Below are 44771 nucleotides of genomic sequence, written 5' to 3' on the forward strand. Positions count from 1 at the left end.
TTGAATCAAGCCAAATCGCTTACCGACGCAATCCACGAGACGTTTTGGGACGATGAAGTCGGCTTATACCGGGCTGCGACGGTGCGTTGTCGGGAACATGATATCTGGGGATCGGCTTTCGCCGTCTATCTGGGCGTCGCCGCGAACGATCAAGCGCAGCGAATCTCACAATACTTTGCCGACCACTACCATGAATTGGTCCAAGACGGTCAGGTGCGCCACACGCGGGGCGGCGTCTATTGGCAAGATGCGCGCGAGCAGGACGCCTACCAAAACGGCGCTTTCTGGGCGACGCCGTCGGGTTGGTTCGCCTATGCGCTTAATATCAGCAACCCTGCGATGGCGGACCAGATGATTGTTGACCTGGCCAACGATCTAAAAAAAAGAAACGCGCCGGAATGGATATTCAAAGAGACTGCGCGATTGCCGGGCTATAACGCCAGCGCGGCCCTGCCCATTGCGGGCATCCAAAAACTCTTGCATCAACGCAAAACCCGTTGAGGTAACTGATTGCCTTGATGGAGGTTTGTTTTCGCACAATTGACAACGGACGCCGCAAGCAGCGGGGTATTATATTGAGTATTTATAGTGGTTGCCAGATCAGGCATGGGTGCAACTCTGGGAGCGCCTGTGCATAAGGGCCTGAAAGCCCGCACCAAAGCAAGCAGAGCTGTGCCCATGCCTTTCGCAACGAAAGTGCAAATAACTTTGAGGTTCATCCGGTAATTAATTACTTACATTGATGGATGGCCATGATTTTGAGTAAGAAAACATATTCCGGCATATCAAAAATTAGCTGGTCAATTCAGGCATGGGTGCAACTCTGGGAGCGCCTGTGCATAAGGGCCTGAAAGCCCGCACCGAAGCGAGCAGAGTTGTACCCATACCTTTCGCAACGAAAGTGCAAATTTTTTTGAGGTTCATCCGGTAATTGATTACTTACATTGATGGATGGCCATGATTTTGAGTAAGAAAACATATTCCGGAATATCAAAAATTGGACGGCCAATTCAGGCATGGGTGCAACTCTGGGAGCGCCTGTGCATAAGGGCCTGAAAGCCCGCACCGAAGCAAGCAGAGATGTACCCATGCCTTCCGCAACGAAAGTAAAAATTATTTTGAGATGGCTTCAAGTATTTCTTGCGCTCCAAGGGGCGGGGAATGAAACCCGAATGAGAATTAAAGCCGCTTATTCGGTTTCTTTAAGGCGCTGCTCTGCCAGCGGGGCTTCAGCGGAACCGGGGTAGGTTTCAATCAATATCCGCAAGGTTGCGCGTCCGCTGACCGTCTGCCCGTCTTGCAATAGCGAAAAGCCTTTCTTCAACTGCGCGGCGGACGCCAATTTATGTTGCGAGAATTCCGTTTCGAATTTGTTGAAGCATGAAATCGCGCGTTCCCAATCACGCAGCCGGTAATAACTCTCGCCCAGCCAATAGAGCGAACGCGCCTGCATGTTTTCTTCGCCCGCATAACGATAGGCCAAGACAAATTCTTCGGCGGCGTCTTTATAGTCGCCGCGATTGTAAAACGCCTGCGCACGGCGAAAGGCCGTGCCTGCTTGGGTATCGGTTAGAATCGAGGGGGCGTCAATACTTGTCGACAAAACCGACCCACCGGGCGCCGTGGGCTGCAACGCTGGCGCCGGTTCATACTGTTCGGCTTCTTCGCGCAATTTTGCGTTCATTTCTTCGATCACGCGGCGGCGCTCTTCGGTCATTTGTTGGCGCTGGGTTTGTTTGCTATTCAGTTCTTGTTGAATGCGGCCCATGTCGGCGTTGATTTCACGCAGCATGTCCGAACGCGTGGTGATGCACCCGCTCTGAAACGCGGTCAGCATCAAAGCCGCACAACACCCAAACGCGATACGAAAAGAACAGCTCACCAGTTCAACTTTCAGACGCAAAATCACTTGGAATGGATATCATACGCCGCTTCCGGCGCGGGATCAAAGATTGCGGCGCGTAAGGCTTGTGAATTTTAGGGGTTCGGCTATATTTATTGTCCCTAAACGAGCAGATTTGGAGGACGGACTGATGGCAAAAGGTAAAAACAAAAAAGCGCATAAACTTCGTTGGCGCAAAAAGAAAGCCAACCATCGCAGCATCCCCTGCAAAGGTCGCTGAGCCGTATCTTAAGCGAATTCAATCAAATACACACCCGCTAGCGACTTCAATCCGTCAGCGGGTTTTGTATTGTCTATTTTAATTACCCGCCCGAACTTGCGTGTCCGCGTCTATCCATAGACCTCTAGGAATGGATGCGACCGCGAATGTCCTCAAAACCGCAAATACAAATCAAAATTATTTCACGCGAAGATCAAACCCCAATTGGCGAAATCAACGCGCCGCGAAAAGCGATCATCAAAAGCGGTTTCGGCGCTCAGCCGCGCCGCGCCTGGCTCGAACTCTACAACGAACAGATCAACGCGCCGCTGGGTCTTGGCGATGAATTGCATATTCTCATCAACCAAACCGCTTGCTTTCGTGGACGCATCCGGCAAGTGCGCATCGACAGCCAGGGCGATTTTTTGACCTTGTTCGCCGAATGGGATCCGTCGCAAGAATTCAATCAGACGGTTTCACAAGAAATTCAGGGATTGACCGCGACCGAAACCATCGAAGCGCTGCTAGTCGACAGCGGGATGACGTATGTCCCTCAGCCCGCCCACTGCGTCCCATTCGCCCGGTTGGAGTTTCAAGAGCACCCGTTGCTGGCCGCCATTGACCTGATGGCCAAACTAGCGGGCAACTGGCGTTGGGACGTTGATGACGACGCGGCCTTGCGCTTGCGTCCGTTTGGGGCGGTTGCCGACCATATTGTGGACCTGGAACGCGACCAATACAGCATCGACCTCTGGCAGCATGACCAGAGCAACGACGTCCGTATCGAAATCCATGCGGGGCTGGTCAATGGCGAAGAACTCCACGCCAGCGTCGCGTCACAAGAACTCACCCGTTCCAGCGTCGAACGAATTTACGCCAGGCCGATCGTCACCCAAGACGCGATGAACGCGCTGTTGGCGGCGATTACAATGCAGCAGAACGCGCCGCATTATTCACACCACATCGACCTGTTTGGGCAAGGCGAGGCCATCCAGCCCGGCGACGTGGCGCAGTTCACCTTTCAGTCCGCTTTGCCGCTGTTTCCAAGCGGGCAGCGGTTCCGCGTAAAAATGCGCGAGATCACTTACGCTCACGAGGCCATGCGCACCCGCCTGCATCTCACCAGCGCGTTTGAATCCAGCGACGGCTATTTTGATGAGATGAAAATCCACACGCAACCAACCGCGCAGTATCTCGACGGGCGCGTAGGCGCGTTTCAGTTGGATGTATCCGCGTTGGATTCTGATTCGCATTTAGACGCGGCGTAATCGTTGGGCGCGGCGCAGGCTGGAGTATAATGCGCGAAGCGCCAATTTGATTTGGCCGACTCTAGCGTGAATCCGGTTTGATGAATCCAGGCTCCTCACTTCAAAATACCGCTCCCCCATCCGACAAAGCCCGGTTTGTCCGCCAGGGGTTTGACGCCATCGCGCCCCGCTATGATTTGCTCAACGATATCATGACCTTCGGGCTGCATCGCGCCTGGAAGCGCAAAGCGGTTTCGTTGTTGCGTTGCCAACCGGGCGCGCGCATTCTCGATCTATGCAGCGGCACAGGCGACCTCGCCCGCGTCGCGGCGCAACGCGTCCCCCAATGCCGAATCGCGGCGATGGATTTCTCATTGCAGATGATGGCGCAGGGCCGCGCGCGAACGCAAGACGCGCCCATTGATTGGAGCGGCGCCGACGCGACGAACCTGCCGTTTCAAAATGAATGCTTCGACGGCGCACTGGTCGGTTTCGGCCTGCGCAACGTGACCTCAATCGAGGCGACGCTGCGCGAGACCCTGCGCGTTCTCAAACCCGGCGCCCGTTTGGTCAACCTCGACACCGCCGGGGCCGAGCTGGGCGCATTACAGCCGTTGCTGCGCTTACACATGAACATCATGGTGCCGGTGTTGGGTACCCTGCTGGCAGGCTCTCATTCTATGTACAAATATTTGTCGACGTCCGCTGCGGGCTTTGAAACCCCGCAAGAATTGAAAGCCTTATTTGAACAATGCGGGTTCCGCGAGGTCGGCTACCGCTATTGTCCACGCGGGGTCGGCGGCGCGGCTTTGGTTTGGGGAGAAAAACCTTGAAACTCGACAGCAAAATTTTTGACGCGAACCTGCAAGCGTTGCGGCAACACCGCCCGGCGCTGGCGGCGCAGATCGAACCGGTTGAGATTGACCCGCAGCGCTATCGCCTGGTCGAAACTCAATCGGGACGCCCCAATCTGGAAATCCATGCGTCCACCTCGCCGGTCTGTTTTTATAGCCAGTATGGCCCGCAGCGTGAATGCGAACGCCAGATCGAAACCTTGCCCGCCGATTGCGTCTTCTCGCCGGTGCTGTTGGGCATTGGCTTGGGGTATCGCCTACGGCATTTATATGACAAACGCCGCGACCATTTTTTTGACTGCGCCCTGGTTGAACACGACCCGGCGGTGTTTCGTTTGGCGATGCAAGTCACGCCGCTGCATGACCTCTTTTCCGACTCGCGTTTTCAAATTCAACTCGGCGAGTCGTGGGACGATTGGAACGCCACCGTTCATACGCTCACCCCGGGCGTTATGAGCAGCCGCTTACAGGTTTTGCCGCATCCGCCGTCGCAATCGCTGGCGCCCAAGTTTTATCAACAAGCAGTCGCGCTGCTCGAAGCCCGCGTCCAACTGGCTCACGCCGAATTTCACCTGATGATTAATTCCGGCGGACGCATTCAAGAAAATTTATGGGGCAACCTCTTGCCCTCGATCAACGCCGCCGGGGTCAACCAACTAGCGGATTGCTTAAAGGGAAAACCCGCAATCATCGTCGCCGCCGGGCCATCGCTCGACCGCAACGTCCACCACCTGGCGGACGCGCAATCGAGGTGCATCATCATTTGCGTAGACACCGCGCTGCGCACTCTACGCGCCAACAACATCGCGCCGCACATCGTGGTTTCAAACGACCCGACCGAACTCAACGTCCATCATTTTGAAGGCGTCGAGTTCGCCCGCGACACCATCCTGGCCTATGACCCCGAACTCTACGCGCCCATCACCCGTTCGTGGCCGGGGCGTCGTTTGTTGATGAATTTAGAAAAAAGCGCATTCACCCGCTGGATGGAACGCGCCGTCGCCCCGTTTGGGTATGTGCCCAAAGGCGTGTCGGTCGGCAACGCCGCTTTCTTTTTGGCGCGGGCGTTGGGTGCGGGCCCGATTGTTTTTGTCGGCTTGGATTTGGCTTTCGACCCAAAAGGCGGACGCACTCACACCCAAGGCAGCGCCTTGCACCGCGAACACCAAGAGATTCAACCCGGCTCGACCAATGCGCAACTCGGCCCGCGGTCTGAATCAAACGCCATGCAAGAAAAAATTGTCTGGGTGGACGGCGTCCACGGCGAGCCGGTCCCGACTTCGCAGATCATGTCGATGTACTTACGCCAATTTGTCGAAGAGATCGCCCACACCGACGCCCGCGTAATCGACGCCACCGAAGGCGGCGCCTTAATCGCCGGCACGGAACTCCATACGTTAAAAGAAGCGCTCGACGACATCGAGCCGCAAGGCAACCCCGCGCAATGGATCGCCTTCACACAACCAAAATGCGACATCGCCCGCTTGCAGCATGATTTGAGCGAAATTTCCAAGGCGCTGGAATCAGCGATGCAAGTTGCGAAGCAAGGCTTGCGGTTATGTGATTTGCTGGCGCCGCAACTTTCGCAGGGCGCTGAAATCCGCAAGACGCAAGAATGGCAACAAATGGAAGACGGCTTCAATGCGCTCCATCAAAACGAAGCGATTAAGGTCGCGCTTGAGCAGGCGATGTTCGGCGCGTTATATCAATTCATCCAGAAGGAACTCAGCCATCAGGTGGAGTTGCGGCTCAACAAGTACCGCCAATATTTCGCGGCCTTTCTTCAAATCGCCCCCCAGTTCCCGCCGATCATTCGCGAAACCGCATCGTATTTAGAGAAGTAAACTGCTGTTTTTACAGCGAGCGGTATGGGCACAACTCTGCTCGCTTCAGTGCGGGCTTTCAGGCCCTTATAATAGTGGTTGCCAAAATTATGTGCGGATTGAGCTTTCATAACTGTATCTATCGCTGAGCCCCTGCCTGCGGCAGCCTGCTAGCCGTAGGCGTTGCAGGTGGCGCACATTATTTTGACAAACGCTCTAACGTGCAATTCTAAATCCGATATAATCGCTATCCCCGGGGCCGACGCCGCTACTGCTTGAAGGCAAATACCAACCCCGATACCCACACCGGACGCTAGAAGGGCCATCGTCCCAACAACCGCCTCTCACAAAATGAAAGCCCTGATGCAAGAACGGCTCAGGGTTGCCGGGGTAAGATTTTGCATCATCGGCAACCCATTCATACGCATTGCCCACCATGTCCATACAACCATAAGGGCTTGCGCCCTCTGGGTAACTGCCAACAGGCGCGCTCTGATTGACTAAGTAACCACCGCCGGCCAGATTGTGGTCTTTTGGATTATTGCATTTTTCCGCATCCCACTCGTCACCCCAAGGCCAGATATTGGCATGTTGCATTTGGTCATCCCAACGCGCCGCTTTTTCCCATTCCGCTTCAGTGGGCAATCTACCACCAGCCCATTTACAATAGGCTTCCGCTTCATAGTAAGTGACGCCGATGACAGGATGGTTATCGGTTTGAGTGAAAATGGGGTGTTTGTATCCGTGCCCAATCCATTCCTGCTCAGATGCCCAATGCTCAGGCTCTCTGCGTTTTTGCTCTTTATTGGGGCGCTCGACTTGTTGAGATTTACCGTGCAAACCTCCATAAACGATGAAGTCGCTTTCTTTCCATGCCCAACCGTCTTTTGACCAATATTGTGGATCGTCATAGCCGCCAAACTCAATAAATTTTCTGAATTCGCCGCGTGTTACTTCATGCTTGCTTATCTCAAAGGACGGCAAATTGACAGTATGCTGCGGGAATTCTGCAGGATCGCCAAAACCTTCTTTGCCACTATTTCCCATTAAGAAATCACCTGCAGGGATCGTTATCATTTCACGAAGTCGATTGTTCGTTGTCTCAGATGCAGGACAGTCAAAAGACAGAAATGCAGATAAAATGAGGGCAATTTTGGCGCTGATTTTCATACTATTTTCCCTGACCTCGCATGTTGTATTGTGAGTTACTATTATCAATTATCCTTATACTGAAGCAAGGCCTATTTAGACCCTACGGCTTATCCCACCAACAGCAGTTTGCATCACCCAAGATCTAATAAAACCGGGGCGGTCGATTGACCATCCCGGTTCGTGTTTCTAAATAAGTAATATTGCTGCCAGTAGGTAAAACCCACCTTGCTCTTCAATCCTCTCCCCTAAGATGGGGGCGCCTCCGAAGCCTGCTCCAGGCAAGGGCTCAGCGATAGATGCAGAGATGAATGAAAGCAGAAATGATTGCTAAGTAAAAAACAAATGGCGGCGAGGCCGCCCCCTCACCCCAGCCCTCTCCCAGTGGGAGAGGGAGTAACGCTTGCGATAGATGCCGAATTCGCACAACCTAAATATTTTTGATTCGCAAAGTGCCAGCGCGCCGGAACGGCTCAGCGATAGGTACAGAAGTGGAGTGATTTAGATTCACTAATCTTAATACCACACGAAATTTATTTGCCGATGCAGAAGCGGGAGAAAATGGTGGTCATGATGTCGGGGGCGAGGCCGCTGCCGTCGAGCTCGGCGATGTCGTTCAACACCGCGCGTAGTTCTTCAGCGACGGCTTCGAGCGGAACCTGGTCTTCGATGAGGCGCTGGCTCTCATGCAACCGCGAGGCGATCTGCGCCAGCAAACGCGCCTGACGCTCGCCGACTAAGAAAGCGCTGTCGGCGTCCGCCGGGACCAGCGCTTCGACTTCCCGCTGCAACCGCGCCAGCAAGGCATCCACGCCGTCGTCTTGCAGCGCCGATGCGCAAATCATGGGGACGCCCGCTTCGACTGGCGCGGCGCCGAGGTCGCTCTTGTTGGCGACCAGCAAGACCTGCGCTTCGTCGTCGCGCTGGCGAAGGTCGTCGAGCAGGCGCTTGTCTTCGGGCTGCAACCCCTGCGAAGCGTCGAAGACCAAAAGCACGATATGCGATGTGGTGAGCAACTCGCGCGAGCGCTCGACGCCGATGGCTTCGATTTCTTCGTGGGTTTCGCGCAGCCCGGCGGTGTCGATCAGCGTCACCGGGCGGCCTTGCAGTTCGATGGCGCCTTCGATGCTGTCGCGGGTGGTGCCGGCGTGGGGGGTGACGATAGCGCGGTCGCGGCCCAGCAGGCGGTTGAACAGGCTCGATTTGCCTACGTTGGGCTGCCCGGCGAGCACGACAATGACGCCCTGCTCGAAGCGTTGTTCGCGCACGGCGCGTTGTTGCAATGCGTCGGCCTCTTTGACGATGCCGTCGACCTGCGCTTTGAGTTCGCGCCCCAGGTCTGCTTCCATGGCTTCGTCGGGGAACTCCAACTGGGTTTCGAGCTCGACCATAGCCTGGGTGACGTGCTCTCGCAGTTCAGCCAGCGCGATTGAAAACGCGCCTTCGAGCATACGCAGCGAAAGCGAACGCGCCAGTTGCGAGCGCGACTCGATCAGCGTGCCTACGGCTTCGGCCTGGGAGAGGTCCATCTTGCCGTTACACACCGCGCGAAAGGTGAACTCGCCCGGTTCGGCGGGGCGCGCGCCCTCGCGGTAGAGCAGTTCGAGTACGCGGCGCACGACGGCTTCGCCGCCGTGGCATTGAATTTCGGTTAGATTTTCGCCGGTGTAAGAACGCGGCGCGTGAAAGGCGACGCACAGCGCTTCGTCGATGGTTTCGTTGGTTTGCGGATCAACTAAACGCCCGAACACCATCAGGCGCGGCTGGTCGAGCGACCCGCTTTTGGGCTGGAACACGCGCCGGGTGAGATCAATGGCGCTGCGTCCAGTGACGCGCACCACGGCCACGGCCCCGCGTCCGGGAGCGGTGGAAAGCGCTGCGATTACGTCTTCTTTGAGATAAAGCCCCGCGTCAACCATGATGGAAGTATCGTAGAGACAACGTGTGCGGTATCAAGGCGGCGGCGGAAAGGCCGTTGCGATTGAAGGATTGTGGCGAGGATGAGCGGTTTGAAGGTCGAACGCTTACTCTTTGCGCTCGCAGCCTTCTTCCCACTCGATCATAAACTGTTCGACTTCGCGCCAGTTTGACTTGGGTTCGTCCAAGATGGCGATGTCAACGCACTCGCCGCTCTCGTTGAATTCCCGCACAGTGGAACCGCCGTCCCAGGTCGAGAGTACACCCAAACTTTCATCATAAAACACATGCTTTGAGCCATTCAACATACGATAAAACGACTTCATTGACATTGTGATTCTCCAAAAAAATGGTCATTAGTTTTATTATATATCGATCCGGTTTTTTCGTACAAAAAAAATGAAAAAAGGCGAGGCAAACATGCCGCGTTCTGAGCGCTTCGCATTAGTTGCCGTTACTATTTTCCGGCGCGTCCGCCCAAATGTTTAGCGAGAAAGCCTTCCATGTGGGATTAGAAGCGCAGGCGGTTTTCTCTTTGGGCAAACCACGGCCTTCGTCTTGCTGTAATAAAATCACGATGAAATTATTTTGCGTATTTGTCAGCCAATTGGAATCTGACCGGGTTTTTAGTACACTATGGTTAAATACAAACGGGATGGGATTGAATGCTGTCAAATTTTTATTGGGTGATTGAGAAAGAAATCGCGGGCATGGGCCTGCCGACTGGATCGCGGGCGTATCTGTATCTGGAAGACGCCGACAACGCAGCGGGCGAAGAGCTGCTGCGCGAGATTCAGGAACTGCACGACAACGGCGTTGGAGCATTGGTCAGCCTGACCGAAGTTCCCATCGCGCATGACCGCCTCGAAGAAGCGGATATTCGCTGTATTCATCTTCCGGTTCCTGACATGACCGCGCCCACGCCGAGCCAGATCGACGAGTTCATCGCGTTCGCCAAAGAGATGATCGACGATGAGCGCCCGCTGGTGTTGCACTGCCTGGGCGGTTCGGGGCGCACGGGAACCATGATCGCCTGTTACCTGGTCACCAAAGGGCGCTCTGCGGATGACGCGATTGACGAGGTGCGGCGTTATCGCCCCAGCGCGATTGAAACCCATTGGCAGGAAGACGCCGTTCATCAATTTGCGGAGACGTTTTCAAAGACATAATAGCAGCGATCATGGACGTGATTGAAATGATCAGATTAACTGGGGAGGGCGTCAATCAACCATTGGCGGCTCATATTTTTTTGTTCAAAAGGGGAGAACGATGAAACGACGAACCGTACTACAAACCGGCGCGTTGTCAGCGCTGGCGTTTCAGGTTCCACGCGCCCAGAGTGCAAATGACGCCATTCGCATTGCCGTCTTGGGATGCGGCGTGCGGGGAATGCAGCACATTAACGAGATTCACGCCTGCCAGGATTTAAACGCCGAAGTCGCCGCTGTCTGCGATGTGTGGGCGCCCGCGTTGGAAGCCGCCGCTGAGAAAGTGCACGACAACCAGGATTCGCGCCCCAAAACCTTTACCAACTACCGCGAAGTGCTTGATGACGCTTCAATCGACGCTGTCGTCATCGCCACGCCTGACTTTGGCCATGCAAAAATTCTGAAAGAAGCCGCCGAAGCGGGCAAAGACGCCTATTGCGAAAAACCGATGGCGGTCGATTTCAGCGAAGCCATCGCCGCAGTTGACGCGGTGCGCGAACAGAAGCGCGTCGTCCAAGTTGGCACCCAATGGCGCAGCGACGGCAACTTTATCGCCTGCGCACAGGCGGCGCAATCGGGCGAACTGGGAAAGATCACCCGCGTCTCCATCTCACAAAACTTCAACCAGCCGCGTTGGCGAAAACCCTACGGCGATGTGAAACAAGATGATGTACATTGGGACGAGTTTCAAATGCACCGCCCCAAAAAACCGTTCGACCCCAAGCGGTTCAAGCGCTGGTATCTCTACCGCGACTACACCAACGGGCTGCCCGGCTTGTGGATGTCGCACTACTACAACTTTGTCGCCTGGGCGATGCAGGACCCGTTTCCGCATACGCTTTGCGGCAGCGGCGACGTCTATTATTGGGGCGACGACGGGCGCGAGACCTTTGACACCATCGGCATTATCGCCCAATATCCGTCCGGGTTCCAACTCAACTTCACCATGAGCCTGTGCAACGAGGCCGATACCCATTGCATCTTTTATGGAACCAACGGCAAACTGGACGCATGGAAAACAACCGTCTCCGGCGACGGCGGCGCCGGGCTAGATCAAATCGCTGCCGCCCGTACGTTGGAGCCAGTGAAAACCACCAGCCATCATTGGGACTGGATCGAGTGCATCCGCTCGCGCAAAGACCCGCGCACCCCGATCGAGATGGGGCTGGCGCATTCGGTCGCGGGCATCATGACCGCGCAATCAATCCGCCAGGGTAAAGTAATGAAATACGACGCCGAACGGCGCAAACTTGGGGAGGCGTAAGATATGCGATTCGTAATTCTGACTTTGGTTCTATCGTGTCTTGTTGTTTCGACGGCCAACGCCGGGCCGCAATCCGTCAGCGCAGTGATATTAGATGACGTGGTTCGGGTGACGGTCGACGGCGAGTTGTTCACCGATTACCGCTATGAAACGAACGAAAAGTATCCCTACTTTTACCCCGTCAACGGCCCGTCGTCAGGCATCAGCGTCACCACCCAAACCACCGAGCCTTACCCGCACCACCATTCGCTTTTCTTTGGCTGCGACCGGGTCAACGGCGGCAACTACTGGCAGGATACGCTCGAACGCGGGCGCATTGTGAATGACCGGATCGAGGTTGGAGAAGACGGCGACAAGGTCGTCATCGAACAGCGCTGCGAGTGGGTTCGGCCCGATGCGCCCACGCCGTTCATTGATGAGCGCCGCATCGTCATCGCCGCGCCGAGCGAAAGCCTGCGCGTGATTGATTTTGAAATCACCTTGGTCGCGCAGATGGACGTTCAAATCGAGAAGACCAACCACTCGCTGTTTTCGGCGCGTATGGCGCCTGAACTGAGCGTAAAATCCGGCGGGACGCTCATCAACGCGCAGGGAGACAGCGGCGAACAAGCCACGCTGGGCGTCGAGTCAAAATGGATGGCCTACGCAGGCGAACGCCTGGGCGAGACCGAAGGCCTGGCGATTTTCGACCATCCCAAAAACCCGTGGTTCCCAGCCAAATGGTTTACGCGGGATTATGGCTTCTTCTCACCGACAAATATGAATTTTCTTGAGAAGCCCTGGACGTTCAAAAAAGGCGATACCATTTCGATGAAATACCGCACCGTCGTCTTCGCTGATACACCTGAACCCGAAATGCTCAATCAATTATTTGATGACTGGGTGAAATAAAAACCAGTGTTTACTCCCTCTCCCGCCGGGAGAGGGTTGGGGTGAGGGCTTGAATTTGATAATCTAGGTTGTGTCATCGCGAGCGTAGCGAAGCGATCTCGCTTTTTGAACCATGAGATTGCTTCGGTCGCTATTGCTTCCTCTCAATGACACAGATTTCAGGAAAAAGCAGACGATGTTCGAATGAGCGAGTCTTAAGGCGGGACGGCTCCTTACGCCGTCCCCCACACGATCATTCTCGGTTGGCTCGCGTCAAACGCCGCGCCCGAAAAATCGCCGAACACGCCTTGCGGCGCCAGATCGGCGGACGCCAGCATATCGCAGATTTCAGGGTAGGAATACAGCCGCACCGACTCATGGTAAGTGCGCACCTCGCCGCCCCAGTTTTCGATGACAATCTCTTTCTCCACCCGCTCGCCGTCGTCGGTGAATGAACGCGTCTCACGGATGCAATACTCGCCGTGCTTGCGTTCGGACTCTGGCTCGAAATGGGCGCGGACATGGTCGGGATTGAGATAATCAATCAGAAAACGCCCGCCGGGTTTTAATATCCGCCGGGTTTCTTGAAAGACTTTAAGATTTTCAATGTTGGTTTTGAAATACCCGAACGAAGTGAAGAACGTGACCAGCGCGTCGAAGCTGGCGTCGCGCAACGGCAATAGCCGCATGTCGCCGCGAACGTAGCGCGCACGTGGTTTCTCGGACTGACCAAAGCGCAACAATGGATACGAATAATCGACCCCGGCGACGTGTTCAAAGCCAAGGCGTTTGAGTGCGCGGCAGTGGCGCCCGTTTCCACAACACAAGTCGAGAATTTGTTCGTGCGCTTGCAACGCGAGCGTTTTCGCCGCCGCTTGGGCTTCGCGTTCGGCGCTGGCATCGTCGCGGTGGGCGTACACGTCAAGGTAGATATCGTTGAACCAATCGCGCCACCAGACGCCGGATTGGTCATCTTGAGGCTGTGTTGTCATCAGCACGATGCGCTTTCATTTGAAGTTGTTTCTACGTATGAAAAGTCGCAGGGGATTGGGTGAAGCGGCTTTCGTAGTCAGCAGCAATAAGCCGCGACGGAGACAAGCGTAACCCAACCCCGAGGCTTTTCAACGACCTGTATAGTCAGTATACCGGACGATATGTGATATGCCGACATCTGACGCATCCCCCAAGGTTTCCTTGAAGAATGGGGCGGTTTCTTTTATTGTTAGCATTCATTAGAAAACGTGATCCCGATCAAGTGAGGCGAAATGATGAATAGGATGAAACTAGGCGTTATCGGCGGCGGATTTATCGCCAACTTTATGTCAGTCGCAATGGAAAGCGTTCGCACAGTAGAACTGGCGGGCGTCTACGCGCCCCAAGGCGCCGAGGCGCTGTCAAAATCCGCACAACAACGCGGACTGGGCGATGCGGTGGTTTACCCCAACATCGCTGAACTGTGTAAGAATGTGGATGCGGTGGCGGTGTTCTGCCCCAATTTCACCCGTATCGAAGTGCTCGAACAAATTCGCGACGCAGTCAAAGCCGGGGCGCAACTCAAAGGCCTGATCTGCGAGAAGCCGCTGGCGCGTAACCTGCCCGAAGCCAAAAAGGTTCTTGCCATCGCCAAAGAAATCGGCGTACCGACATCGTATTTTGAAAACCAACTGCACATGAAACCGATTGTCCGCCAGATGGAGCAACTGCGCCCCCAACAAGAAACCATGGGGCCGCTGTCGCTCACGCGATGCAGCGAAGAACACGCCGGGCCGCACAGCGGCTGGTTTTGGGACCCGACCCAACAGGGCGGCGGCGTTCTCAGCGACATGGGCTGCCACTCCATCGCGGTGGGCTGGTATGTGCTCAACCCCATCGACAAGCCGCTGACATTCATGGAGCCCGTCAGCGTGTCATGCGACGTGGGCCTGCTCAAATGGGGGCTGCCCAAATGGCGCGGCGTCTTGAAAGACCGCTTCGGCCTCGATTATGAAAAATGCCCTGCTGAGGATTTCGTCAGCGGAATGATTACTTACCGCAACCCCGAAACCGGGCAGCTGGCGAAATCGCAATTTACCAATTCATGGATGTTTGAAAAACAGGGCCTGCGCCTGTTCATGGACGGCATGGGGCCGGGCTATGCGTTTGAAGTCAATACGCTGGTGGCGCCGCTGACCATCTTCATCGGCGACGAGGCCGCGAACGCCGCCGCTGACGCCGAGACCGCGCTGGAAAAATCGACCTCCAGCCGCGGGCTGTTGGCGGTGCATCACAACGAGGCCGATGTGTATGGCTACAACGATGAGTTGCTCGACGCGTCGAATTGCTTCATGGCGGGCCAAAGCGGAAAACTCACGCTCGACTACGGCTATGAGATTGTCAAATTGTGTATGGCGGCGTACATGGCGGCGGAAAAAGGCGTCACCCTCGATCTGACCGACCCGAAGGTGCAGGCGGAGTTGGAAACCTACATCCCCGCGATTCAACAAGGCAACGGCGCCGACCAGTTATACGGTAAGAAATAATTCTGCAGCAATCAGTCGTGAGACAAACAAGAGGGGCGCGTATTGCGCCCCTCTTTTCATTGTGTGACGAGTAACAACGAAACATCATACTAAAACATAAGTCTTGGGCGGGTCTCTGTGAGCGCTTGTGCAAAAAGGGCATTAAGCCCGCACCGAAGCGAAGAGAGACCCACCCCAGCCTTATTCAGCGGGTTGCGCGATTGCTGCGCCGCCGCGTTTTTTGCGTCCATTCAACAACGCGCCCACCCAGGTGTAGCGCACCATCGTCTCATAAATGACCAACAAAAATCCCGTCACCAATACCGTAACCAAAACAAACTTGGCCAGCGCAGGCATTTGCCAGTCGCGAATATATGCCTGCACAAAAAAGATCAACGGCAGGTGGGCGATGTAGAGCCAATAGGATGAATCCGAAATATAACGCATCCACTTGCTTTCGCGGCTGAGCAGTCGGCGAAACAGCCCCATGCAGCCGAAGGTCATCAGCCAGACGTAAGCGACTTGCAAAAGATTATTGATGAATTGTCTCGCGCTTGGAATCAGCGGAATCGCCTCATTGGGGGCGTGAGTGAATATCATACCAATGGGGAAAATCACCAATATCGCAACCGGCAGCGTCAGCCAGTAGCGCTTGCCTAAGGCGCCTGCCTCGTCTTTGGCGTCAAAATATAAGGCGCCGAATCCAAAGAAAACCGCGTAATACAACAACACATGCGGCATGGGCAGCAACCCCGCCGAGGTGTCAGAGCCAAAAGTCGGTTCAATCATAAACAACTGCGGAACCATCGTGAGCGGGACCAGCCACATATACCGTAGCGGCGATAAAATCAGTTTGCTGGATTGGACGTTCCAATTCAGCGCGTCTGCGATGAGCGCATAAACCGCGAAGCCAACCACCAGCCAAATGAGAAACCACAAAAACCAGAGGTGTTGAAGCACAGGCGTTGAAAACAGCAGTCCATACAGGATGCTGAGCACAGGATTTGAGCGTTCTTGTCCGGTGGAGACGCCCAATATTTCGGAAATCTGGCTGCGGCCTTCGTTGATTTTTTGGGGATCAAATTTTACGTTGACCAGTCCAGCGATGAATTGGGTTGTCCCCATGTCGGCGGTTAACGACTGATGAGACGTTTGTCCATAACTGTTTTTGATGTCCGCGTCTGCGCCATTTTGCAACAAGACTTTTGCGACTTCGGCCTCGCCGAAAAAAGCGGCGGTGTGCAGCGGGGTTGAACCGTCGCGCACGGGCATGTTCACGTCTGCGCCCAGTTCAAGTAACAGTTCAACCGCTTCGAGTTGGCCGGTCATCGTCGCCGTCGATAGCGGCGTGATTCCATAAATTTGATCTTGTTGGTTGATCCCGGCGCCGTCTTCGACAAATGCTCGAATTTTTTCTAAATCGCCGACTCTCGCCGCCGACCAGAGATCAGCGCTTGCTTGCGTAGATACGGCGGCCTCTTCATCAACGCTCTGGGCGGTCCCCGTTGTCATGGCCCAGCCAATAATCAAATATGACGCGGGAATGATGGTGATAAGACACAACGCGAACGGGATAAAAATCCGCCGGAAGCGGTGCCGCAGTAGCGACTTCAGCCCGCGCTTGCGCCATAACATTGCAGTAAAAAATCCGCTGATGAGAAAAAACAGCGGCATGCGAAAACCATGCAAAAACGCGGGGATCAATCCCAATATATGCGCTTGCTGATTGTCTTGCACCGGCCAAAGCCCCGGGATAAACGATAGCGACGCATGAAGCGCGATGCCCGACAGCATGGCGATGGCGCGTAGCGCGTCGAGGTCGTGGCGGCGGTCGATGGCGGTAGTTTGCGTGGTCGCGTTATTCATTGCCGAACTTCGCGCCGTGTTCCTTCAAAATATCGGCGACAGACCCCCGGGTGCGTTTGATGCGATCTAGGTCAATCTCCATTTGCAATATGCCGCCGACCATGGCGTAAACATCTTCTAATTCCTGGCTCCATTCGGCGCCGACCGCATCAAGCGGGGTCGTGCCGATGTTGTCTTTCGGGTTCGGTTCGGCGCCGTTTTCTAACAGCAACTTCACGATATTCGGATGGCAAAACAGCGCGGCGAGGTGTAAAGCGGTTGAACCATTATTGTTCTTTTGGTCTAACGCTGCGCCCTTTAAAATTAACACTTCGGCTGCATCGGGCTGACCAAACAAGGCTGCCACAATCAAAGGCGTCGAGCCGCCGGTTGGCTCGAGGGCGTTGATGTCTGTTCCCGCTTTGACGTGTTGTTGAATGGCGGCGATGTTTCCTTCTCCCGCCGCTTGCCAGATGTCGATTTCCGGCGGTTGTTCGGCGCATCCAACGGCAAAAATCATTACGGTGAGATATAGCAATGCCTTTTTCATCTTTTCTCCAATTATAAACTATATTTTATGATGAGTTTTACTAGAGCAATCCAAAGCGTCTCATATACTATACGTTGAGGATGTAGTGATCTTTCATTTATTTATTTTTTACACCCTACCATGAATACGATTGGATTGGAAATGCAAAGAATATTCATACTTTTCACATTACTTACCGTTGCATTGGCGCCATGCGGCTTTGCCGTAGACGCGCCGCGCGCGGCGCGGTCGGTGCATCTGTGGTATCCGGCGCCGGAAAGCGAATGGTTCTATAACGAGATGATCGTCGATGAGTCGCACCCCGGCAGCTACTTCATGGCGTGCGGCTTCAGCCACGGTTATTTTGGCATTCAAGAAATACGCGGACCTGAAGACAAGGTCGCGATTTTCTCAGTCTGGGAGCCCGGCGAACAAGACGACCCCAACATTGTCAAAGACGACCTGCGCGTCAAGCCATTGTTTGAAGGCGAGGGCGTCAACGTCAGCCGCTTTGGAAACGAAGGCACCGGCGGCAAGAGCATGTTCCCCTATCAATGGAACATCGGCGAGACCTATAAGTTTTTGCTGAACGCGAAACTCGAGGGCAAGCGCAGCGTCTATACCGCGTATTTTTATCTCAATGAAGAATCGCGATGGAAGAAGCTGGCGACCTTCTCAACCCTCGCCAAAGGCGACCGCCTCAAGGGCTACTACTCATTCGTTGAAGATTTCTGGCGCAACGGCGAAAGCGCACAACAGGTGCGCCGCGCCCGCTACGGCAACGGCTGGGTCAAGACGCTCGACGGCGATTGGGTCGATCTCACCCGCGCGCGTTTCACCGCCGACCGCACACCGACGATGAACATCAACGCGGGCTTGCTTGATGGATTGTTCTTCTTACAGACGGGCGGCGAAACCGTCAACGAGTTGCCGCTGCGCGACGAGATGTCGCGGCCTCCACGCGGGTTGGAGTTACCAAAGGAATAAAAGTTGAACTTTTATTGATAGAATTTCGTATTCTTTTTGAGGCCTGTTTTTAATGCAGATCCCCCCTGCCCCCCTTACAAAAGGGGGGTGGCGTCGAAGACGACGGGGGGATTTCGGTATAATGAATTTTCCCATCAAGATTTCACACATTGAATAGAAACCCTCCCCCAATCTGGGGAGAAGATTTCCTACTAAAGATTATGATTTTCTTGGAGAACTGTATGTTTCAGCCGTATAGATTTATATTCACGCTTCTCTTATTTGCCGTCACAGCGAGCGGGGTTTCTGCCTTAACCTGGCAGGAGAAAACCGACCGCCAGTTTCGTAAATGGGACCGCACCGACTCGCCCGGCTGCGCCATCATCGTCGTCAAAGACGGAGAGGTCATCCATCAAAACGGCTATGGCATGGCCAACTTGCGCTACGATATCCCGATTGACCCTGAGACGACCATCTTTCGCACCGCGTCTAATTCAAAGCAATATGTCGCGTTCGCAATTTTGCTGCTGCATGACGAAGGGCTGCTTACGCTGGATGACGATATTCGCGACTACATTCCAGAATCGCCTGACTTTGGCGAAACCATCACCATCCGCCATTTGCTTCACCACGTCAGTGGGATACGCGACTATTTGAGTTTGGCTTCAATGTCAGGCTTGGTTTTGATGAATGATTATATTGATAAGACGTATGCGCTTGAAATGTTTGAAAACCAACAACGCCTCAATTTCGCGCCCGGCGACCAAACCATGTACTCAAACACCGGCTTTACTCTGCTGGGCGAAATTGTGGCGCGGGTGAGTGGACAGTCGCTATCAGAATTTTGCCGCGAACGCATCTTTGAACCGCTGGGCATGACCAATACGTTTTTTATTGACAACTTTCAGACGGTTTATGACAATTTCGCTGATGCGTATATTCCCGATCCAGAGGGTAACACCTGGCATTCAACCATCGGCTTCTCAAGCGTGGGCGCGGCGGGCATGGCCAGCACGGTGGTCGATCTCGCCAAGTGGGATGAAAACTTCTACAACCCCGTTGTCGGCAATTCAACGATCATAAAAATGATGGAGCAAAAATTCAGGCTCAATGACCGAACCCTTGGAACGATGTCGATGGGGCTGATTGTCGAAGAAGCGCTCGGCATCAAAGTGGTTTATCACGGCGGCGATTTAAACGGCTTTCATTGCCAGACCATGCGGTTTCCGAATGAACATTTTTCGATGATTTTTTTGTCGAACACCGCTGAACTCAATTCCGGTGAATTGGCAACCATGTCGATACAGATTCGCAGTTTCTATTTGCAGGAACCGGATACGTCAGTGACAGACTTTCAGTTGCACGAACCCACGCCGCCGATGCCCGCGTTTCTCTCGGGTTTTATTCACCCTGATTTAGATATGATGCCTTATTTGAATCCGCCTGCGTATGCGCCGAAGGCTCGCGCGGCAAGGCCCAGCCAAGCCAAACCTCAACTCACCGAGCCGCAGGTTCGGCGTTATGTGGGGCGTTATTACAGCGAAGAGTTAGACGTGTTTTATGAACTCGCGCTCGAAGACGGCTATCTGATGTTCAAGACGCCGCGCATTCGCCCTGGAATCTTTGGCGTCGACCAGGTTGACTCAGACGGCTCGTTCGTGACTGAAGTGATTCCATTCATTGGCCTGCCTGCGTTTTGGGGAACATTCACCGAAGACGGCTCTGGCAACATAGACGGATTTCTGCTCAGCAACTTCCGAGTCATTGACCTCAAATTCATCAAAGTCACCACGGCTCCGTTTGACTGAGCCGACAATAAATTAATACGCGAATAGAAACGTAAGAGGGGCTTCGTTTTCACGAAACCCCTCGCTGTTTATACAAGAACGAAACTACAGGTCTTCTAAACGGAGCGCGTTGAAGCCCGCCACGTTGACGCTGCTGCTGCTGGGTTCAAACGACCCCTGGAAGGCCGAGAAGCCTTCGGCGCGTCCAGTCAAAATCAGGTTGGATGCGCCATTGATACTCGAGGCGTCATCCGAATTGGTAAAATCTGTTAAGAAAAGTTCTAAAGAACCCTATCAAATGCGTTTGCGCTTAATGAATTTCGTTATCCCCTTGTTAATGACAGGCCAAGGATCGAGTGAACAATGTGAAGAAAAAGTAATTTTTTATGTGTAATTTATAGCCATATAAAACCTTAATATACAGATAGTTAAACAAAGAATAACATAATTTTAGATTCATTTTATGAATTTTCCTGTTGACAAGTTCCTGAAGATTGGATATTCTTTATTCATAATTTGAATTTAAAAGAAAGGAACCCCCTCCTATGTTGTCTGGCCGCCTCGAAGATTACGCAGACCGTTGGCCTCACGACCGCCCCATCGAAGATGACCGGGGCAAGTGGCGAGTCGCTTACGTCAAGCCGCGCAACGAAAAAGCGCTGGCGATTGATTGCCAACAAGCGGGCGTTCCTTACTATTTACCGTTATACGTCAAACGCAAACGCCGCAATGACAACAATAAGTATCGCAAAAGCGTGATGCCGTTGTTTCCGGGGTATTTTCCGTTCGTTGACACAGAAGACGGCAAAAGCAAATTACAACAAACCAACCGCGTCGTTCACATTCTTGATATTAACGATCAGGAAGCGTTTGTACGCGATCTCGAGCAAATTCGCCACGCGGTGAACTCCGGCATGGCGGTCGACGCCGTCCCGTATATGGAAGAAGGCCAAAAGGTCCGCGTAAAAGAAGGCCCGTTACAGGGACTTTGCGGAATCGTTAATCGGGTGGACGCGAACCACGCCCGGTTGGTCATCACGGTTGACGCGTTAAAAATGGCGGTTGAAGTTGAACTCGAAAGCGAGTCAGTCGAAGCACTTTAGCGTTGGTTAAATACTGTGCGTTAAGCGCGCCCGTAGGGCTCAGCGATAGATGCCGATTAAGAAACCTTAATCTGCACGGTTTTCTAGCAAACACTATAAAAAGGAAGTTCAAGGTTTATTCGTCCAAGATAAACCCTTTACCTGATACAAAAACTGTCTAATCCCTCGTCCAAGGGAACCCGGTGGAAGCGAACCTTCCACCGTTTTTTTTGTCTGGGCATGGAGAAAATCTACACGGAGGGCTTTGCGCTTTCCATCTTCTTGCGTTCGACATAGGCGTCGTAGATCGAGTAAACATAGAGCACGACGCTGGCGACCGCTAATACGCAGAAGGTATAAAACTCATCGCTGAGAAATTGCAGCGAATCGGCGGCTTGCTCTACATTGCCCTGGCCAATCTCCAAAAAATACATCGCGAGAAAATACCCGATCGGAATCAACAACGCCAACGAAGCAATCAAAAACACGATGCCGACAAACACCGCTTTGGCCCACTGGCGGTTATACAACTGGCCCGCGCCGGGAACCACCAGGGCGGACAACAAGGCGGCTTTCATGGCTTCGCTGCGGGCGGTCGCGGCGTTGTTCATTCGGGGTTCTCCTGTAGTTTGTACGCATTGCGTACGCGCTCCACGTCTTCGGGCGTGTTGACGCCCGGCCACGGGTGGCTGGTGGAGATCATTTTAATGCGTACGCCGTGTTCGATGGCGCGCAGTTGTTCGAGGCTTTCTGACTTTTCCAACATGCTGCGCGGCCAACAGGCGTAGCGCTGCAGGGTGGGGCGGCTGAATGCGTAGGCGCCCAGATGCAGCCAATAGTTGGCGGGGCGCTGCGCCCATTCGATGTCTTCTTTGCGGCGCCAAAATGGAATCGGGGCGCGCGAAAAATACAGCGCAAAATCTTCGTGGTCGATGACGACTTTCACCTGGTTGATGTCTTCCACATCGGCGCGTTCGTGCAGCGGCGCCATCAGCGAGGCCATCTGTACGCCGGGCGCCTCTTCAAAACACTCGACCAGCCGGTCGAGGTCGGTGGGGTCGATCAACGGCTCGTCGCCTTGCAGGTTCATAATGACGTCGTGGTCGAGATTGAGGTCTTCAAGCACCCGCGCCACCCGGTCGGAACCGGTGGGCAACGAGGGCGGCGACATCACCGCTTCACCGCCGAAACTGTCGACCGCTTGTTTGATGCGCTCGTCATCGGTGGCGACGATCACCCGATCGAGGCGCCGGGCGCGCGCGGCTTTTTCGTAGACGCGCTGAATCAGCGGGCGTCCGCAAATGTCGATCAACGGCTTGCCGGGCAGGCGCACCGACGCATAACGGGCGGGAATCACGCAGACAGTCTTCAGGATGCTCCTCCAAAACGGCGAATCAATTCCACTACAGCATAATATATAGTAATCAAATCGCCCGCCATTGAAAGGCGAAGCGCCCTCTGATTCTGTGCAGGCTGCTCCAATTGTGATATTGTTTCGCTTCAGAATAACAACGATACATAAGCAGTGCAGTAATCGTAATAAAAATGACGCAATTCTATTTACGCGTTAACGAACGCCTCGGGGTTGGGTTCTGCTTGTCTCCGTCGCGGCTTATTGCCGCTGACTACGAAAGCCGCTCCACCCAATCCCCTGCGACGTTCTTATAGGCAAGGATATTGATGATGACCAATTGTTTTCGCTTAACATGGAACACCCTCACGGCGGCATTGCTGCTGATTGGCGCCGTGAACGCATTCGCCCAAGAGTCGGCAACGCCGGAGGCGGCGGCCCCCATGCTGGCGGGGTCGGTTTATCGCGCTTCGGATATCGAAGCCATCCGCGCACTCGCGGCGCAGGTGAATTGGAAAGAAGGGACCATCGACGAAGCCGTTCAAGAAGGCGCCGACGAGTTTGACGCAGCCTGGACCGCATCGCTGAAAGCCGCCGTCTTGGGCAAAACCGAGCGCCTGCAAAACGCGCTTCAATCGTTTGACGCCGTCCTCAATGATGAGAGCGTCGACCAACCGCGTCCAATCCAGGTCGCCCGCCTCATCGAAAGTTTTGACCTGCTGCAAGCGACCTTCGAATGGAAAGCCCTGCCCCAAGACAACCGCGAAGCATTTGAAGCAAGGGTAAATAAGTATCTTGACGAAGTATTTGACCGCGCTGACTCCATCACGATTCAATCCAGTTTTATCGCGTATGAATTGCGTGAAATGGCTTCCTGGAAAGCCTTGCAATCTTATTGGGGCGCGTTGGCGCAGAATGAAAAATGGTTCCAAAAAGGATTAACTTATGAGCTGGTTGGACTTAATGACAGCCTAGTCAATCACGTTAAATCTCATATCACCAGCGAAGGCTTTTTTGGTCAAAGCGCTGGCGAACATACAACCACCGCGTCGATCTGCCTGGCCGCAGGCGCAGCCTTGCGCAGCGCCTCGCCCGACGCCTATATTGAATTGAAGCCCTACCTGCAAGCCATGCTCAACGCCGCGACCGAACTCACCCTGCCCAACGGCGAATGGCCCGTATTTATGAACAAAGAACGCCCCGGCGTCATGCAAAACGCGGAACTGTTCGAGCGCGGTTACCGCCTGTTCGGCGACCAGCGCAGCGCGTTGTTGCTCGATCGGATTTATAAAAACTCGCCGCGCTCGGTTGAACACGCCGTCATCGGCGGGCCGACGCTTTTCAGCGCGATTGACCATTCGCTGTCCAGCACGCTGCTGCCGCAAACCGGCGCGGCCTTGCTGCGCGGCAAAAACTCGCCCCTCTCGGTGTTGTTGGATACGGGCGCCTCTCGCTTCGGCGAACAGGCCGGGTTGTTATCGCTTTCCGTTCTTCATACTGACAAGCAATGGACAAATGATAACGCTGGATTGAGCGGGGTGGTGATCGACGGCGCCCAGCAAACGCAGCCGCTCAAAGACGACGGTCTCATCGCCGATCCAAAAAACGCCCTGGTGATGAACATGCGCGAGACGCCCGACGGCGACGTGTATGTCTCATCCACCGCCGCCGGACAATTCACCGAGCGCCCGGCCTATCGCGACGAACAAGTCGCGGGCTTTAAGCAAGGGACGTATCAACGCGCGTTGTATCTGAGCGGCAATCTATTGATTGATCTGTTTTGGGTGCGCGGCGGCAGCCAGCAGGATTACTCCTACCGCGTCAACGGCGCCTGGCAGGCGGGCGATGCGCCAAACGCTTTCGTCGCGACCCAGGCTGATACGACCGAGCGCCTGTGGAGCGTGAACCCCGACGGCTTGCAACTCAGCGCGGGTTCTGACGATGACCCTGGACTCATGAAGGCGCACTACGTCGGCGAGGGCAATCTGTTTGCATTCGCCCATGAATTTATCGAGGGCGAACGACAGCCCACGGCGGTCAAACTGTTGCCGCTCGACCCTGCGCCCAATGCGCGCGACTTCCAGGCGATTGCGTTCGCGATTGAACGCGGTCAGCGCACCGACTTGTTTTTCGCCGCGCTGAGCCGTGAAATCGAATACAAGGGCAAGTACAAAGACATCCCGTTTACCTTCCAGGGCGACTTTGGCCACATGCGCTTTGAAGGCCCCGATTTAGAATCGCTGTTTCTCACTGGCGGCAGCACGCTTGAATATGACCAATACGGAATCGCGCTCAACCACGCCATGCAATACGGCGGCCTCAACGCAATCGCGCCGGGCGAAACCCTGGCGCGCACCATTATGGACGAGTCGATTCCCGTGCATGGGTTGTACTCAATTTTAGCGCTGGATATGGACGCGCCGACGGTGATGTATCAGCCGTTTTGGGCCAAAGCGGCGGGCTATGAATATGAACCCAACCAGCCGCAGCGGTTGCAATTGTTGCAGCCCGGCCTGGTCGATAACCAGGCGGCCTCGTTGGGCGTCAGCCTGCGCCCCGGCTGCAAGACGGTCTTTCATCACACTGTTCACATGAAGCGCTATTCCCACAAAAACCGCCTCCCGTTGCCCGTGTTTGGCGGCCAAAACGTCCCCGGGTATCAATTGACGACCAGTGCGCCGGTGCGGGTGCGCATTCCCGTTTGGAACAACTTTAAAGCCATCCAGTTTAGCGAATCAACCATCATCGACCGCCGTCGCGGCGCCGAACTCAACGGCGTGATCGAGTTCGGCGTCTTGCCGACCGAAACCAAAGACGGACGCGCTTCGTTTGCTTATTCGCCTTGATGCGCACTGGTGGGCGCCGTCATACTGGTAGCGTTGTGAAACGCAGCCATGAGGTGACGGCATGAACGTAAAGCCATTCGTCAGTACGTTGGTTTTTGTAATTCTGGTATGCAGCGCGCAAGCCGGTTTGGCGCAACCGGGCGTCAGTGATGCGACCAGCGCCAAACATTCACAATCCAGCGACGTTGGAAAACTGCGCAGCGACGACTCTTCGCAATACGCCTTCGACGACAACCTCGGCGCCTTGATGGTCACGCTGGTGTTTTTCGGGTTGTTCGCCATCTTTTATATTGTCATTCGCAACAAGCCGTCTGAAGGCGAATTGAAAAAGATACGCAAGAAGCGCAAACTCTGAGCAGGCGGGTTTTATGACGTCGCGAATTTTGGTCCCATGCATTATCGCCGCCGCGCTGGCGGTCGTCGCGCTGTTCGCGTTACAAACGGCGCCGCCCGCCGACCCGTTCCCCAACTGGCTGGCGACCATCGAATCACAGGAAGCCTCGCTCGACGCCTATCAAGAGGCCGGGCGCTATCTGGCCTTTTTGGGCGAAGCGCTTAACGGGCAATCGGACCCTGATGTACGCCGCCAACTCGCCGACCGCCATTTTTTGTTGGGACAGGCGATGTTCAATCACAAAACGCCTGCGCATTTAGATTACGCCAATCAGCAGTTCTTACGCGCAGTGACGATTTTTCCATCGCTGCGGCACGGCTGGCCGTTTTTTCTTGGCGCCGAAGCCTTCGAGCGGCGCGACCAGGACGAGCGCGCGATTGAGTGGTACCAACAAGCGGCGCAACATGACTACGGACAACTGGCGCTGGATGCGCGCTATCGCATCGCCCTGGTGGAGATCCGCCAACCCACGCCGCCGCAGATCGACCCCCGCCCGGTCTATGATTTTCTGCGCTTTGTTTCGACTGACCCATTCAACGAAATCACCACCTTTCGAGGCGCGTCATGGGGCGAGCGCCCCGAGGCGTTGTATCTGCATTCACTCGCGGCGCTGCGCAACGGCGACCCAGACGCCGCCGCGCGTATGATGCAAGGCTATCTGCGTTTGCGGCCCGACGACCCCAGCGCAGCGTATCATCTCGACGCGATGTCGGGTTGGAAGCGCGAGGGCGCGTATCCCGCCGACGGAAACCTGCTGCGTTCGTTTATCGCGCCGCGCGCGTTTGACGACAACGGCCCGCTGTTAACCAACAACGCCGAGTTATTTTCCGACGCCTATTTTCATGCGCCGCCCCAACACGTCGCGCTGGATATTGAGTTTATTGCGCCGAATGATGGAACCCTCAATTGGACGGTCTGCTTCAACGGAGAATGCCAGACGCTTTCACTGCCCGCGCGGGAGCCTAACCGGTCTACGCTTGCGGGAAAACAGGTCATCGTCAGCGCCGTCTTCAACAACGTGCTACAACGCAACCACATTCTCATTCAGCCCACGCTGACGCAGGCCGCACAAGATGAATCTCAAAACCGGGTGCGGCTATTGAAACTCACATTGCTTGAACCCGCCTCCACCTCATCTGACACGGTGGAGACGCCCCGTTGAAAACCATTATCCGCAACACCCTTTTTATGAACCTCTTCAATGTATTTGGCCGGGGTTCAGGATTGATTCGTTATGTCTTGCTGGTGTATTTTCTGACCGACCCCGACTATGCGCTCATCACCTTCGGCTTCAGTTTTGGCCGTCTCTGCCGCCACTTTATGGACTGGGGCCTCGATAATCTCATCACCCGCGAAGGCGCGCGCGATCCGGCGCTCATTCCGTCATTTCTCTTACACGGTTTTCTTTTCAAACTGGCGTGGGGCAGTCTGTTTTTTCTCGCGGGGTTTTTCTATCTCTACGGCGCCCGCTCGCTCAGTCCGTCTGAACTCGTCGTGGTGTATATCTCGATGTGCGGATCGGCGCTGCTGTCGCTGACGGGGGTATTGCGCAGCGGCTATAGCGCGGTCGAGCGCATGGAATACATCTTTTATACCAACGCCCCGGTGCGCACCATTTCGCTGGCGCTGTTGGTCTTTGCGCTGCTCGCCAAATTGCCGGTCGCGTATGCGGCGGCGGCGGTCGCGGTTGAACCGTTGTTGTGGCTGGCGCTGTTGGGGTGGTTCGCCAAGGGCGCGTTTCCATTGCGCGGCGCGGCGTTTTCATGGAAGACCACCGTCTTCTTGTTTCGCGAATCCTGGGCGCTGGCGGTTTATGGTTTCTTCAATATTTTTTACCTGAGCCTCGACGTGATTATGATCGAAGCGCTGATGGGCGGACGCGATGCGGTGGGGCCGTACACCATCGCCAGTTTGTTGGTGGAGGGCGTCACTCTCTTGTTGACGGGATACCTGATGGCGGCGTTCCCGGTTTTTTCGCGGCTCTACCAGACCGATGAAGACGCCTTTCGTCGGTTGTTCCGGCGCTCGGTGACGGTGTTGTTTGCGATGTCGTTTCCGCTGTCGGTGTTGCTATGCGTATGGCCGCACGAATGGATCAACCTGATCCGCCCCGCCAACCCCATCAGCGGGCAGGTGCTGGCCATTCTTGCGCTGAACCTCAATTTCGCCCTGTTAAATACGCTGATGATCGTCGTCTTCACTGCGCGTAACCGCCAGCGCTGGCTGGTGAGTTTTACTGCGATCGCGGTGGTGGTTTCGTTTGGCGCCAACTGGTTGTTGATTCCTCTTTATCATCAGGTCGGCGCCGCGATGGCGACGCTGTTCTCTCAAGCGTTGTTGTTTTTCATTATGGGCGGCGTCGGCTTGCCGCTGTTCGGGCTGCATGTCCCGGTCGCGCGGGTTGCCGGGCTAGCGGCGATTACGTTGACTTCCGCAGCGGCGGCGTATTGCGTCCCGGGTTTGCCGGTCTTGCTGGTTCCATTTATTTTTGGTGGATTTTGGCTCGTGCAAGCCAAACTCTTCAACGTCATTTCCATTGATGAAATCCGCCGATTGACGCAGGCCGCCCAGCCATAAACGCCAAGGCTCTTGCCCAAATCGAAGCGGGCGGTCAATCTGTTTCTATTCCATTTAAAAGGCGAGCGATGAAAGTATTACTGACAGGCGTGACCGGATATCTCGGCGAAGCGATTGCGCGTGAAGGCGCGTCGCGGGGCTATGACCTGCGTGGATTGTGCCGCGTCATGCCTCCCCCCGAACAGCGCATTGCTAATGTTGAATACGTCGTCGGCGATCTGCTTGAGCCAGACAGTTTACGCGCCGCCTGCGCGGGCTGTGATGCGCTCATTCACAGCGCGGGGCTGGTTTCGATCTGGCGGCGCGACCCCGGCGATTTTTATCGCGTCAACGTCGATGCGACCCGCGAGTTATTTCAAATCGCGTATGAGCAGGGCGTCGAGCGGGCGTTGTATACCTCGTCGTTTTTCGCGCTCGGCCCCACCGATGCGGCCCTGGCGGATGAGACCTGGCTCAACGACCGCGTTGAACCGCCCACCCATTACGCCCGTAGCAAAACCGCCGCCGACCGGCTGGCGCGCTCGTTGATGGACGAAGGCCGCGACCTGACGACGGTGTATCCAGGGGTGATTTACGGCCCCGGGCGCCGCACCCAAGGCAATCATGTTTCCACGCTGGTTGAAGATTTCTGCAAACGAAAAATCCCCGGCGTGATCGGCCCTGACGACCGCCGCTGGACGTTTTCGTATATCGACGACGTTGCTCAAGGCCACTGGTTGGCGCTTGAAACAGGCAAGGCGGGCGGGCGCTACATCCTCGGCGGGCAAGACGCGACCCAGGCGGAACTTTACGAAATGCTCGCCGAACTCACCGGGCAATCCGCGCCGCAGCGGCGCATTCCAGCGGCGTTGGCGTACCTGGTCGCGTTGTTAGAAGAAGGCAAAGCGCGTTTTTTGGGCGCGGCCCCGCGGCTAACGCGCGAGTCGCTGCGGGCGTATTCGTATCACTGGCGTTTCACCAGCCACAAGGCGGTGACCGAACTGGGCTACACGCGCACGCCGCTCAAAATCGGCCTGCAAAAAACCCTCGACGCGCTGGGTTACGCCCCGCCCGAAGACCGCTCGACGCTGTTGTGAATTTTTGTTCCCCGACGGCGTTCTTTCGAGCGCTTTCTCCACACGCTGGTTGAGTCCATCCCGAAATTTTTGATTGCTAGTATACTATATGTCGTTTTGACGTTTGCTGGCGCTGTGTAGCAGTGCGCCCGCAAGAAAGGACACAAATTCAGTGGGACTCTTTTCAGAAAATTCACCCAGTAACCAACCAACCGCCGACGCAGTCGTCGAAGCATTGCGTCATGTACAAGACCCCGACTTACATAAAGACCTGGTCTCGCTCGGAATGGTCAAAGACGTAAAGGTAGAAGGCGCGACCGCGTCGTTTACCGTTGAACTGACCACCCCGGCGTGCCCCATGAAAGCCAAGATCGAACAAGACTGCAAAGAAGCGGTCTCTCAAATCGAAGGCATCGACGAAATCGTGGTCAACATGACGGCCAACACCAGCGCGCGCGGCGCCATGCCGGAGACGCAGGCTATCCCCGGCGTGAAAAACGTGTTCGCGGTTTCGAGCGGCAAGGGCGGCGTGGGCAAATCGACTGTCGCCACCAACCTTGCGCTGTCGATTGCAAAAACCGGCGCCAAAGTCGGGCTGATGGACGCCGACCCCTATGGGCCGAATATCCCCCAGATGTTGGATTGCGAAGCCCCGCCAGTGGTCGAGAACAACCGCATTCAACCGCCGGTCGCGCATGGCATTAAAATGGTCTCGGTCGGGCTGATTGCGCCGGGCGACACGCCGATTGTGTGGCGCGGGCCGATGGTTCACAGTTTAATTCAACAATTTCTGCGCGACGTCGATTGGGGCGAGCTCGATTATCTGGTGGTTGACATGCCGCCGGGCACGGGCGACGCACAATTGAGCCTCTCAAAACTCGCGCCGCTGTCGGGCGTCGTCATGGTCACCACGCCGCAAGAAATTTCACTCGCGGACGTAAAACGCGCCATTCAGATGTTCCGTAAGGTCGAGGTCCCGGTGTTGGGCGTTGTGGAAAACATGGCCTATTTTGCCTGCCCGGATTGCGGCAAGCAACACAACATCTTCGGGTCGGGCGGCGGTGAAGCCATCGCTCGCGACTATGACACCGAGTTCCTGGCGCGTATTCCAATTGACGTGCGGGTCTCGCAAGGCGGCGACTCTGGCAAGCCCATCGTCTTGTCTGATCCCGACGGCGCCATCGCCCAAGAATTCGACAAACTGGCCGGGTCGGTCGCCCAACAAATCAGTATCGCCAATTCTCGAAACACGCCGCTGCCGATTATTCAATAGCAGCGCGAAATTGAACGCCTTGGAGTTGATTCATGCCAATTGAAATTACCCGCCGCGCGTATTTTTGCGCGGCGCATCGTTTGCATAGCCCGCATTTGAGTGAAGACGAAAACCGCGAGACCTACGGCGCCTGCAATAACCCTCACGGTCACGGTCACAACTATTGCTTCGATGTGACCGTGATGGGCGAGGTCGATCCTAAAACCGGCATGTTGATTAACCTCGATGTGTTAGACGAACTGATCGAACGGGAAATTATCGTCCCCGTTGACCACCACAATCTCAACGTCGACGTTGAGATCATGCGCGGCGTGATTCCCACCATGGAAAACATGCTGATGGTTTTTTGGAAGCAGTTAGAGCCGCACATGCCCGCCAACGTCTCATTGAAGCAAGTGGCGCTGCGCGAGTCGGAGAAAAATTCCGCCGTCTATACCGGCCCGCGCTCTGTTACAGGATAAATAACGATGGCTTCTCCGCATACGACGGAAGCGTTATTGGGGCAGGTTCACGAAGAGAGCCAGGCAGACCAGTCGGCGGTCTATTTTTTCGGCTATCCCACCTTTAATAGCCTGATTTTTTGCGCCAAGGCCGAACGCCGCCAAAGCCCCGAGCGCTATTGGCGCTCGCATTGCACCGACTCTGACGCCATCCAGCAAGTGCGCCAGTCGCCGAAGCCGATCATTTTGTCAGGCGAAACCATTTCCGAAAGCCGCGAACGCATGGTGGGTGTGCCCATCGCCAACGGCGTCAATGTCATTGGCGTGGTGGTGCACTGCTACATGCAAGACCGCGCGTTTGATTTTGATCATCTACAAAACATCGTCAATAAACGGGCGGATTCATTCTTCAACAGTTGGGTCGAATTTCTGGTCGCCGAACAATCGCGTCCGTTGTCTGCGCTATTTGATATTGCCGGGTCGGTTTCGTCGTCGCTTGACCTCGACCGGGTGTTAATCAACGTCGTCGAACAGGCGACCATTTTGTTCCGCGCCAAGATGAGTTCGCTGATGTTGGTCGACGCCAAACGCAACGAACTCGAAATGGTGACCGCGTATGGCTGCAGCCTGGAGTATCTCGACAAACCCAACCTGCCCATCGACGGCACCGTGTTGGGCCGCGCCGTCAAAGAAAAAAGTATGCAGATCGTCGAAAATCTTTTTGAGGAGCCTCATTATCTGCATAAAGAACTGGCCGCGCGCGAGGGCGTTTGCGCGTTGTTGGCCGCGCCCATCATTTTTCAAGAACGGGTTTTGGGCGTCTTGAATATATACACCTCAATGCCGCGCCGCTGGCAGCGCTCTGAACGCGACCTGTTGTTGACCTTCGCCAACCATACCGCGATCGCCATCACCAACGCGCGAGTGCACGAGCAGGTGCTTTCGATGGAAGAACAGCTTCACGTCTCGGCCAAACTGGCGACGGTCGGCGAAATCGCCGCTGGACTCGCGCATGAAATTCGCAACCCGCTAGCGGTCATTAACATGCTGATCCATTCCTGGAAAGGCGCGACGCCGACCGGGGCGGATTTTGAACATGACATCAACGTCATCATTCAAAAGATCAGCGATATGAATTCGCTGGTTACTGATTTGCTCAATCTGGCCATTACCCGCCCACTCGAACGCACCCCGGTGAATATGAATGAAGTGATTGACCGCGTGTTGCGCCTGCTGCGCCACCGCATCAGCCAACAGCGGGTTTTGTTGCGCATCAATCTCGACCGCGAGGCGCCAGAAATCCGGGCGGACCGCGAACGCATTGAGCAGGCGGTTCTCAACCTCTTGCTCAACGCGCTCGACGTCACGCCCGAAGCGGGTACGATTACCGTCGCGCTGTGGACGATAGACGATACGCTCAAAATCAGCGTCGCTGACTCAGGCCCCGGCATCCCCGAAGACCGCTTTGCGGGATTGTTTAAACCCTTTAATTCGACCAAAAAAAACGGCTTCGGCTTGGGGCTGCCCATCTCAAAACGCATTGTCGAAGAGCATAAAGGCGATATCACCGTCTCTTCGGCCCCGCCAGACGGCGCCACGTTTTTAATCACGCTTCCCTATGATGAAGCGGACGACGAACCCCCGGGTTGAATAAAGCGCCGCGTCAATCTTTTATGAACGCCGCAGGGTCTCTATAATCCACACATCTTTCTCAATGAGAACAACGTCTTAAAAACCGTTTTTTATTTTTTTGTAGGAATAATCCGTATGCTTTTGTCCGTCATCATGCCCGTCTATAACGAATGCGAGACCATCGGTGAAATCATCGACATGGTCATGGCTGAAAAAACGCCGAAAGAGCTCATCATCGTTGATGATTGCTCGGAAGACGGCACCCGCGATTTTCTTAACAACTATTCGCGCGAAGGCGTGCGCATTTATTTCCATGAAGTCAATCAGGGAAAAGGCGCCGCCATCCGCACCGGCCAGCAACACGTCAACGGCGACATGGTCATCATTCAAGACGCCGACCTCGAATATGACCCCAATGAATACCCGCGCTTGATTCGGCCCATTCAACATAACAACGCCGATGTGGTGTACGGCTCGCGCTTTATTGGCGAAGAAAAGCGCGTACTGTATTTCTGGCACTCGCTGGGCAATAAATTTTTAACGCTGCTGTCGAACATGTTGACCAATCTGAACCTGTCAGATATGGAAACCTGTTACAAAGCGTTCCGCACCGAAGTATTCAAACGAATCACCATCGAATCCGACCGCTTTGGCATGGAGCCGGAACTCACCGCCAAAGTCGCCAAGATGGGCTGCCGCGTCTATGAGGTGCCGATTTCATATCATGGCCGCTCGTATTCGGAAGGCAAAAAAATCACCTGGCGCGATGGGGTTTCGGCGATCTGGTGCATCATCAAATTCAACTTGCTGCAATAGAATTCCATGAGCGACGCAAAACAAGTGCATGTAATCATCAATGGCCGGGTGCAGGGCGTGGGCTACCGTTATTTCGCCCAAAACGCCGCGCAGTCGCTGGGCCTGACGGGCGAGGTGCGCAACCTCGCCGACCGCCGGGTCGAGCTGGTCGCCGAAGGCCCGGAGAGCGATTTAAAACAATTGCTCAAACGCCTGCAAGCAGGCCCCGCATTATCTCACGTCTCATCGTTAGACGTTAACTGGCGTCCCGCGCGCGGCGAGTTTCGCGGGTTTGATATCACCTATTAACCTCACCAATGGATGGATAACCGACCATGAAAATTATTACCGACCGCGTTCATGTTGAAACCAGGGGCGACGCCGACATCATCGACCTGACCCCGAAGTTGGTCGCCGCGTTGAACCAAAGCGGCCTGCGCGAAGGCCAAATGACGGTGTTCGCGCCCGGCGCCACGGCGGGAATCAGCACCATCGAATACGAGCCGGGCCTGCTCAAAGACGTGCCCGCCGCGATGGAAAAAATCGCCCCGTCAAACGCGACCTACCAACACGACCTCACCTGGCACGACGGCAACGGACACTCGCACGTCCGCGCCACCCTGATCGGCCCTTCGATGACCGTACCCTTCGTCGACGGACAACTCACGCTGGGCACATGGCAGCAGGTCATCTTGTTGGATTTCGACAACCGCCCGCGCAGCCGCAGCATCGTTGTCCAACTCATGGGAGAGTAAGGCGTATGCCGCTGAAGAACGGTTGGAAGAGCCGCCCCGCCCGTGAACGCATCAGCAAGATCGTCGAGATTCTCAAGGCCGAACACGACGACGAATGCGGGCTGCGCTTTCAGTCCCCGTTTGAATTATTAATCGCCACCATCCTGTCCGCGCAATGCACCGACGAGCGCGTTAACAAAGTGACGCCCGCCTTGTTCAAAAAATACCCGACGCCCCAAACAATGGCGAACGCTGAGATCGAAGACTTAGAAGCGTTGGTTCGCTCCACCGGGTTCTTTCGACAAAAATCAAAGTCGATCCAAGCCGTCGCCGAAGCGCTGCATGAGCAATACAACGATGAGGTTCCAAACGACATGGTGGCGCTGACCGCCCTACCGGGCATTGGCCGCAAGACCGCCAACGTCGTTCTTGGCACTGCCTACGGAGAGGCCGCCATGCCGGTCGACACCCACGTCAAGCGGCTTTCTAACCTGTTGGGGCTGACCAAACATTCGGACCCGGTGAAAATTGAGATGGACTTACTGAAACTGGTTGATGAAGATGAGCAGACCGGCTTCTCGCATCGCTTGATCTGGCATGGACGCCGCGTGTGTTTCGCCCGCAGGCCCAATTGCCCCGAATGCGCCCTCGCGCCCTACTGCCCGTCCGAAAAGAACGGCGCATAGTCAAGTTTGCGATAAGCATTTCTACGGTTTTCTCTCTCACCGTTCAATTGATATTTTGCGCAATCATTGTTATGCTCGCTTAGAATTAACAAAGACAAAATTCATCCAAAGGCAAAATGACGATGGCTTCTACAAAATTCCGCATTGTGGTTCATGGATTTCTCATTGCTGCATGTATGGCGCTTTTTATGATCTCTCAACAAGCGTTTGCGGCTGCGCCTGCATGGAGTACGCAATTCCCCCGGCTGTTTTTTACGCAAGCGAAGGTTGAGGCGCTTCAACAAAAATTACCAAACGACGAAGCGCTCCAAGCCGCGTGGAAGCAGATTCTTGGGCGGGCTGACAGATATCTCAACGACGAATTGGTCTCGCTGGATTACGCTGAATCGGGCAGCGGTCAACACGGAAACTATGGGCGCCCCAGCAACCAGGTTCGGGGCATGGCCGCCATGCTAGGTCTGGCCTATCAAATGACGGGCGAAGAAAAATACGCCGAGAAACTTAGGCTGGCGTTGCTGCATTTCATTCAATTAAAACGCTGGGCGGGCGACGCCCAACGCGATCCGCCCTGGCACTCAGAACTCAACACTGCGCGTTTTTGTTTTGGCTACGCGGTTGGCTATGACAGCATTCACGATTATCTTTCTGAAGCCGACCGCGAGCGCATCCGCGACGGCATGGCGCGATTGGGAATCGTCCCAACGATGAATGACTGGGTGTTGCCAGCGCAGCGCATTCACGCGCTTGATTCGATGGGGCATAACTGGTGGAGCGTCTGCGTGGGGATGGCGGGGGTCGCATCGCTGTCTGTTCTGGGTGAACACCCGGACGCCGAAATGTGGGTGCAGGAAATTCGCGACGGGTTCCCGGAATTTTTTGTCTATCAAGGCAACGTGCTGCAAAACAAAAGCGTCAACTTCGACCGCAAAGGCGCGTTTTATGAAAGCGTCAACTACGCCAATTATGCGCTTTCCGAATACCTGTTATATCACCTGGCTTACACAAATGTGTTTAGTCAGCCGCCGCCTGAAATTCCCTTGTTGAATTCAGTAGGCGACTTTTTTATTCATACCGCTTATCCCGCAAACGACTCGCTTTACACCGTCAACTTTGGCGATAGCAGCCAGCACGCCTCCGGCGAGAAGACGCTGCAATTGCTCAAAGCCTGCGGGTTTGATTCACCAATGTATTCATGGTATCTGGCCCGCACCGACTGGGGGCTGAATGACCCAATCGGCTTGCTCAATCAAAATCCCATACCAATGAACCAGCCGCCCGATGATTTAGAAACCTCTATGCTTTACCCTGACATTGGCTGGTGCATGATGCGCGACTCATGGCAGGACGATGCGTCCCTGCTTGCTATCAAATCAGGATTCGCATGGAACCACGCCCACCCCGACGCTGGATCATTTATTTTATTTCACGGCGGCAAACCGCTAATTATCGACTCGGGCAATTGCTCTTATAGCCGTCGCGAATATTCAGCCTACTATCGCCAAAGCAAGGCGCACAATGTGGTGTTGTTTGACGGCGAAGCGCAAAACCCCGAAGACGTTTCGCGCGGCGACCGCGGCGTGGTCGAACCGGGGCGGGTGTTGCATCTGATGGATTCGTCAGGGATCAAATATGCGCTCGCAGACGCAACCGGGCCGACCTCGTGGAAGACGTCGCGCAATTACCGCAGCTTTTTATGGATCGACGACGCCATCCTGATTTTCGATGATATCCGCACCCATGACGAACACCAGATGGAGTGGCTGTTGCATTACGAAGGCGCGGCTGAAGATTCCGGCGACACGGTGCTGTTATCGAACGGGGATGAATCCCGCGCGGCGGTGCATTTTCTTTACCCCGAAGACAAAGCGTTCGTCAGAAAAAAAGGCCTGAAAGATCACGACCCGGATACCGAAGTCGAATACATCGCTGTCACGCCTGACCAGAAAACCCGCGAGCAGAAGTTTATTACCGCTGTGTTGCCTTATGGCGCAAACGGCGAGCGCCCCGATTATTCATTCAAACTGTTGCAAGGCGACGAGATGCTGGGCGTCCAAATCGAACATAACGGCAAGGTGACAAACGTCTATCTCAATTTGCGCGCAGACGGCAGGCGCATGCACCGCAACAGCAATAAAGTCATCGACGGTTGGGAGACAGACGCCTACTTGTTCGGGTTCACTCGCGCAAAAAATGCGGATGACAGTTTGAACGTAATCGAGCGTGGGTTTGTGATGAGCGGAAGTTATCTTCGCAAAGACCAACAAGTCATGTTGAGCTCATTGTCAAAAGTCTATTCGGTATTTTCATACAGCGATCAAGGCATGGACGTCGTCTTACAGGGGCAACCGCTGGTCAATTGCAGCATCCATTCTCCAGATCGTTCATTACCAACCCGGCTCAATGGAGAAACCGTCAACCCGCAATGGAACGCCGTTGGCGCTCGCTTTCAACTCAAACAAGAATAAGGAAAAACCATGATGCTTCGATATGCTTTGTTGCTGATGTTCGCTGTTCAATTTGTTTATGTCAGTTATGGAGAAAAACCGCTGATCGTGAAACACGGGACCATTGATCTTGATTTGGTTGAATGCACGCCCGTTGTGTTTAGAGACCGCCTCTTCCGGTTTGAGTACGTCCGCCCGGGATACAAGCCCAACAAAACCGACGATTCTTATTTCCGCTTCATCGACGTTGAAACCAACACGCCGACGAAGAGTTTTGCGCATGGCTATGACTTGGGCAGTGCGTTCGTCGACGGCGATACGGTTTACGTGACCGCCGTGAACCCGTGGGGAGACGAACAGATTGATCTGTTTTATTCAACCGACCTGATTGAATGGAAGACGCGCCCTGTGTTGAAGGATACGAAATTTGAAATCTTCAACACGTCGATCTGCAAAGACGACAAAGGCTATGTGTTGATGTTTGAAATCGGCGGCCCTGCGGAAGAAGCCGGATCAAGATTCACCGCCCGTTTCGCGACCTCGAAAGATTTGAAAACCTGGACGCTCACGCCGAACGAATGCGTGTATGCCAAAGACCGCTACACCGCGCCGCACTGTCTGCGTTATCTCGACGGCTTTTATTACAACTTCTACCTCGAAGCCCACGATGGATATGAGATGCGCGTGGTTCGCTCGAAAGATTTGATCCAGTGGGAACCAAGCCCGCTCAATCCCGTGTTGCGTCATTCAGAAGATGATAAGAAAATCGCCAACCCTAATCTGACCGATGAGCAGCGCAAAGAGATTGCCGAAGCAACCAACCTGAACAACTCCGACATCGACTTTTGCGAGTATCAGGGTCGCTTGGTGATTTCGTATTCGTGGGGCAATCAGCAAGGCAAGGAGTTCCTCGCCGAAGCGCATTATGAAGGCTCTGAAGAATCATTCCTGCGCGGTTGGTTCCCCGAGAAGGAATAGCAATAAAATATGGGTAAGTTTTGTCGGGTGGGTTCGCGAAGCCGCCCTACCGTTATGGCGTTTTAATCAATCAGGTGGGTCAAAAATGATCCACCCTACGATATACATTGGGGAGGGCGAACCTCCTGGTGAGCCGCATGAAAAGGAAAATGCTTCGCGACTGCGCGGCTCGGCGGGAGCCTCGCCCTCCCAAAAATCATCTCAGTTTTGTAGGGTGGATAAAGACCCCACCATTTTCAATTGTGTGAATCGTTTTATTGTAAAAAGAAAAACCCCGCTTCAATTTTATTGAAGCGGGGTTTTGTTTGTACGATCAGTGTTTCTTCAGAAGGCGAGGCTGCCTACGAGCAGCCGCTGGTTGAGCCGCAGTTCAGGCATTTATAACAGGCGCCGTTGCGAACCATGATCGCGCCGCATTCATGGCACGGAGGCGCGTCGGCCTGCACCTCAAACGTAAAGTTCCCTTTGCCGCCGGAACCGTTTCCATTGGCTTGCGGGGTGAGGCCGTTGTCTTCGCTCAAATCGCTGTGGTCATCGGCAACGGCTTTCTTGCTGCGGTCGATGATGCCCAGCGATAGTTTTTCTTCCGCCGAGAGAAATTTCGACGCCATCCAACGGAAGATGTAATCGGTAATCGACTTGGCGATGGGAATCTCAGGATTGCCCGTGAAACCCGCCGGCTCAAAGCGCGTATGCGAAAATTTGTTGACCAGAACTTCCAACGGAACGCCGTATTGCAGCGTCAACGAAATCGTGGTCGCGAAGGCGTCCATCAGGCCTGAAACCACGCTGCCTTCTTTCGCCATAGTCAAGAAAATCTCGCCCGGCTTTCCGTCCGGGAACAACCCGACGGTGATATAGCCCTCGTGTCCGGCGATGCTGAATTTGTGGGTAATCGCCTGACGTTCGTCCGACAAACGGCGACGGTAGGGCTTTGGCGAACCGTTGCTGCCTGTGCTTGCCTGCGGAGCGGCCGCCTTGGGAGCGTCTTTGGCCCTGGTCTTCAGCGGTTGGACTTTCTTGCAGCCGTCGCGATAGACCGCGACCGCTTTGAGCCCGAGTTCCCACGCGGCCATGTAGGCTTTTTGGATCTCGTGGGAGGTGGCTTCTTCGGGCAAGTTGACCGTCTTTGAAATTGCGCCCGACAAAAACGGCTGCACCGCGCCCATCATGCGGATGTGTCCCATGTATTGAATGGAGCGCTCGCCGTTGCCGGGTTTAAACGCGCAATCGAAGACTGGCAGATGGTCCTGAATTAAAGCCGGGGCGCCCTCGATGGTGTCGTGTTCATCGACGTAACCGACGATCTTCAACACTTGGTCGCGTGAGTAGCCCAGGTTTTTTAATGCGCGGGGGACGGTGTTGTTGACAATCTTCAACATGCCGCCGCCGACCAGGCTTTTGTATTTCACCAGCGCGATGTCCGGCTCGATGCCGGTGGTGTCGCAATCCATCATAAAGGCGATGGTGCCAGTGGGCGCGAGTACGGTAACCTGCGCATTACGGAAGCCGTGCTGCTTGCCGTGGTCGAGCGCAACGTCCCACGAATGGTTGGCTGCTTGATGCAGCGCGGTCGGCGCCAGGTCGGCGTCAATTTTATACGACTCGTCGCGGTGCATCCCAATGACGTTTAACATCGGTTCGCGGTTGCGGCTATAGGCTTCAAACGGTTCCATCGCTTCGGCGATGCGAGAACTTTGCGCATACGATTCGCCGCACATCAGCGAAGTGATCGCCGCCGCATAGGCGCGGCCTTCGTCGCTGTCATAGGGCAAGCCGTTCGCCATCAACAACGCGCCCAGGTTGGCGTATCCCAAGCCGAGAGTGCGGAAAATGTGGCTCATCTTATCAATCTTCGGGGTTGGATAGCTGGCGTTATCGACCAGCATTTCCTGCGCGGAGATCATTATATCCACCGTATGACGGAAGGTTTCAACATGAAACGAGCCGTCTTCTTTGACGTACTTCATCAGGTTGATCGAGGCCAGGTTGCAGGCGGTGTTGTCAAGGAACATATATTCGGAACACGGGTTTGAAGCGTTGATGGCGCCGTCAGCGGGGCAGGTGTGCCACTTATTGATGACCGTGTCAAACTGCATGCCAGGGTCGCCGCAATCGTAGGTGCAATCCGACACCATTTGCATCATATCGCGCGCTTTGAAGGTTTCGCAATCAGCGCCGTCCTGGACGAACTTGGTCGACCAGTTGGCGTCATTTTTGACCGCGTGCATAAAATCGTCGGTCACGCGCACGCTGTGGTTGGCGTTTTGAAAGAAGATGGAGCCATAGGCTTCGCCGTTAAACGAGCCGTCATACCCGGCTTCGATCAGCGCCCAGGCTTTTTTTTCTTCACGCGCTTTGCTGCGAATAAAATCGACAATATCAGGGTGGTCCATGTTGAGGATCACCATTTTAGCGGCGCGCCGGGTTTTGCCGCCCGATTTAATCACGCCAGCAAACGCATCATAGCCCTTCATAAACGAGACCGGGCCGGAGGCTTCGCCGCCACCGCGTAATTTTTCTTTCGACGAGCGGATCGGCGACAGGTTCGAGCCAGTGCCAGACCCAAACTTGAACAACATGCCTTCGGTTTTGGCGAGTTCTAAAATCGAGGTCATGGTGTCGTCGACCGAGTTGATGAAACAGGCCGAGCATTGCGGTTCTTTTTCAACGCCGACGTTAAACCACACAGGGCTGTTGAACGCCGTGTGTTGGTGTAACAACAGATAGGTCAGTTCGTCGCCAAATGTTTGCTGGTCTTCAAACGACTCAAAATAACTTTGGCGTTGGCCCCATGAAACGATGGTGCTCACCACCCGGCCAATCAGCTGGCGTACGCTGGTTTCGCGTTCCGGGGTGTCCATGGTTCCACGAAAATATTTTGACACGACGACATTGGTCGCCAGCTGCGACCAGAATTTAGGGAACTCGACGCCGCGTTGTTCAAACACAACATCGCCCTTTTCGCCGCTGATGACGGCGTCGCGTACTTCCCACTCAATTTGGTCAAATGGGTCTTGGCCTTTCTTGGTGTAAACGCGCTGAAATTTCAATTTTGTTTTTGCGGCAGTGTTCGGCATTTCTTTTTTTGCGTCCCTCATCCCTGCGTCAGTTTTGGCTTGTAGCCTGTTAGAATCAACAATCGCCATTATTACTGTACTCCTTATCTTTAAAGTCTAGGCAGTTAAATGTGGATTAAATCAATGAATGAAATAACATTTCACAACTCAAATAAATTCGATGAAAATCTATCTATTGAGGCGAAAAAGAATTTAGACCCAATATATAGTGGTGTCAAGCTGTTTTTTTACAATTTAATTATATACAATGTAATTATGACTAAAGATTAAAAGATTTTTCTTCGATAACTGCTTACAGACTCTATAGTTAGAAACCCGGGTGGGCAGAACTCCTGGCAAAATCAAAAAAAACGCGAAAAAAGAATGATTTTAAATTAAAATTACCTAAACTCTAAAATACAAAATAACAACGAAATTAAGAAACAAGGTTTAACTGCTTTTATGCCACCAGAAACGAAGAGCGGAAATAAAGGGCGCCTGCTTTTGGAAAAAGGTCTAACCTTCTTCCACAAGGGAGAGTATGACGCGGCTTCTGAGATTCTGCTCGAAGCGGTCATGGAAGACGCCCATTCCTATGAGGCGATGTATAACCTCGCCTGTTGTTACTCAATGTTGGGGCAAAAAGACAGCGCCTTAAGTTATCTCCATCGCTCCGCCCAAATGGCCCCGCAATGCGTCGATTGGGCGAAAGAAGACCGCGAGTTTGACCCCATCCGCGAAGACGCGGTTTTTCAAGAATTGCTCGAAGCCCACAACATTGATAAACACGAACAGAAAGAAGCGCCTCATGAAGAGCCGGTTGAAGAAGCCGTTGTTGAAGATGACGAGCCGGATGAAATTGATGCAGAAGAGGCGTACGAAGAAATAGAAGATATCGGACTCGAAGAGCCCGAAGAGTATCAACCCGTGGGAGGGGCAGTAGCGCCAACGCAACAGCCCATCGCAGACCCTGCTCCAATACCGATTAGAAAAGCGGCCAAAAAAGAGCCTGAGAAGCCTAAGTTTCCGCCATGCGCTTCTTGCGGCGGCATCGTCACGATGGAGCGCCGTAACGTACACAGCGTCGTAATGATTCTAATTTTGCTGTGGATCGGTACCATGTTTTGCATCAGCATGTTCCTCAATTTATGGGGCGCGGTTGGTTTTCCCATCATCATGTTCGCCTTTTACCTGTTAATGCAAAACCGTGAAATGTGGGTCTGTCAAAACTGCGGCGCGTCGGGGACTGACTGCGGCCAGCCCCCGGATGAATTAAAAAAGAAATAAGGATTCGCCGCCCGTTATTTCTCCAACGCATGGCGTGAGCCTGGCTTTCCCACCAGATACACCACCAACGCTTCCCGAAACAAATCGTCGCCGCGCAGCGAAACATGAATGATCGTGCGCTGATTGAGAAACGTCTGAAACTGTTCGCGCTCATTCACACTGTCGAGCGGAAACAACGCCGAACGCACCGTAGGGCGTTTGCCTTTTCCGCTTGGGAACTCGCCCCACTCAAAATCATTTAAACATTCACGAACCACCGCGACGCCGCGCTCAATCGAACGGCGGATGGTGTCTTCAGACACCCGCAGCATCGCGGCGATCCGTTTCGGCCCGGCGCCGCACGACAGCATCAATAACATGGTTTGCTGGCTGACTCCCCGTAGTTTGCGTCGCGCCACCCGCCGGATCGCCTCAATCTGCTTCTCTGTTTCTGGCGACGGAACGTCGTCAATGCGTTGTTCATGGAGCGTTTCTAAGCCGCTTTGTTCGCAGATCGAGGCCAGGACGCCCGGGTCCCAGGGCGCTTCGTGATAATCGCGCTCAACGGTAATGTCTTTGAGTTTTTCTTCCCAGGCGGGCGGTTGTCCGTGGTCGGAATCGAATGTTGGAATGGTTCTGGTAAAGTTCGACATCGTATTACGAATCTCCTTTGATTAAAAAAATGGCAAGAGCGGTTCGTAATAGGTGCAAATTTCGCGCCATAAAATTATACAAATGTTCACTATCTTGATTTGACTTGAGATACTTATGGAGGGTTAAGCAAATTTAGAAGGTTCAATCGGTAATTGAATACTTACATTGATGGATGACCATAATATTGATTCCCAAAACGTATTCCGGCCTATCAAAAATCACCAAACAAAAGCAGGCATGGGTGCAACTCTGGGAGCGCCTGTGCATAGGGGCCTGAAAGCCCGCACTGAAGCAAGCAGAGTTGTACCCATGCCGCGCACAACGAAAGACCAAGTATCTATTTTCGGAAGAACCATTTTAATAGTGATTGCCAGAATACCGTGCGGATTGAACTTTCATCACTGTATCTATCACTGTATCTATCACTGAGCGCTACGGGTGCGCTTTACGCACATATTTTGATAAACGCTCTAGCCCCCCTTTTTAAGGGGGGACGGCGCTAAAAGCGCCAGGGGGGATTCGGACGCAACGCGTTGCGCCCCTACATGGCTGATATATTTTTGTTTCGTTGTATCAAGGGCTGCCGTCGCTCCCCCGTATTCCGGCCTAACAAAAATCACCAAACAAAAGCAAGCAGAGTTGTACCCATGCCGCGCACAACGAAAAACCATTTAGAAAGAGAAAAAGTTTGGCGTTAGAAAGCAGGAGGCGATTAAGAAGCCCAGATTGAATACGCGGCGAGCGCGGGGCCGATCCATAAAAAGCCGTCGATCATATCCAGACAGCCGCCGTGGCCGGTGTTGCTTGCGCCAGAATCTTTGGCGCCGCTGTCGCGCTTGATGGCGGATTCAAACAAATCGCCAATCTGACCGATGACCGATAACACAACCGTCACGCTCAACAGTTCGGCGAACGCATACGGTTGTTCGATCCAAAAGGTTTTGCCCCAAAAATGGCTGTGGATATACCCCGAGAGCGCAACCAGCGCGACGGTCAACGCGATGCCGCTCACTGCGCCTTCCCAGGTTTTGTTGGGGCTGAGGACGGGGGCGAGTTTGGTGCGTCCCATTAGTTTGCCGCCAAAGTACGCGCCGGTATCGGTGAAACACGCGACCGATAATAAGAAGAAGAGAAACGCAGGGCCGTGTTCTAAACTGCGCACATAGGGCAGCGTCGCCAGGGGGCCGAGTAAGTAGATCAACGCCAAACCGTGAACGGCGAACTCATTGCGCGAACCGGTGAGTGAATGGCGGATGGTCAAAATGCAGGAGCCCCAAAAAAACAGCAGCCCGCAGGGAATCACCCAGATGGGTTGAACGATGGACGAAGCCATAAAGAGGAGCCCGACGGCGATTTGCCAGATCGAGATATTGGGACAGAGTTTTACGTTATAAAGCGCGTAGAGTTCAACGCGGCCTACGAGAAAAAATACAAATACAGCCACAG

At 54.4% G+C, this 44771-nt stretch carries 38 protein-coding genes (1 of these 38 only partly in view); 26 read left to right on the forward strand and 12 right to left on the reverse strand.

From position 1 onward, the window contains the following. Positions 1 to 501, forward strand: partial view of a hypothetical protein gene (locus tag P9L94_19295; GenBank protein ID MDP8246237.1) — the final stretch only. 720 nt of this gene lie to the left of the window's left edge; 501 of the gene's 1221 nt are visible here — the last part of the coding sequence; its start codon lies beyond the left edge, outside the window; it ends in the stop codon at positions 499 to 501. A 688-nt stretch (positions 502 to 1189) separates the two neighbouring features. Here P9L94_19295 and P9L94_19300 read toward each other — a convergent pair. Then, positions 1190 to 1837, reverse strand: coding sequence for a tetratricopeptide repeat protein (locus P9L94_19300; GenBank protein MDP8246238.1), 648 nt, complete (start codon positions 1835 to 1837; stop codon positions 1190 to 1192). Positions 1838 to 2269: 432 nt separating this feature from the next. Here P9L94_19300 and P9L94_19305 point away from each other — a divergent pair, with 432 nt between their 5' ends. The 3 genes from P9L94_19305 (at position 2270) to P9L94_19315 (ending at position 6047) form a co-directional block, all read left to right on the forward strand. After that, positions 2270 to 3370: a hypothetical protein gene (locus P9L94_19305; protein MDP8246239.1), complete on the forward strand. Its 1101-nt coding sequence runs from the start codon at positions 2270 to 2272 to the stop codon at positions 3368 to 3370. A gap of 80 nt (positions 3371 to 3450) precedes the next feature. Continuing rightward, positions 3451 to 4182: a ubiquinone/menaquinone biosynthesis methyltransferase gene (locus P9L94_19310; protein MDP8246240.1), complete on the forward strand. Its 732-nt coding sequence runs from the start codon at positions 3451 to 3453 to the stop codon at positions 4180 to 4182. Further along, positions 4179 to 6047, forward strand: a complete 1869-nt coding sequence (locus P9L94_19315; GenBank protein MDP8246241.1) for a DUF115 domain-containing protein — start codon at positions 4179 to 4181, stop codon at positions 6045 to 6047. The genes P9L94_19310 and P9L94_19315 overlap by 4 nt, the downstream gene beginning before the upstream one ends. A gap of 195 nt (positions 6048 to 6242) precedes the next feature. Here the strand turns inward: P9L94_19315 and P9L94_19320 are convergent, their stop codons facing one another. The 3 genes from P9L94_19320 to P9L94_19330 all read right to left on the reverse strand — a co-directional run bounded on the left by P9L94_19320 (position 6243) and on the right by P9L94_19330 (position 9424). Continuing rightward, positions 6243 to 7196, reverse strand: coding sequence for an SUMF1/EgtB/PvdO family nonheme iron enzyme (locus P9L94_19320; protein MDP8246242.1), 954 nt, complete (start codon positions 7194 to 7196; stop codon positions 6243 to 6245). A 512-nt stretch (positions 7197 to 7708) separates the two neighbouring features. Continuing rightward, complete coding sequence (gene mnmE, locus P9L94_19325; protein ID MDP8246243.1) at positions 7709 to 9094, reverse strand: tRNA uridine-5-carboxymethylaminomethyl(34) synthesis GTPase MnmE; 1386 nt, start codon at positions 9092 to 9094, stop codon at positions 7709 to 7711. Positions 9095 to 9199: 105 nt separating this feature from the next. After that, positions 9200 to 9424, reverse strand: a complete 225-nt coding sequence (locus tag P9L94_19330; protein MDP8246244.1) for a hypothetical protein — start codon at positions 9422 to 9424, stop codon at positions 9200 to 9202. A gap of 333 nt (positions 9425 to 9757) precedes the next feature. Between P9L94_19330 and P9L94_19335 the strand changes: the two genes are divergently transcribed. The 3 genes from P9L94_19335 to P9L94_19345 all read left to right on the forward strand — a co-directional run bounded on the left by P9L94_19335 (position 9758) and on the right by P9L94_19345 (position 12455). Continuing rightward, positions 9758 to 10261, forward strand: coding sequence for a dual specificity protein phosphatase family protein (locus P9L94_19335; GenBank protein MDP8246245.1), 504 nt, complete (start codon positions 9758 to 9760; stop codon positions 10259 to 10261). Between the two features lie 100 nt (positions 10262 to 10361). Further along, positions 10362 to 11564, forward strand: a complete 1203-nt coding sequence (locus tag P9L94_19340) for a Gfo/Idh/MocA family oxidoreductase (GenBank protein ID MDP8246246.1) — start codon at positions 10362 to 10364, stop codon at positions 11562 to 11564. A gap of 3 nt (positions 11565 to 11567) precedes the next feature. Beyond that, positions 11568 to 12455: a PmoA family protein gene (locus P9L94_19345; protein ID MDP8246247.1), complete on the forward strand. Its 888-nt coding sequence runs from the start codon at positions 11568 to 11570 to the stop codon at positions 12453 to 12455. 212 nt (positions 12456 to 12667) lie between these two features. On the opposite strand, the gene P9L94_19350 is transcribed toward P9L94_19345, so the two are convergent. Continuing rightward, on the reverse strand, positions 12668 to 13426 hold the full coding sequence (locus P9L94_19350; protein MDP8246248.1) for a class I SAM-dependent methyltransferase: 759 nt from the start codon (positions 13424 to 13426) through the stop codon (positions 12668 to 12670). A 273-nt stretch (positions 13427 to 13699) separates the two neighbouring features. On the opposite strand from P9L94_19350, the gene P9L94_19355 reads away from it, so the two are divergent. Further along, on the forward strand, positions 13700 to 14953 hold the full coding sequence (locus tag P9L94_19355) for a Gfo/Idh/MocA family oxidoreductase (GenBank protein MDP8246249.1): 1254 nt from the start codon (positions 13700 to 13702) through the stop codon (positions 14951 to 14953). 180 nt (positions 14954 to 15133) lie between these two features. On the opposite strand, the gene P9L94_19360 is transcribed toward P9L94_19355, so the two are convergent. After that, a complete protein-coding gene (locus P9L94_19360) occupies positions 15134 to 16798 on the reverse strand; it encodes an acyltransferase family protein (GenBank protein ID MDP8246250.1) in 1665 nt (554 codons plus the stop codon). Further along, positions 16791 to 17327: an ankyrin repeat domain-containing protein gene (locus P9L94_19365; protein ID MDP8246251.1), complete on the reverse strand. Its 537-nt coding sequence runs from the start codon at positions 17325 to 17327 to the stop codon at positions 16791 to 16793. Before P9L94_19365 ends, P9L94_19360 begins: the two co-directional genes overlap by 8 nt. 141 nt (positions 17328 to 17468) lie before the next feature. Between P9L94_19365 and P9L94_19370 the strand changes: the two genes are divergently transcribed. The 3 genes from P9L94_19370 to P9L94_19380 all read left to right on the forward strand — a co-directional run bounded on the left by P9L94_19370 (position 17469) and on the right by P9L94_19380 (position 21162). After that, positions 17469 to 18293: a DUF3472 domain-containing protein gene (locus P9L94_19370; GenBank protein MDP8246252.1), complete on the forward strand. Its 825-nt coding sequence runs from the start codon at positions 17469 to 17471 to the stop codon at positions 18291 to 18293. 221 nt (positions 18294 to 18514) lie between these two features. After that, complete coding sequence (locus P9L94_19375; GenBank protein MDP8246253.1) at positions 18515 to 20080, forward strand: serine hydrolase domain-containing protein; 1566 nt, start codon at positions 18515 to 18517, stop codon at positions 20078 to 20080. 524 nt (positions 20081 to 20604) lie between these two features. Then, positions 20605 to 21162 carry a transcription termination/antitermination NusG family protein gene (locus tag P9L94_19380; GenBank protein ID MDP8246254.1) on the forward strand — a complete coding sequence of 186 codons (558 nt, stop codon included), beginning with the start codon at positions 20605 to 20607 and terminating at the stop codon, positions 21160 to 21162. 230 nt (positions 21163 to 21392) lie between these two features. Here P9L94_19380 and P9L94_19385 read toward each other — a convergent pair whose 3' ends face one another. Beyond that, positions 21393 to 21752 (reverse strand): hypothetical protein, encoded by a 360-nt coding sequence (locus P9L94_19385; protein MDP8246255.1) that lies wholly within the window; start codon positions 21750 to 21752, stop codon positions 21393 to 21395. After that, positions 21749 to 22498: a 3-deoxy-manno-octulosonate cytidylyltransferase gene (gene kdsB / locus P9L94_19390; GenBank protein MDP8246256.1), complete on the reverse strand. Its 750-nt coding sequence runs from the start codon at positions 22496 to 22498 to the stop codon at positions 21749 to 21751. Before kdsB ends, P9L94_19385 begins: the two co-directional genes overlap by 4 nt. A gap of 323 nt (positions 22499 to 22821) precedes the next feature. On the opposite strand from kdsB, the gene P9L94_19395 reads away from it, so the two are divergent. From P9L94_19395 to P9L94_19460, 14 genes are all read left to right on the forward strand, one after another. Further along, complete coding sequence (locus P9L94_19395; protein ID MDP8246257.1) at positions 22822 to 25338, forward strand: hypothetical protein; 2517 nt, start codon at positions 22822 to 22824, stop codon at positions 25336 to 25338. A 61-nt stretch (positions 25339 to 25399) separates the two neighbouring features. After that, positions 25400 to 25693, forward strand: a complete 294-nt coding sequence (locus P9L94_19400) for a hypothetical protein (GenBank protein MDP8246258.1) — start codon at positions 25400 to 25402, stop codon at positions 25691 to 25693. A 13-nt stretch (positions 25694 to 25706) separates the two neighbouring features. Beyond that, complete coding sequence (locus tag P9L94_19405; GenBank protein ID MDP8246259.1) at positions 25707 to 26894, forward strand: hypothetical protein; 1188 nt, start codon at positions 25707 to 25709, stop codon at positions 26892 to 26894. Then, positions 26891 to 28309 carry an oligosaccharide flippase family protein gene (locus P9L94_19410; GenBank protein ID MDP8246260.1) on the forward strand — a complete coding sequence of 473 codons (1419 nt, stop codon included), beginning with the start codon at positions 26891 to 26893 and terminating at the stop codon, positions 28307 to 28309. The genes P9L94_19405 and P9L94_19410 overlap by 4 nt, the downstream gene beginning before the upstream one ends. A gap of 68 nt (positions 28310 to 28377) precedes the next feature. After that, positions 28378 to 29385 carry an NAD-dependent epimerase/dehydratase family protein gene (locus P9L94_19415; GenBank protein ID MDP8246261.1) on the forward strand — a complete coding sequence of 336 codons (1008 nt, stop codon included), beginning with the start codon at positions 28378 to 28380 and terminating at the stop codon, positions 29383 to 29385. 151 nt (positions 29386 to 29536) lie between these two features. Beyond that, a complete protein-coding gene (locus P9L94_19420; protein ID MDP8246262.1) occupies positions 29537 to 30637 on the forward strand; it encodes an Mrp/NBP35 family ATP-binding protein in 1101 nt (366 codons plus the stop codon). A gap of 32 nt (positions 30638 to 30669) precedes the next feature. Further along, positions 30670 to 31098 carry a 6-carboxytetrahydropterin synthase gene (locus tag P9L94_19425; GenBank protein ID MDP8246263.1) on the forward strand — a complete coding sequence of 143 codons (429 nt, stop codon included), beginning with the start codon at positions 30670 to 30672 and terminating at the stop codon, positions 31096 to 31098. Positions 31099 to 31104: 6 nt separating this feature from the next. Continuing rightward, positions 31105 to 32727: an ATP-binding protein gene (locus P9L94_19430; protein MDP8246264.1), complete on the forward strand. Its 1623-nt coding sequence runs from the start codon at positions 31105 to 31107 to the stop codon at positions 32725 to 32727. A gap of 117 nt (positions 32728 to 32844) precedes the next feature. Then, positions 32845 to 33525 (forward strand): glycosyltransferase family 2 protein, encoded by a 681-nt coding sequence (locus P9L94_19435; protein ID MDP8246265.1) that lies wholly within the window; start codon positions 32845 to 32847, stop codon positions 33523 to 33525. Positions 33526 to 33531: 6 nt separating this feature from the next. Continuing rightward, positions 33532 to 33813 (forward strand): acylphosphatase, encoded by a 282-nt coding sequence (locus P9L94_19440; protein MDP8246266.1) that lies wholly within the window; start codon positions 33532 to 33534, stop codon positions 33811 to 33813. Positions 33814 to 33839: 26 nt separating this feature from the next. Continuing rightward, positions 33840 to 34259, forward strand: a complete 420-nt coding sequence (locus P9L94_19445) for a secondary thiamine-phosphate synthase enzyme YjbQ (GenBank protein MDP8246267.1) — start codon at positions 33840 to 33842, stop codon at positions 34257 to 34259. Positions 34260 to 34264: 5 nt separating this feature from the next. Next, positions 34265 to 34924, forward strand: coding sequence for an endonuclease III (gene nth, locus P9L94_19450; GenBank protein ID MDP8246268.1), 660 nt, complete (start codon positions 34265 to 34267; stop codon positions 34922 to 34924). A gap of 122 nt (positions 34925 to 35046) precedes the next feature. Beyond that, a complete protein-coding gene (locus tag P9L94_19455) occupies positions 35047 to 37389 on the forward strand; it encodes a heparinase II/III family protein (GenBank protein ID MDP8246269.1) in 2343 nt (780 codons plus the stop codon). 9 nt (positions 37390 to 37398) lie between these two features. Then, positions 37399 to 38346, forward strand: a complete 948-nt coding sequence (locus P9L94_19460) for a hypothetical protein (GenBank protein MDP8246270.1) — start codon at positions 37399 to 37401, stop codon at positions 38344 to 38346. 341 nt (positions 38347 to 38687) lie between these two features. Here P9L94_19460 and P9L94_19465 read toward each other — a convergent pair whose 3' ends face one another. Further along, entirely contained in the window at positions 38688 to 41495 is a 2808-nt protein-coding gene (locus P9L94_19465) for a vitamin B12-dependent ribonucleotide reductase (GenBank protein MDP8246271.1), read from the reverse strand. A 414-nt stretch (positions 41496 to 41909) separates the two neighbouring features. Here P9L94_19465 and P9L94_19470 point away from each other — a divergent pair, with 414 nt between their 5' ends. Then, a complete protein-coding gene (locus P9L94_19470) occupies positions 41910 to 42692 on the forward strand; it encodes a tetratricopeptide repeat protein (GenBank protein ID MDP8246272.1) in 783 nt (260 codons plus the stop codon). Positions 42693 to 42706: 14 nt separating this feature from the next. Here the strand turns inward: P9L94_19470 and P9L94_19475 are convergent, their stop codons facing one another. Further along, positions 42707 to 43324, reverse strand: coding sequence for a hypothetical protein (locus P9L94_19475; protein ID MDP8246273.1), 618 nt, complete (start codon positions 43322 to 43324; stop codon positions 42707 to 42709). A gap of 713 nt (positions 43325 to 44037) precedes the next feature. Continuing rightward, the coding region (locus P9L94_19480) for a phosphatidate cytidylyltransferase (GenBank protein ID MDP8246274.1) at positions 44038 to 44771 on the reverse strand (734 nt) is incomplete at its 5' end.

Origin of the sequence: Candidatus Hinthialibacter antarcticus (assembly GCA_030765645.1) — a bacterium.
GTDB classification, from domain to species: Bacteria; Hinthialibacterota; Hinthialibacteria; order Hinthialibacterales; family Hinthialibacteraceae; genus Hinthialibacter; species Hinthialibacter antarcticus.

Excerpts from the sequence above, each read along its gene's own strand:
- P9L94_19300 (MDP8246238.1), bottom strand. The coding sequence starts at position 1,837 with ATGCTGACCGCGTTTCAGAGCGGGTGCATCACCACGCGTTCGGACATG.
- P9L94_19305 (MDP8246239.1), top strand. The coding sequence starts at position 2,270 with ATGTCCTCAAAACCGCAAATACAAATCAAAATTATTTCACGCGAAGAT.
- P9L94_19310 (MDP8246240.1), top strand. The coding sequence starts at position 3,451 with ATGAATCCAGGCTCCTCACTTCAAAATACCGCTCCCCCATCCGACAAA.
- P9L94_19320 (MDP8246242.1), bottom strand. The coding sequence starts at position 7,196 with ATGAAAATCAGCGCCAAAATTGCCCTCATTTTATCTGCATTTCTGTCT.
- mnmE (MDP8246243.1), bottom strand. The coding sequence starts at position 9,094 with ATGGTTGACGCGGGGCTTTATCTCAAAGAAGACGTAATCGCAGCGCTT.
- P9L94_19330 (MDP8246244.1), bottom strand. The coding sequence starts at position 9,424 with ATGTCAATGAAGTCGTTTTATCGTATGTTGAATGGCTCAAAGCATGTG.
- P9L94_19335 (MDP8246245.1), top strand. The coding sequence starts at position 9,758 with ATGCTGTCAAATTTTTATTGGGTGATTGAGAAAGAAATCGCGGGCATG.
- P9L94_19340 (MDP8246246.1), top strand. The coding sequence starts at position 10,362 with ATGAAACGACGAACCGTACTACAAACCGGCGCGTTGTCAGCGCTGGCG.
- P9L94_19345 (MDP8246247.1), top strand. The coding sequence starts at position 11,568 with ATGCGATTCGTAATTCTGACTTTGGTTCTATCGTGTCTTGTTGTTTCG.
- P9L94_19350 (MDP8246248.1), bottom strand. The coding sequence starts at position 13,426 with ATGACAACACAGCCTCAAGATGACCAATCCGGCGTCTGGTGGCGCGAT.
- P9L94_19355 (MDP8246249.1), top strand. The coding sequence starts at position 13,700 with ATGATGAATAGGATGAAACTAGGCGTTATCGGCGGCGGATTTATCGCC.
- P9L94_19360 (MDP8246250.1), bottom strand. The coding sequence starts at position 16,798 with ATGAATAACGCGACCACGCAAACTACCGCCATCGACCGCCGCCACGAC.
- P9L94_19365 (MDP8246251.1), bottom strand. The coding sequence starts at position 17,327 with ATGAAAAAGGCATTGCTATATCTCACCGTAATGATTTTTGCCGTTGGA.
- P9L94_19370 (MDP8246252.1), top strand. The coding sequence starts at position 17,469 with ATGCAAAGAATATTCATACTTTTCACATTACTTACCGTTGCATTGGCG.
- P9L94_19375 (MDP8246253.1), top strand. The coding sequence starts at position 18,515 with ATGTTTCAGCCGTATAGATTTATATTCACGCTTCTCTTATTTGCCGTC.
- P9L94_19380 (MDP8246254.1), top strand. The coding sequence starts at position 20,605 with ATGTTGTCTGGCCGCCTCGAAGATTACGCAGACCGTTGGCCTCACGAC.
- P9L94_19385 (MDP8246255.1), bottom strand. The coding sequence starts at position 21,752 with ATGAACAACGCCGCGACCGCCCGCAGCGAAGCCATGAAAGCCGCCTTG.
- P9L94_19395 (MDP8246257.1), top strand. The coding sequence starts at position 22,822 with ATGATGACCAATTGTTTTCGCTTAACATGGAACACCCTCACGGCGGCA.
- P9L94_19400 (MDP8246258.1), top strand. The coding sequence starts at position 25,400 with ATGAACGTAAAGCCATTCGTCAGTACGTTGGTTTTTGTAATTCTGGTA.
- P9L94_19405 (MDP8246259.1), top strand. The coding sequence starts at position 25,707 with ATGACGTCGCGAATTTTGGTCCCATGCATTATCGCCGCCGCGCTGGCG.
- P9L94_19415 (MDP8246261.1), top strand. The coding sequence starts at position 28,378 with ATGAAAGTATTACTGACAGGCGTGACCGGATATCTCGGCGAAGCGATT.
- P9L94_19425 (MDP8246263.1), top strand. The coding sequence starts at position 30,670 with ATGCCAATTGAAATTACCCGCCGCGCGTATTTTTGCGCGGCGCATCGT.
- P9L94_19430 (MDP8246264.1), top strand. The coding sequence starts at position 31,105 with ATGGCTTCTCCGCATACGACGGAAGCGTTATTGGGGCAGGTTCACGAA.
- P9L94_19435 (MDP8246265.1), top strand. The coding sequence starts at position 32,845 with ATGCTTTTGTCCGTCATCATGCCCGTCTATAACGAATGCGAGACCATC.
- P9L94_19440 (MDP8246266.1), top strand. The coding sequence starts at position 33,532 with ATGAGCGACGCAAAACAAGTGCATGTAATCATCAATGGCCGGGTGCAG.
- P9L94_19445 (MDP8246267.1), top strand. The coding sequence starts at position 33,840 with ATGAAAATTATTACCGACCGCGTTCATGTTGAAACCAGGGGCGACGCC.
- nth (MDP8246268.1), top strand. The coding sequence starts at position 34,265 with ATGCCGCTGAAGAACGGTTGGAAGAGCCGCCCCGCCCGTGAACGCATC.
- P9L94_19455 (MDP8246269.1), top strand. The coding sequence starts at position 35,047 with ATGGCTTCTACAAAATTCCGCATTGTGGTTCATGGATTTCTCATTGCT.
- P9L94_19460 (MDP8246270.1), top strand. The coding sequence starts at position 37,399 with ATGATGCTTCGATATGCTTTGTTGCTGATGTTCGCTGTTCAATTTGTT.
- P9L94_19465 (MDP8246271.1), bottom strand. The coding sequence starts at position 41,495 with ATGGCGATTGTTGATTCTAACAGGCTACAAGCCAAAACTGACGCAGGG.
- P9L94_19475 (MDP8246273.1), bottom strand. The coding sequence starts at position 43,324 with ATGTCGAACTTTACCAGAACCATTCCAACATTCGATTCCGACCACGGA.